Origin of the sequence: Streptomyces sp. NPDC046261 (assembly GCF_040646235.1) — a bacterium.
Classification (GTDB): domain Bacteria; phylum Actinomycetota; class Actinomycetes; order Streptomycetales; family Streptomycetaceae; genus Streptomyces.
In genome coordinates this window covers 1-56,533 of sequence record NZ_JBEYZU010000026.1, presented here as the reverse complement: position 1 = coordinate 56,533, position 56,533 = coordinate 1, and the positions used below count along the sequence as shown (strand labels likewise).

Genomic DNA, 56,533 nt, shown 5'->3' with positions numbered 1-56,533 from the left:
CCATCATGTCGCGGAAGGCGGTGCGGCCGCTGGTGTCGCAGGTCAGGCCGCAGGCGTTGGGGTACTCCCAGTCGATGTCGATGCCGTCGAAGACATCGGCCCAGCGGGGGTCCTTGACGAGGTTGTAACAGGACTCGGCGAAGGCGGCGGGGTTCTTCGCGGCCTCGCCGAAGCCGCCGGACCAGGTCCAGCCGCCGAAGGACCAGACGACCTTGAGGTTCGGGTGGAGCTTCTTGAGCTTGCGCAGCTGGTTGAAGTTGCCGCGCAGGGCGCCGTTGTCCCAGGTGTCGGCCTTGCCGTCGGCGCTGCCGGCCGCGTCGTAGGCCTTGTCGTAGTCGGCGTAGGCGTCCCCGATGGCGCACTTGCCGCCGGTGACGTTGCCGAAGGCGTAGTTGATGTGGGTGAGCTTGGCGGCCGAGCCGGACGTCTCGATGTTCTTGACGTGGTAATTGCGCTCGTAGACGCCCCAGTTGGTGAAGTAGCCGACCACCCGCTTGCCGGCGGCGGTGTCGTCGGGGGTGTCGGCGGTGGCCGGGGCCGCGGCGAGGGCGGAGGCCAGGAGCGTGGCGGCGGCCGCCGCGGAGGCGAGCAGGGCGTGGGGGCGGCGCTTTCCGTACGGTCGGGGCATGGTTCTCCTCGGTGGGTGGGGAGAGCGGTGGGGAGTGACCGGCATCCCAGGAGCGGGTGGGGACGCGTGGAACGGTGGGGAAACCGTAGAAGGACTAGACCAATGGGTCAATGGTTCGGACCAAACCTCCGCGGAGAACTGTTCAAGATCCGCGGACCCGTGACGTGAGGCCCCCGATCGGGCATACTCCAAGCGCCACAGCCGCAGGTCACCCACGGTCCGCAACCCGGCACGGGACCATCGGCTGGGCAACCACGGTGGCGCCGCCGACACCCACTGCGCGCCCGCCGCCGCAGCGCCCGACAGGGAGGAGAGCCGCCGTCATGACCGAGCACGGCCCGCAGCCGGTGGAGCGTCAGTTGCCCACCGAGGAGGCCCGCGACCTGATCTCGCTCGTCCGCGATCTGATCCGGCGGGAGATCGAGCCCCATGCGGCCGAGGAGGAGGACGCCGGGTACTTCCCGCGCCAGGTCTTCGGCCTGCTCTCCGCCTCGGGGCTGCTCGCTCTGCCCTACTCCGAGGAGTTCGGCGGCGGCGACCAGCCGTACGAGGTCTACCTCCAGGTGCTGGAGGAACTCGCCGCCGCCCGGCTCACGGTGGGCCTCGGCGTCAGCGTCCACACCCTCGCCTGCCACGCGCTCGCCGGATACGGCACCAAGGAACAGCGCCAGGAGCACCTGCCCGCCATGCTCGGCGGCGGCCTGCTGGGCGCGTACTGCCTCTCCGAGCCGTCCTCCGGCTCCGACGCCGCCTCCCTGCGCACCCGCGCCACCCGCACCGGCGACACCTGGACCCTCGAGGGCACCAAGGCGTGGACCACCCACGGCGGGGTCGCCGACTTCTACACCGTCCTGGCCCGCACGGGCGGCGAAGGGCCCCGCGGGATCACCGCGTTCCTCGTGCCCGGCGACGTCCCCGGCCTGTCGGCCGCGCCGCCCGAGCGCAAGATGGGCATGAAGGGCTCGCCCACCGCGCAACTGCACTTCGACGGCGTCGAGATCCCCGACTCCCGCCGCATCGGCGCCGAGGGCCAGGGCTTCGCCATCGCCCTGGACGCCCTCGACTCCGGCCGCCTCGGCATCGCCGCCTGCGCCGTCGGCGTCGCCCAGGCCGCGCTCGACGAGGCACTGGCCTTCGTCACCGAGCGGCGGCAGTTCGGGCGCCCGCTGTCCGACTTCCAGGGGCTGCGGTTCATGCTCGCGGACATGGCCACCCAGATCGAGGCCGGCCGCTCGCTCTACCTCGCGGCGGCCCGCCTGCGGGACGCGGGCAAGCCCTTCTCCCGCCAGGCCGCCATGGCCAAGCTCTTCTGCACCGACGCCGCGATGCGGGTGACCACCGACGCCGTCCAGCTCATGGGCGGCTACGGCTACACCGCCGACTTCCCCGCCGAGCGCTACATGCGCGAGGCGAAGGTCCTGCAGATCGTCGAGGGCACCAACCAGATCCAGCGGATGGTCATCGCCCGCCACCTCGCGGGCCCCGAGACCCACGGCGGCTAGGCGCGGCGGCCGCCGCGCCCACGCGGTCCGCCCCGGGCGGACCGCGCCTTAGGGGCGGCTCAGAGGCGGCGGCGCATCTCCGGTACGCGCAGCGGGCGCGAGCCGGGCCCGCCGATGTGCGAGAACGGCTGTGTCCGCCAGTCCAGGCTCTCGGGGAGGGTGAGCAGCATCGCCGCGTCCAGACCCTGCGCGGTCAGCGACTCGTCGGCCGCGGAGGCGTCCTCGATGCCGCGCCCCGAGCCCGGGCACACCGTGAGCCCGAAGGGGTTCCACGGCGACGGGCAGAGCGCGTGCTCCGGCAGTACGTCCTCGTCGGCGAGCAGGGCGATGGGGCGTGCGCAGTCCGGGCACGTCACCCGGAACATCTCGTAGGTCTCGAAGTCGTACGGGCTGCCGTCGCCGTCGTTCTCCAGGCGTTCCAGGCTGGGCATAGTGTTTTCCCCCTCGGATGGGCCGGCCAGGCAACCTCGGCCTCGGCCACAGCAAGCACTTCCCTCGTGGAGAGTCGGGTAATCGCCGCGTACGGGAGGACACGGGTGCATACCTGTGGCGTTTGTCACATACGCCGTGCGCCTGCGGCGCCGTCGGCTGTCCTGGACACACCAGGACGCAGTAGGTTGACCCGTGTGGAGGAGCTGGACAGAGAGATCGTGGAACTGCTCGTCAAGGACGGGCGGATGAGCTACACCGACCTGGGCAAGGCCACCGGCCTGTCCACCTCGGCGGTGCATCAGCGCGTGCGCAGGCTCGAACAGCGGGGCGTCATCCGCGGATACGCGGCGGTGGTCGACCCCGAGGCCGTCGGGCTGCCCCTGACCGCGTTCATCTCGGTCAAGCCCTTCGACCCCAGCGCCCCCGACGACATCGCCGACCGGCTCGCCGAGATCCCCGAGATCGAGGCCTGCCACAGCGTCGCCGGCGACGAGAACTACATCCTCAAGGTCCGCGTCGCCACGCCCCTGGAGCTGGAACACCTGCTGGCCCGCATCCGCTCGCTGGCCGGGGTCTCGACCCGCACCACGATCGTGCTGTCCACCCCCTACGAGGCGCGGCCGCCGCAAGTGGGCTGACGCGCGCGCCGTGCGCCGGTCCGTCCGGCGTAGGAGGACCGGAGCCCGGTTTCGGGAAGGGGCGCCGCGGGGGCCACACTGATCCCCATGAGCGAGCGCACCACCTTCCAGGACCAGCCGCACCGGACCGTTCTGCTGCGAAACGGCACCGTGCACAGCCCCGCGGACCCCTTCGCCACCGCCATGGTGGTCGAGAACGGCCACATCGCCTGGGTCGGTTCCGAAGGCGCCGCGGACTCCTTCGCCGACGGCGTCGACGAGGTCGTCAACCTCGAAGGGGCGCTCGTCACCCCCGCGTTCACGGACGCGCACGTGCACACCACCGCCACCGGCCTCGCCCTGACGGGCCTGGACCTCACCGGCGTGCGCACACTCGCCGACGCCCTGGAGCGCGTCCGCGCCTACGCCGCCGCCCGCCCCGCCGACCGGGTCCTGCTCGGGCACGGCTGGGACGCCAGCACCTGGCCCGAGCAGCGGCCCCCCTCCCGCCGGGAGCTCGACGAGGCCACCGGCGGCAGAGCGCTCTACCTCACCCGCGCCGACGTCCACTCCGCCGTCGTCACCACCGCCCTGCTCGACCTCGTGCCCCGCGCCCGGGAGATCAGCGGATACGCCGCCGACGCGCCCCTGACCGGCCCGGCCCACCACGCCGTGCGCGCCGCCGCCTACGACAGCGTCACCCCCGCGCAGCGCGCCGAGGCGCAGCGCGCCGCGCTCGCCCGCGCGGCCTCGCTCGGCATCGGCTCCCTCCACGAGTGCGCCGGGCCCGAGATCTCCAGCGCCGACGACCTGACCGCGCTGCTCGCCCTGGCCGCCCAGGAGGCCGGCCCCCGCGTGACCGGCTACTGGGCCGAGGCGATCACCTCCGTCGAGGGCGCCGCACGGGTACGGGAACTGGGCGCGATCGGCGCGGCCGGCGACCTGTTCGTGGACGGCTCGCTCGGTTCCCACACCGCGTGGCTGTGCGAGCCGTACGCCGATCTGGCCGACGGCGCCGGGCAGCGGGGCGTCTGCCACCTCGACGCCGGGGCCATCGCCGCCCATGTCATCGCCTGTACCGAGGCCGGCATCCAGGCCGGCTTCCACGCGATCGGCGACGCCGCGCTCTCGGCCGTCGTCGAGGGCGTGCGCACCGCCGCCGACAAGCTCGGCCTCGCCCGCGTCCGCGCCGCCCGGCACCGCGTCGAGCACGCCGAGATGCTCAGCCCCGAGCTGATCGCCGCCTTCGCCGAACTCGCCCTGACCGCCTCCGTCCAGCCCGCCTTCGACGCGGCCTGGGGCGGCGACGACGCCATGTACGCCCGGCGCCTGGGCCCCGAGCGGGCCCGCACCCTCAACCCGTACGCGGCCCTGCTGCGCGCCGGCGTCCCGCTCGCCCTCGGCTCCGACAGCCCGGTCACGCCGCTGGACCCGTGGGGCACCGTCCGTGCCGCCGCCTTCCACCGCACGCCCGAGCACCGCGTCTCGGTCCGGGCCGCGTTCACCGCGCACACCCGCGGCGGCTGGCGGGCCATCGGCCGGGACGACGCGGGCGTCCTGGTGCCGGGCGCGCCCGCCGACTACGCCCTGTGGCGCACCGGCGACCTCGTGGTCCAGGTCCCCGACACCCGGGTCGCCAACTGGTCCACCGACCCCCGCTCGGGCACGCCCGGCCTGCCCGAGCTCACGCCCGGGGGCCCGCTGCCGCTCTGCCTGCGGACCGTCGTGGGCGGGCACACCGTCTACGCGGGCCCGAACGAGTGACGCGTCAAGATCGGCGTACCGCCGAACGATGTGCCGTCGGCCTGTCGCCGCACACCGTCATCTGCCGTACTGACCTGCTGATTTGAAAGAGGCACGCAGGTCGCGAGGGTGTTGACACGGTGCGGGCGGCGGCCGGTAGGTTCTCCGCTGTCCACCACAGGACGTCCGACCGGTGAATCTCCACGCAGTCGTCGAGCGCCGCTGGGCCATGGGGCGGGGTGCCGAGCAGGCGCGCCGCCACTGGGAGCCAGGTCCAGCGCACGGGGGCGAGGGAAGGTTCCGCCGGGCCGGCAGGTGCGACCCGGGTGGGGCCCGGACGTTCAGTAGACAACGGCTCTCGGTCGACCCGCAGCCAGCGGATCCCAGGTCGGTACGAAGGACACCGGGCCCCCATTCCGCCCTTGCGCCCCTTTCCCCCCCTTTCCATCTCCTCGCGTGACCGCCCGGCCACCCGCCGGGCCGCGGTGCGCCCGGAGCGAGGTACGGTCAACCGATACCCCGAAAGCTCCAGGAAGGCGCGACCGTGCCCCCGGGTCCCGAGACCACCCCAGAAGCCGCAGTGAGCCCGACGGCGGCCGACAGCGCGCCCTCCCGCCCCGCGGCGCCCGCGCGTGCGGGCCGGGCCGTGCGCCTGGCCCGGCTCGCACGCCGCGAGGCGCCCCGCACCGCCGTCGCCGCCGCCGGCGGCCTCGCCCTGGCCGCGGCCTTCCCGCCGTACGGCCTGTGGCCGCTGTCGGTCGTCGCCGTGGCCGTGCTCGCCCTGCTGACCCGCGGGCGCACCGCGCGCCAGGGCGCCTGGAGCGGCTTCGCCTTCGCGCTGCCGTTCTTCTTCGTCCTGCTGCGCTGGCTGCACGTGGTCGGCTACGACGCGGTGCTGGGCCTGTCCGTCGTCGAGGCGCTGTTCGTGGCCGCGCTGGGCGCGGGGCTGGCGGTCTGCTCGCGGCTGCGCGGGTGGCCGCTGTGGGGCGCCTGCCTGTGGATCGCTCAGGAGTGGGCGCGCGACCGGGTGCCGTTCGGCGGCTTCCCCTGGGGGCGGCTCGCCTTCGCCAACACCGGCTCCCCCTTCACCCCGCTCGCCGCCCTCGGCGGTGCCCCGCTGGTGACCTTCGCGGTGGCCCTCGCCGGTTCCCTGCTGGCCTGCGCCGCTTTGGCCGCCTACCGGCTGCGCACGGGCCCGCGGAGCCCGCGGGCGGCGCTGCCGGGCGCCGGGGCCCTGGGGCTGGCCGCGGCCGTGCTCGTGGCCGGGTACGCGGTGCCGGTGCCGACCAAGGGCGACGACACGGTGGACATCGCCATCGTGCAGGGCAATGTCGAAAAGCCCGGCATGGACTTCCTGGGCCGCCCGCTGATGGTCCTCAACAACCACGTGGACGCCACGCTCGAGCTGGCCCGGGACATCCAGGCGGGCAAGAAGAAGCGGCCCGACCTGGTCATCTGGCCGGAGAACTCCTCGGACCTCGACCCGTTCCAGTACCCCGAGGCCCGCGAGCGGATCGAGGAGGCGGTACGGGCCGTCGGCGTGCCGGTCCTGGTCGGCGCCCTCATAGACCATCCGGGCAAGCCGGGCTACATCGACAACAAGGGCATCGTCTGGGACCCGAGGACCGGTCCCGGCGCCTCGTACGCCAAGCAGCACCCGGTGCCCTTCGGCGAGTACGTGCCCTTCCGGGCCCAGCTGAGCAAGGTCATCACCCGGCTCCAGCGCGTCCCCCGCGACTTCTACCCCGGCGACCGCACCGGCGTCCTCCAGGTCGGCCCGGCCCGCCTCGGTGACGTCATCTGCTTCGAGGTCGCCTACGACGAGATCGTCCGCGACACGGTCAAGGCCGGCGCCCGGGCCCTGGTCGTCCAGACCAACAACGCCACCTACGGCCGCACCGGCCAGCCCGAGCAGCAGCTGGCGATGTCCCGGCTGCGGGCCGTGGAGCACGGCCGGGCCGTGGTGACGGCCGCGACCAGTGGCATCAGCGCGGTGGTCGCCCCCGACGGCAGGGTGCTGCGGCGCAGCGAGGAGTTCACCCGCGACGTGATCACCGCGCGCATCCCGCTGCGGGACGCGACGACCGTCGCCGACCGCACCGGTGCGGCTCCCGAATGGGTGCTCGCTATGGTGGGCCTTCTGTCCTGCGCGGCCGCAGTCCTGATCGGCCGCCGGGGACGTCCTGACAAGGAGGGGCAGAAGTGAACGACGATGGTCAGCGGAGATATGGTCCGCTCGGCACGACCTTGGTGATCATCCCGACCTACAACGAGGCGGAGAACATCAAGTCCATCGTCGCCCGGGTGCGCGAGGCGGTACCGGAGGCGCACGTCCTCGTCGCCGACGACAACAGCCCCGACGGGACCGGAAAGCTCGCCGACGAGATGGCGGCCGAGGACGAGCACGTCAAGGTGTTGCACCGCAAGGGCAAGGAAGGGCTCGGCGCCGCCTACCTGGCGGGCTTCCGCTGGGGCCTGGAGCACGGCTACGGCGTGCTGGTGGAGATGGACGCCGACGGCTCCCACCAGCCCGAGGAGCTGCCCCGGCTGCTCACCGCGCTCAAGGGCGCCGACCTGGTGCTCGGCTCCCGCTGGGTGCCGGGCGGCCGGGTGGTGAACTGGCCCCGCTACCGCGAGTTCCTCTCCCGCGGCGGTTCCACCTACTCCCGTCTCATGCTCGACGTGCCGATCCGTGACGTCACCGGCGGCTACCGCGCCTTCCGGCGCGAGACGCTGGAGGGGCTGGGCATGGAGGAGGTGGCCTCGCAGGGCTACTGCTTCCAGGTCGACCTGGCCTGGCGCGCGGTCAAGGCCGGCTTCCACGTCGTGGAGGTCCCCATCACCTTCGTCGAGCGCGAGCTGGGCGACAGCAAGATGAGCCGGGACATCGTCGCCGAGGCCCTGTGGCGGGTCACCTCCTGGGGACTGGGCTCCCGGGCCTCCAAGGCGCTGGGCCGGGACCAGTAAGGTCCCCGTAAGCCCGCTCCGGCCGTTCCACCACCGTCCGGGCACACTTGAGGCATGACGTTCGGAGCGCAGCAGCAGACGTTGAACAGCCGGCCGCCCAGGCGTGGCCGCGCCCGCCGGCTCATCCCCCTCGGCGTGGCCGTGTGGGCGGTCCTGGAGATCTGGCTCCTGACCCTGGTGGCCGGCGAGGCAGGCGGCTGGACGGTCTTCGCCCTGCTGGTCGGCGGCGTGGTCGCCGGGTCCTATGTGATCAAGCGGGCGGGCCGGCGGGCCTGGCAGCGCCTGACCCAGTCGCTGCAGACGCCCGGGGCGGCCCCCGCGCCGGAGCCGGGCGGCGGCAACGCCCTGACGATGCTGGGCGGCCTGCTGCTGATGGTGCCGGGCCTGATCTCGGACGCGGCCGGGCTGCTGTGTCTCTTCCCGCCGACCCGGGCGCTGCTGCGCAGGACCCTGGGGCGCCGGCTGGAGCGCGCGGGCGCCGGCGGTCCGGGGCCGCTGGGCGAGGCGTTCCGCCAGGCGCAGGCCGGCCGGAGCGGCGGCAAGGTGGTCCAGGGCGAGGTCATCCGCGACGACGAGCCGCCCGCGCCGGGCCCGGGGGGACCGCAGCTGCCGCGGTAGCGACCGCGGGCCCGGGGCAGGCCGGGCAGGTGCGACAAAGGGCCCGGGCCACTGCGTGAGCAGTGGCCCGGGCCCTTTGACGTGCTGTCGTGCTTCCGCCGTCAGGCGGACTTACGGGTGTCCCGCGGATGCACGGCAATGTTCATGGCACCGGAGCGCAGGACCGCCAGCCTCTCGGCCAGCACCTCCTCGAGCTCCTCGCGGGTACGCCGCTCCATGAGCATGTCCCAGTGCGTACGCGCGGGCTTGCCCTTCTTCTCCTCCGGCCCATCGCCGTCCACAAGGAGTGCCACGGCGCCGCACGCCTTGCACTCCCACTCCGGCGGAATCTCCGCCTCTACCGAGAACGGCATCTCGAATCGATGGCCGTTCGGGCATGCGTACTCCACCGCCTGGCGCGGTGCCAGATCGATGCCGCGGTCGGTCTCGTAGCTGGTAACCACAAGTCGCGTGCCGCGGAGAGCTCGCTCACTCATGAATCGTGCCTCCCGGGCTTGTCGCCCACAGGACAGGTGTCGCTGTCGTCGTCATCCGGTCAACGTCCGGTCGGCGGTGAAGATTCCCCGTTGAGGGACATGCGTCGCCCGTCGTGCCGCCCCTTGTTGTACCCACCAGCGCCCGTTTTGTCACATCTGACAACAGATGTCACCCTGTGTTTCTGCTGCTTGAGCGCGCAGTAACGGTCCGTCCGGTGGGTCAGAGGCGTACACTACCGGCCCGCTTGGTTCACGCCTAAACCGGGTCCGGGCATTCGCGGACAGGCGTGGTCGGAAGCGCCACTTCCGGCACCTTCGGGCACTCCGTCGCGGCGCGCGGACGCTCCTTCTCCGGCAGGGCGAAGACCCGCAGGAAGAACTGCGCCAGCGGCCCGATGCCCACCGCGTACAGCACCGTGCCCACGCCCACCGAACCGCCCAGCGCGAACCCGGTCCCCAGCACCACGACCTCGATGCAGGTCCGCACCAGCCGCACCGAGCGCCCCGTGCGGTGGTGCAGCCCGGTCATCAGGCCGTCACGCGGCCCCGGCCCGAAGCGCGGCGAGATGTAGAGGCCGGTCGCCACCCCGCACAGCACGATCGAGAACAGCAGCAGGGGGACGCGCGCCCACAAAGAGGTGGGCGCCGGCGTCAGGCTCAGCGTCGCGTCGATCACCAAGCCGATCAGCAGCACGTTCGAGAGCGTGCCCAGCCCCGGGCGCTGCCGCAGCGGGATCCACAGCAGCAGCACCGCCGCGCCCACCACGATCGTGGCGACGCCGATCGACAGGCCCGTGTGGCGCGCGATGCCCTGATTGAGCACGTCCCACGGCGCCAGCCCGAGGCCCGCCCGCAGCTGCAGGGCGGAACTCACCCCGTACAGCACGACCCCGCCGTACAACTGGATGAGACGGCGGGTGAGACCTGACCCCCGAGACGCAGACAACGAATCCTCCCCTGGTGATGGTGCGGTGGTGCGAGTGGCCTGACGCATGACAGTCTGTGGACTGGGCCTTGCGAAGATCCATGGCCAATTCCGGGAAGGTGGACCGCAAGAAATGACTCAGTGGACCTCTTCGGTGGGGGCGCCGCAACTCGCGCGCCTCCTCGGTTCGCAGCACGAACGCGCCCAGGTGACGCCGCTCGGCGGCCGCCGCACGCCCGCCTACCGTACGCTCGCGGACGGCGTCCGGCTGCTCGTCCTGGAGGGCCGCGTCCCCGTGGCCGCCCGGCTGCCCGCCGAGCGGGAGCTGGCCGCCGCCCTCTCCGTCAGCCGCACCACCGTCGCCGCCGCCTACGAGGCGCTGCGCGGCGAGGGCTTCCTGGAGTCCCGCCGCGGCGCCGGCAGCTGGACCGCCATGCCCGCCGGCAGCCCGCTGCCCACCCGCGCCCTCGACCCGCTGCCCCCGGAGGCCGCCGGCTCGGTCATCGACCTCGGCTGCGCCGCCCTGACGGCCCCCGAGCCCTGGCTGACCCGCGCCTTCCAGGGGGCCCTGGAGGAGCTGCCGCCCTACGCCCACACCCACGGCGACTACCCGGCCGGCCTGCCCGCCCTGCGCGAGGCCCTCGCCGACCGCTACACCGCCCGCGGCATCCCCACCATGCCCGAACAGATCATGGTCACCACCGGCGCCATGGGCGCCGTGGCCGCCATCTGCCGCCTCATGGCCGGGCGCGGCGAGCGCGTCGCCGTCGAGTCGCCCTCCTACGCCAACGTCCTGCAGCTCATGCGCGAGGCCGGCGCCCGGCTCGTGCCCGTCGCGATGGCCGACCGGCTCGCCGGCTGGGACCTGCCCGCCTGGCGCCAGGTGCTGCGCGACGCCGCACCCCGCATGGCCTACGTCATCGCCGACTTCCACAACCCCACCGGCGCCCTCGCCCCCGAGGAGCAGCGCCGGGAGCTGGTGGAGGCCGCGCGGGCGGCCGGCACCCTGCTGGTCGCCGACGAGACCATGTCCGAGCTCGTGCTGGAGGACGGTCTCGAACTGCCCCGCCCCGTCTGCGCCTTCGACCCCGCCGGCAACGCCGTCATCACGGTCGGCTCGGCCAGCAAGTCCTTCTGGGCCGGGCTGCGCATCGGCTGGGTGCGCGCCGCCCCCGACGTCATCCGCAACCTCGTCGCCGCCCGCGCCTACGCCGATCTCGGCACCCCCGTGGTCGACCAGCTCGCCGTCTCCTGGCTGCTGAACACCGGAGGCTGGGACTCCGCCCTGGCCATACGGCGCTCCCAGACGCGCGAGAACCGCGACGCCGTCGTCGCCGCGCTCCGCCGTCACGTGCCCGACTGGGAGTTCACCGTCCCCCGCGGCGGCCTCACCCTGTGGGCGCGCACCGGCGGGCTGTCCGGCTCGCGGATCGCCGAGGCGGGGGAGCGGCTGGGGGTGCGGGTGCCCTCCGGCCCGCGCTTCGGCGTCGACGGCGCCTTCGAGGGCTACGTACGGCTGCCCTTCACCGTCGGTGAGCCGGTCGCGGAGGAGGCGGCGACGCGGCTGGCCGAGGCCGCCCGCCTGGTGGCCAGCGGCGCCACCGCCGCCGTGGAGATGCCGCGTACCTACGTGGCCTGAACCGGCAGCACCTCCTCGCCGGCCACCCCGCCCACCACCGGAAGGACCCGCTCCGGCAGCAGGTCCAGCACCGCCCGGCGCTGTGCCTCGCAGGTGTCCGGGTCGTACGGGTCCGGGGTGGCCGGCACCTGCAGCCGCAGCACCGGACCCACGCCCAGCCGCGCGTACCCCCGGCCGGGCGGTACGTCCTCGGCCGGCGTGGTGTGCGGGGGGACGCCGAGCGCGGCCGACACGTCCGAGGGGCCGACCGCGCCCAGCACCACCCGGGCGGCCGTCCGCGCGAGCAGCTGCCCGCCGAGCAGCCCGGCGCCGTCGAGCTGCTCGCCCGCCACCACGGTCACATTGGCCGTGTGCCCGTGCAGCAGCGCCGTCTCCAGCAGCGCCTGCGGGTCGGGCCGGCCCTGCTCGGCCGCGAGCCGGCTCAGCGCGACGGGCCGGTCCACGACGATCCACAGCGGGCGGCGCACGTCGTCGGGCGCCGCCCGCCCCAGCCGCCGGGCCTCGCGCGCGGCGGCCAGCCGCCGCTCCGTCTCGTACGAGGCCCACTCCAGGGCGGTCAGGACGCCGCAGGGCGTCGACTCCACGGCCAGCACGCCCTCCCGGCCCGCCAGGAAGGCGTACTCCCCGGTGCCGCCGCCGTCCACGACCAGGACGTCGCCGTGGTGCAGGGCCTGCACCGTGACCGAGCGCAGCAGGGTCGTGGTGCCGCTGCCCGGCCGGCCGAGGACGAGCAGATGCGGCTCGGTGGAGCGCCGGCCCGTGCGCCAGACGACGGGCGGCGCGTCGCGGGTGCCGCTGCCGTCGGTCACCGGCAGCGTCCGCTGCACGGCGGAGGGATCGGTGAAGCCCAGGACCGTCTCGCCGGGGGCGGTCACGAAGCGCTGCGCGGCGATGTCGGTGGGCAGCGGGGGCAGCGCGCTCAGGTACAGCCGGTTGGTGGCCTCGTCCCAGTCGAACCGGTACTCCCGGCCCCGGCCGGCCTTCAGGTACAGCAACTGCTCGATCCTGGCCCGGGCGTCCGGCTCGCCGTCGGTGAAGTAGCCCGGATAGCGCAGGTGCAGGGTGGCCAGCCGGCCGTGCTCGTCGAAGGTGTGGTCCACCAGCGCCTCTTGCCAGTCGCCGCCGTGCTCGTAGAGCGGCGCGGGGTCCTGCGGGTCGCCGAAGTACGGCACCAGCGCCTCGTAGACCGCCCGCAGCCGCGCCTCCTCCGCCTCGCCCGCTTCGGCCTCCTCCGGTGCCCGCTCGCGCCCCGCCCAGGCGCCCGCCGCCATCAGGGCCGCCGTGGCGAGGGTGGGCCCGTACGGGATCAGGGCCACGATGACCGTGCACGAGGCCAGCAGGAGCAGCATGGGACCGCGCCGGTCGCCGGGCATCCGCCGCCATCTGTGCCACGCCCCCGCCGCCAGGGCACGCAGCCCGCGCGCCACGACCAGCAGCGGATGGAGCATGTCCCGGGTGTTGTCGACGACGCTGTGCGCGAGCTCCCGGCCCTGGGAGAGCGAGGTGCGGCCGGTCAGGGTGCGGGGGAGCGAGCGCCGGCCCATGGGGGCCTCCCTGGTGTCGGATGCGGTGGGTTCAGCGGTCTCCGGCGGGCTAGAACTTGATGCCCCCCAGCAGGCTGGCAAGGCTGGCGCCGCCCGCCTTGATGCTGGGGGCGATGCCCGTTCCCGCCAGGTAGAAGCCGAACAGGGCGCACACGAGCCCGTGCGAGGCCTTCAGGTTGTCCTTACGGAAGAACAGAAAGACGACGACACCGAGGAGCACGACGCCCGAGATGGAGAGGATCATGGGAATCTCCTGGAACTGGGGGGCGGTCACCATGAGCCCCTCCAGCTTCACAGAAAGTACTTTTCCGGCAACTGGGGATACCCCCGTACGGAGGATGGCAGACCATGACCGGACCGACGCCCGAGTTCGAAGAACCCGCTCACGACCCCGAGCTGCTCCAGCTCGCGGCCAAGGTCTTCGACCTGGCGCGACACGGCGACACCGATACCCTCGCCGCCTATGTGGACGCAGGAGTTCCGGTGAACCTCACCAACGACCGGGGCGACTCCCTCGTCATGCTGGCCGCCTACCACGGCCACGCGGCGACCGTCACCTCCCTGCTGGAGCGCGGCGCCGACCCGAACCGGCCCAACGACCGGGGCCAGACCCCGCTGGCGGGCGCCGTCTTCAAGGGCGAGAAGGAGGTCGTGCGCATCCTCGTCGCCCATGACGCCGACCCGAACGCCGGAGTGCCCTCCGCGATCGACACCGCGGCCATGTTCGCCCGCCAGGACCTGCTCGACATCCTCCAGGGCCGCTGAGGACGGACCGGCCGGGGGTGCTGACCTCCCGCAGTGACGTTCCCTCAGCGCCCCTGGCCCCTGGCCGGATTCCGCCGCTTCTCCTTAGAACTCTCTTACTGCGGACCGCTATCAACTCCTCATGCACTTCAACAACCCCAGCCGCACCGCCCGTGCCGCCGCCGTGGCGCTCGCGGTGACCATCCCGTGCGTCACCCTCGCCACGCCCGTCGACGCCGCCGAGCGGCGGCCGGCCCGGAGCGTGAGCGTGCACGACCGGCTCGTCGACATCCCGCTCAAGGGCGGCACCGCCACCGTCGACACCGCCACCCTCGCCGTCAGCGCCCGCACGGCCCGGGGCACCGTCGAGCTCTCCGCCCCCGCCACCGGCGCCCTGGGCACCCCCTCCGCCGTCACCCCCACCGCGGACGGCGCCCGCTGGACGTACGGCGACACCGGCCTGACCGTCACCGCCCGTGCCGAGCGGGGCCGCCTCCTGGTCTCCGTACGCTCCACCGGCACCGCCGACCGCACCCTGAAGTGGCCCGTCACCGGTACCGGCTCCACCGCCACCGCCCTCCAGCTGCCGCGCGGCGAAGGACTGTCCCTACCGGTGGCCGACCCCTTCTGGAACGGGCCCGAAGCCGGGCTCGCCGGCAGCGCCATCGCCATGGACTCCCAGCTGACCCTGCCGCTGTGGGGCTACACCGCCGGCGGCACCGGCGTCAGCTACCTCGTCCCCACCGACATCGGCACCACCCTCAAGGTCACCTCCGAACAGGGCCGGCTGCGCACCACCGCCGTGCACGCCTTCTCCCGCGCCGAGGACACCACCGAGTACACCGTCGCGCTCTCCCTCACCGACGGCTCCCCGGTCGCCCCCGCCCTCGACTACCGCGCCTGGCTGAAGGAACACGGACAGCTCGGCAGCCTCCGGCGCAAGATGGCGGCCGTCCCCGCCGATAAGAAACTGCTCGGCGCCTTCCACGCCTACCTGTGGGGCGGCGCCCGCACGGCCGAGGGCGTACGGAAGCTGCGCGCGCTCGGCGTGGACCGCATGTGGCTCGGCTACGACGCCGACGACCACCCCATGGACGCCGCCGCGGTCGACGCCGCCAAGAAGGCCGGCTACCTCGTCGGCCCGTACGACTCCTTCGCCAACGGCCAGGACCCCAAGTCCTCCGACGCCCCCACCTCCACCTGGCCGGACGACATCTACCCCGGCTTCTGCGTCCGCAGGGCCGACAAGTCGCCGGAGCCCGGCTTCCACGACCGCGGCTGCTACATGAGCTCGCAGGCATTCGAGAAGGCCGAGCCCACCCGCCACTACCTCGCCGACCGCACCCGGAAGATGACCGCCAACGGCGCCGACAGCTACTTCCTCGACGTCGACGCCGCCGGCGAACTCTTCCGCGACCACAGCGACGCCCACCCCATGACCAAGGCCCAGGACCGCGCCAACCGCCTCGCCCGCATGAAGCGCATCACCGACGGCGACAGGCTCGCCCTCGGCTCCGAGTCCGCCGGCGCCTGGGCCAACGAGGTCCTCTCCTACAACCACGGCTCCGGCACCCCCGTGCACGACGGCCTGTGGGGCGCCCAGTGGGACAAGAAGACCTGGGGCGGCTACACCCCCGCCAAGGCCCCCGACATCTTCTTCAAGCCCGCCGAACTGCCGGCGAACGTGGCCAAGGCCATGTACGACCCCACCTACCGCGTCCCGCTGTACGAGACGGCCCTGCACGACTCCCTCGTCAACGTCGAACGCTGGGAGCTGGCGTACGACAAGCTGCCGCGGCACAAGACGGACCGGGCGCTGCTGGCGATGCTCTACAACACGCCGCTCAACTTCGTCATCAGCGGCGACTCGCTCGAGAAGCAGGGCCCCGAACTGGCGGCACTGCAGAAGTACTTCGCGCCGCTGCACCAGGCGGCGGGCACGGAGGCGATGACCGGCTTCCGCACTCTGACGGGCGACCGCACGGTCCAGCGCACCGTCTTCGGCGACGGCAAGCTGACGGTGACGGCGAACTTCGGCACCACGGCCCACGAGGGCCTGCCGGGCGGTTGCGTCGACGCGAAGCTGAAGGGCGAGAAGGACGCGCGACGTCTGTGCCCGGCGGACGTCAACCGGTAGGCGACCGTCTCAACCGCCGGCCGGGCTGTCACCGGCCCGTCCGGCGCCCGGGGACAAAGCCAGCACGGTCTCGACCGTGTCCGCCTCCTCGGCCCGCTTGTCCTCCCGGTAGCGCACCACGCGCGCGAACCGCAGCGTGACCCCCGCCGGATACCGGGAGGACCGCTGGAGCCCGTCGAAGGCGACCTCCACCACCAGTTCCGGCCGCACCGTCACCACGAAGCCGTCGTCGCCGAGCGCCAGCGACCGCAGCCGCTCGGTCTGCCAGGCCAGCATCACGTCCGTCATGCCCTTGAACGTCTTGCCGAGCATCGCGAACGAGCCGTCCGCCCGCCGCGCCCCCAGGTGCAGGTTCGACAGCTTCCCCCGCCGCCGGCCGTGCCCCCACTCGGCGGCCAGCACCACCAGGTCGAGGGTGTGCACCGGCTTCACCTTCAGCCAGGACGCGCCCCGCCTGCCCGCGCTGTACGCGGCGTCCAGCGCCTTGACCATCACCCCCTCGTGCCCCCGCCGCAGCACCTCGGCCGCGAAGTCCCGCGCCGCCGCCCGGGCCTGATCGTCCCCCGGGTCCGTCACCACCCGCCGGCGCACTCGCAGCGGCCCGGGCACCACGCGGTCCAGCACCGCGTGGCGCTCGGCCGTGGGCAGCGCCAGCAGCTCACGGCCGTCCACGGCCAGCACGTCGAAGAAGACCGGCGACAGCGGCAGCGCCGCGCCCGCCGCCGCCACGTCGAGCCGGGAACCGACCCGGCCCGCGACGTCCTGGAAGGGGTGCGGCCGCCCCGCCGCGTCCAGGGCGATGACCTCGCCGTCCAGCACGGCCGAGGTGACCGGCAACGCCAGCGCCGCCGACGCCAGTTCCGGCAGTCGCCCGGTGATCTCGTCCAGCGTCCGGGTGTAGACCCGCACGTCACCACCGTCCCGGTGCACCTGCACACGGATGCCGTCCAGCTTCTCCTCCACCGCGCACGGGCCCAGCCGGTCCAGCGCCTCGTCGACGTCCTTGGCGCTCTGCGCCAGCATCGGCAGCACCGGCCGCCCCACCTCCAGCCGGTAGCGCGCCAGCGCCCCCGGCCCCTCGGCCAGCAGCGTCCGCGCCACCGCCCCCAGCGAGCCGCCCAGCATCACCGCCCGCCGCACCTCCTCCGGCGCCGCCCCCGCGGCCGCCGCCAGCCCCTCGACGGCCAGCGCGTCCAGGGCGCCCTGGCGCAGCTCGCCCCCGATCAGCCGGAGCAGGAAGTGCTGCTCGGCGGCCGTGGCCGCCGCCAGCAACGCGCCGACCAGCCGCCTGCGTTCACCTTGGGCCCCCTTGCCCGTCACGGAGGCGATCGCATCGAGCGCCCGGTCCACCTCCCGTACGGTCAGGGACGGCTCGGCGGCCGGGGCGGGGGCGTCCCGCAGGGTGCTCCAGCCGACGCCGATCCTGCGCTGCGGCAGCCGGCCCGCCAGGTACGGGATGACGATCGGCGCGTCGTCCGGCTCGGCGTCCCGGAACAGCCCGGCCAGCAGCGCGATCTTCCCCGACCGCGCGCTCTCCGCCGCGACCCGCGCGGACACCTTCGCGACCTCGGCGAGCAGCATGCCCCCATCGTGCAACGGGACGGGCCGCCCCGCAGCGCGGTTGCGCCCCAAGACTCATATATCCGGTCGTTTCCCCTCGCGACGCGGCCATCCGGAGTCACGGTGGGTGATGTCGCGCACACTTAGTGGAAGGGTCGTAACCGGCCGGTGTCGCGGCGGGTTGACGCACCGGCACCGCAGGATCGACGACGCAGGACGGAGCAGTGGTTCAGCCATGAGCAAGCGCCAGAAGGGCCGCCGACACCGCAGGGTCAACCGCACCCCACGCCCGGTGGGTTCGACCCGCCCGTCCGCGGCGCGGCACGAGCCGCGCCCGGAATCCCGGCACGAGCCGAGGCCGCACACCGGCCTCGGCCGCCACGAGGCCCGTACCTTCGACGGGCTGCGGGCCCTCGGCGACGGAGGAGCCTCCGTCGACGAACTGTGCGCGGCGGTGGGCTACCAGGCGCGCACGATCGTCAAGCACGTCAACGGCCTCGCCCAGCACGGCCTGGTGGAGCTGCGCGGCGAGCGCTGGTACGCCACCGAGGGGCAGCCCGCGAGCCGGTGACGCACCGGCGCACCGGGCCGGGGACGCGAAGGCCCCGGCCCGGTGCCCGTCAGCCGACGCGCGTCGCGCCCCCGTGCTCGCGCCGCCTGCGCGCCAGCACCGCGAGCACGGCCTCGTGACCGAAGAGGGCCTCGGCCGCGCGCTCCAGCGACCGGGCGGCGTGCTCCGCCCGCTCGGCGTGCGCGAGGATCCGCTGCCGCAGGGCCGCCCCCTCCGGGCCCGGCAGCGTCACCGCCTCCGCCCCCGCACGCAGCCGCCCGGCCTGCTCGCGCAGCCGGACCGCCCGCTCCCGCACCGGCCCCGACCAGGGCGCGCCGCCGACGGCCCGGGCCCGGGCCGTCACCGCACCCCCCGCCAGGGCGCGAAGGCGTTGCGCACCTGCTCCAGCGCGGGCGCCAGCTCGGGGTGGTGGCGCAGCAGCACATCCCGCATGCTCGTGCGGTCGACCCACTCCAGGCCCTCCGCCGTGTAGACCTCCGGCCGGTAGTCGGTGGTGAAGAAGCGGTCGCTCTTCAGCCGGCGCGAGGCCATCAGCACGAACACCCGGAACGCCGTGTCGCTGAACGCGAAGCCGCGCGGCTTGGGTTCGGCGTACATGCCGACCATGGTGTCCACGCGCTCCAGGCGCCCGTCGTAGACCTCCCGCAGCTCCGCGGCCAGCTTCAGGTCGCCGCCGGTCAGCTCCTCGAAGCCGCGCACCGGCGGCCGGTGCAGCGCCGCCCGGAAGGCGGTGTAGCGGGGCACGCCGCGCTCCCGGTCGCGCAGGACGTCCACGGTGCCCACGTCCATCCGCTCCCCGGACACCCGGGACAGGTCGCGCAGACAGTCGGGGTGGTTGTGCAAGGTGATGGCGCCGGGGTGCATGGTGCCGAAGGAGTACAGCAGGTCGGCCAGGCCCCAGTGGTCCACCGCCTTGCGGGTGGCCAGCGCCTGCAAGGGCTCGAAGCCCGTGACGTCGATCAGCGCACCCGTGCGGTGCGAGCGGATCTCGTACTCGTCGCGGATCAGCGGGTGCAGCCGGTAGGAGGTGACGAACTCCTCCGTCATCGAGTACGGCGCCGCGTGGTGGCGGGTGGGGGAGCCCGGGATGCCGAAGAGGGCCTCGCCCTTGCCGAAGCGCCGCACCCGCCGGCGCAGCCGGGCGGGCAGCACGCCGTACCAGTTGAGGTGCATCGCCGCCCGCGTCACCGGCTGGTCGATGACGGCCGGCGTCCACTCCACCGTATGGATCTTCGCCATGACGGCGGCGTTGACCAGCCGCGCCGTGTGGAAGAGCCGCTCGTCGCCCCAGGTGGGATGGACCGAGGCGATGCGGTCGCAGATCGCGTTGTGCTCCTTGGCGAAGAGCGTGTGCAGCAGCGACAGCCCCACCCAGTAGTTGTCGTTGAAGCCGGTGGCGTCGATGCCCGACAGCCCCGTCCGCGGCTCGTCCGGCAGCCGCCCCTCCACCAGGGCCAGCTTGCCGCCCTCGCCCGTGCGCAGCGCCCGGCACCGCTCCTCGCTCGATCCGTAGATCTGCGAGCCGTCCCACCAGTGGGTGACGGTGTTCTCGTACGTCGGCGGCCGGCCGGGCCCGGTGTGGGCGACGGGATCGGGGCGGGAGCGGCGCACGAGCATGGGGCACCCCCGCCAGTCGTCGTCCGCGGCGAGCGGCACGTCCAGCGGCCGGTCGGTGGTGTTGTCGCCGTGGCTGAACCAGCCGTGGTTCTGGAACTGGATCCAGGCCGCGGCCAGCAGATTGAGGGTCGGCGCCGGCCGGAAGCCGGAGGTGCGCGCCAGCAGCCGCCGGGAGACCTCGCGCGGGCTGGGCGCGAACAGACCCTGCTCCTCGGCGTCGGGGAAGGTCTGCGGCAGCGCGCAGTTGCGGTCGAAGCGGGTGCCCGCCCGGCCCATGTCCACATCACGCGGGTCGTAGCCCGAGCCGTCGTAGCTGCGGTACGGCAGCAGGCCGGGGCTCGGCTTGCGCGGACGCTCGCCGCCGGCGCCGTAGGTGTCGTGCAGGTTGTGGGCGCGCAGCAGCTCCCGCTGCCGTCTGAGCTCCCACAGCGCCAGGGGGAAGGGCAGCGAGTGCCACTCGCGTCGGGGCCGCGGTACCGGGGTCATGCGCTCTCCAGGGGGAAGGGGAGGTAAGGAAAGGGGGTGGTTCAGCGGTCGTGGAGCCGGAGGACGACGGTCTCCTCCACCCGGCCCCGGTACGGCTCCAGCAGGGCGTCGACCCGGTCGCGGGCCTCGGGGGCCACCTCGTCGAGGCTCTGCGCGTACACGCCGGCGCTGTGGCACTGCGGGAAGTCGTGCGAGGGGTCCACCCAGGTGATCTCCAGCCAGTCCGCGGGCACCGGGAAGACCGAGACGGGGCTGCGCCCCTCCAGGTTGGGCACCACGTCGTGCTCGTTGACGAGGCTGACGACGCGGGTGGCCGGGTCGTGGGGGCGCTTGAAGTCGATCGGCGAGCCGACGGCCACCACATGCGTGAGCCGCCACCGCCGGGTGACCTCGGGCAGCTCGGCGAGGTTCATGGCCGTCAGCCCGCCCAGACTGTGCCCGATCAGCGCGATCTGCGCGCCCTCGGGCACGGCCCGGGCCAGGCCCTTGCGGACGGCCCGGGTGTAGGGGGTGTCGTTGCGGCCGACGGCGGTGACCGCGCCGACGAGGTCCTGCGGGGTGGGGTTGCGGGGCCGCCCGAAGGCCATGCCGGGCAGCAGCACCACATGACGGGTGACGCCGTCCGGCCCCGTCACGCGCTGGACCAGCATCCGTCCGTCGTTGCCCAGGACGGCCACGTTCCGCAGGTGCGCCGCGATGCCACCGCCGCCGTCCAGGCGGGCGAGCAGCGCTTCGTCGGGCGGCTCCGCCTCCGCCCGGCCAGGGCCCCGGTCCCAGCGGGCCCAGGCGCCGATGGTCAGGCCCAGCAGCGGATCGCCGTCGGCCCGGGTGCCCATGACGATGTGCCAGGCCGCCGCGTCGTTGAACGGGTTCTCGTCCACCAGCGCGTTCCACGCCATCACCTCGGCCAGCGAGGGCGCGAGGTGGGCCAGGGCCCGCTCCGCGCCCTGGCTCCGCATGCTCTCCCGCAGGATCCGCAGCGCCCGCACCTGCCGGTCCGCCTCGATGGCGTCCAGCAGCCGGCGTACGGGCCCCTGCCCGGCGAACTCCGGGTGCCGCAGCGAGCACAGCCGGATCCGCAGCTTCAGCGACGTCACCGCCACCGCGACGGCCAGCGACTCCCGGCCGGTGAGGACCCCGCCCAGCCGGGCGGCCCGGCCCAGCGTCCCGCCGTCCGGCGCGTAGCCCAGCCCCGCGGGGGAGGTCAGGGCCCGCGCCAGGGCCCTGACGGCCCGCAGACCGCTGCGCGGGGAGCGGCCCAGGGAGGCGGTCAGCGCCGGGTCGGTGGCCACGGCGGTCAGCGCCCGGCCCGCCTCCCGGATCTCCCCCGCCACCTCGCCCAGGGTGCGGGCCACGGCCGCCAGGGCGGCCACGTCCGGGCCCGCTTCCGCGCGGGTGACGCTCTCGGTGCTCACCTGCCCTCCGGAATCCGGTAGGGGCGGTAGCCGATCCGCAGCCGCGACGCGTCGAAGGTGAGCGGCAGCGGCCGCTGGGGGCTCAGCCGCACACCGGCCACCGCCAGCTCCCCGCCGCGCAGGAACTCCGCGACGAAGGAGGTGGCCAGCAGCAGCCCCAGCTCCATGCCGCTGCACTGCGCCTCGCCCCGGCTGAACGGGCTGACGGCCCAGTCCGCGTCCGCCGTGCCGTCCAGCCACTTCTCGGGCGCGAAGCGGTGGGCGTACTCGACGCGCTCCTCGTCGCGGGCGTGGAAGCCGGCCGGCACCAGCACGTTCATCCCGCCCGGCGCCACCGCCGAGCGCCAGCGGGTCTCCGCCGTGGTGCGCCGCATCAGGCTCGGCACCGGCGGCCACAGCCGCGCGGCCTCCTGGACACAGGCGCGCAGGTACGGCATGTCCCCGAACCCCGCCACCGTATGGGCGCCGTGCCGCCGGTCCGCCGCCCGGACCTCCTCGACGGCCTGCCGGTAGGGCAGCGGGTGGGTGGCCAGCAGGGCCAGGGTCTGCACCACGGCGGCGTGCACCACGCCCAGCGCCATGAACCAGTGGGCGACCTGTCCCTCGGGAGCGGTCTCCGGGCCCCGGGGCGCCGTGCGGAACAGCCCGGTGAGGCTGCGCGGGTCGGCGTCGCACAGATAGCGGGCCTGACGCTGCATCATCCGACGTCGGATGCGGCGGGTCCGCGCGGTCCGCCAGCGCCGCGCGCCCATCCAGTTGGCCTCGGCCAGCAGCTCGGCCAGCAGCCGGGAGAACTCCTCGTCGCCGGCGGCCGCCTCGCCCAGGAAGCAGCGCCGCCCGATGCGCTCGAGCCGCCCGCGCAGCTCCTCCGCCGGCAGGCCGGCCTCCGCCCGCAGGCCCAGCAGCGCCCGGGACTCCTCGCCCACGACCCGCAGGAAGTGGCTCGCGAGCCCGTGCGCGGGGCAGCCCGCCCCGAGCACCGCGTCGTTGAACGCCCGGCGCGCCGTGCGCTGCCGGCCGTGCGAGGCGACCAGCGCCTCGGGCTGCACGGCCGCGAAGCCGCTCACCTTCTCCCAGGTGTCCACGGCGTACACCTCGACCGGGCCGGCCAGCACCTGCCGGGCGTCCTCGGCGTCGAGGACGAGCAGCGTGGGCCCCGACGTGCCGCGCACCACGACCGGCCCCCGCCCGTGCCGCCTGCGCAGCTCGCGCATCAGCTCCATGCCGCGCCGGTTGGGGTCCACCGCCGCCACCAGCCGGGCCATGCCGGGCCGGGGACGGAAGACGCCCTTGAGGTAGTTGGGCAGGAAGTAGCCCAGCGTCAGCCGCAGGTTCTCGCTCCGGGACGCGGTGGGCAGCGCGGAACCGTCCTTCGGCCCGGCGATCGTCTCCGCGCCGGTGCCGGACGTCTCGCTCATCGGGTTCATGCCAGCACCTTCCCCGGGTTGAGCAGCCCCTCCGGATCCAGCAGCCGTTTGATCTCCCGTTGCAGCCGCAGGTTGCGCGGCGGCAGTTCCCGTTCCAGCCAGTCGCGCTTGAGGGTCCCCACGCCGTGCTCGCCGGTGATGGTGCCGCCCAGCTCCAGGCCGGCCGCCATGATGGCGTCGTAGGCCTCCTTCGCCCGTCGCGCGGCGTCGGGGTCGGACCGGTCGAAGACCACCGTCGGATGGAGGTTGCCGTCGCCGGCGTGCCCGACCGTGGCGATGAACAGCCCGTACTCCTCGGCGATCTCCTCGATCCGGTCGACCAGGAGGGCCAGCCGGTCGCGCGGCACCGCCACGTCCTCGATGAACGCCGTCACCTCGCCCGGCATCCGCCCGGTCCGGGCGGCCAGCGCGGGCATCACCATCCGGCGCGCGTCCAGTACCTGCCGGCTCTGCCCGGCGTCGCCGGCGGCCGCGACCGACAGCGCCTTGGCCTCCCCGCACAGCCGCGCCATCGCCCGCACCCGCTCCGCCGCGTCGGGGGCGTCGCTGGCCACGATCAGCGTGGCGGCGACCGCGTCGGGGTCCTGGGGCAGCAGCGGGTGCCCCAGCGCGGCGACGGCCTCGGTCGTCGTGCGGTCCATCAGCTCCAGCGCGGACGGCAGATGGCCCGCCCGGATGATCGCCCCCACGGCCGCTCCGGCGTCCGCGGTGGACGCGAACCGGGCCAGCAGCGCCAGCTCCGGCGCGCGCGGCGGGCGCAGCGCCAGCGTCGCCTCGACCACGACGCCCAAGGTGCCCTCGGACCCGACGAACAGGCGGGTCAGGTCGTAGCCCGCGACGCCCTTGACCGTGTCCCGTCCCGTCCGCAGCACCTCGCCGTCCGCCAGGACGACGGTCAGCCCGAGGACGTAGTCGGCGGTGACCCCGTACTTCACGCAGCACAGGCCACCGGCGCCGGTGGCGATGTTGCCGCCGATCGTGCAGCTCTCCCAGGAGGCCGGGTCGGGCGGATAGCAGAGGCCCTCGCCGGCGACGGCCGACGCCAGGTCGGCGGTGATCACACCGGGCTCGCAGCGCACCAGGCGGTTCGCCGCGTCGATCTCCAGGATGCGGTTCATCCGCACCATGGACAGCACCACGCAGCCGTCCACCGCGTTGGCGGCGCCCGCCAGGCCCGTACGGGCGCCCTGCGGCACCACGGGAACGCCCTGCGCGCGGGCGGTGCGCAGCACGTGCTGCACCTGCTCCACGCTCTCGGGGCGGACGACCACGGCGGGCCGGCCCGCCTCGCTGAAGGGGGCCGCGTCATGGCGGTGCAGGGCGAGTTCGTCCTCGCCGGTCAGGAGCGCGTCGTCGGGCAGGCCGGCGGCCAGCGCCGCGAGCAGCGGGCTCCGGGGGGAATCGGTCATGGGCAGCTCCATGCGGTGGGGGCCCGGAAGAGGGCGCGAGGAGGTGGACGCACGGCGGTGGCCGTCGTGCGCCGGAGGAGCGTCGGTGCGTCGGTGCGTCAGAGAGGGGTAGGTACGGTCGTGACCGGGGCCTCGATCAGCACCGGACCGTCCGGGCTGGTCGTGGCGGCGGCCACCAGCTCGGCCAGGTGCGCCGGGTCCGTGGCGCGGTGCGCGGGCACCCCGTAGCCCCGGGCGAGCGCGCACAGGTCGAGGCCGGGCAGGTCCAGGCCGGGCACGCCGGGGGTGTTCTCGAAGCGGCCGAACCACTTGAGGATGGCGTACTCGCGGTTGGCGGGGACGACGAAGGTGACCGGCACCCGGTAGGCGGCGGCCGTCCACAGCGCGGTGATCGCGTACTGCGCCGAGCCGTCGCCCACCACCGCCACCACCGGCCGTTCGGGGCGGCCGAGCTGGGCGCCGACGGCCGCCGCGAGTCCGAAGCCCAGGCCGCCGCCGGTGGTCATCAGGAAGGAGCCGGGCCGGTCGATACGCACGTGGTCGCGGAAGGCCTGGATGTTGGAGGGCGATTCGTTGACCCACACGGTGTCGGCGGGGGCTCCGCTCGCGACGGCGGCCAGGGCGATGGACGCCGACATCGGCTCGCCGTCGGCCTCCGGCACCTCGACCGTGCCCGGGCGCGGGCCCGGTGGCGACGGTAGGTCGCCGCGCTTTTCCACCAGCTCGGTGAGCAGATGCAGCGTGGGCCGCAACCCGGCCACGAGGGCGTCGCCGACCGGCGCGCGGGCGGCCTCGCCGGGGTCGCTGGTGAGCAGCACCAGCTCGGTGCCCTCGGGCAGCAACGGGCCCGGTACGTAGGGGTAGTAGCGGAAGACGGGGGCGCCCACCACCAGCACCAGGTCGTGCCCGGCCAGGGTCTGGGCCAGCGGCGCGATGGCCGGCGGGAGCACGCCCTGGTAGAGGGGGTGGTTCTCCGGGAAGCCCACCCGCCCTTCGATGGGGGAAGCCCACACCGGCAGCCCGCGCCGTTCGGCGAGCGCCACGGCCGCCTCCCAGGCCCCTTCCGCGTCCACCGAACCGCCCGTGATCAGCACCGGGTTGGCGGCCGCCTCCAGCCGCCGGGCGAGCGCCTCGACGGCCGGTGCGTCGGCGGCCGTGACGTCGGCGACCCGGCGCCCGGCGGCGTGCCGGGCGGCCCGGAGCCCGGCCTCGTCGAGTTCCACGTCGAAGTCGTCCATGGGCAGGGAGAGGAACACCGGCCCGCGCGGCGCGGACTCGGCGATGTGGAAGGCGCGGGCGAGGGCGGCCGGCACGTCCTGGGGGCGCGGCGGCTCGTACGCCCACTTCACCGCCGGCCGTGGCAGGAGGGTGGCGTCGGTGTTCGTCAGCATCGCCTCCATGGTCATCATGGCCCGTACCTGCTGCCCCGCCGTCACCACCATCGGGGTGTGGTTGGCCGCCGCCGTGACCAGGGCTCCCATGGCGTTGCCCACGCCGGGGGCGGTGTGCAGATTGACCAGGGCGGTGGTGCCGGTGGCCTGGGCGTACCCGTCGGCCATCCCCACGACGACGGCCTCCTGGAGGCCGAGCACGTACCGGAAGTCGGCGGGGAAGTCCTGGAGGAAGGGGAGCTCGGTGGAGCCGGGGTTGCCGAACACCGTCGTCGCTCCACGGGACCGCAACAGCTCACGCGCGGCTGCGCGTACGGTCGTCATGCCTGGCACCTCTTGGGGTCATGTGGGCCGGATGGGGGAGGGGAGCATTGCCACTTCCCGTCCGGCGAAGCCATGACACCGGAAGATCACCTGAGTATTCATCCGAGCGGGTGAATGCCCCCTGGCCTGCGCCGCGTTGCCGACGACCGGGTTCTACCGTCGCCCGCATGCCTGACATGGATGAGATGATCCGAAGAATCCGCCGGGACATGGACACGGAGCTGCGCAAGCGGGCGCGACGGGCGCTCACCACGACCGGCACCGAGGCCCGGCAGGGCGGCACCCTCCCCGCCCAGTGCCCCGCCCAGATCCCCGCGCAGCCGCCCGACACCGCCCGCGAGCCCGCCGCGGGTGCCCCGTTGACGGCTCCCGAGTAGTCCTCGCGCCGTGCTCGATGCCCGCTCCGCGCGGTGGCCCCGCCGCCCGGAGCAGCGGGCGACGGGGCCGGGGCGGGCGGATGGCGTCAGCCGCCGCGCCGTGCCCTCCGGGCGCCCAGCCCTGCCAGAGCCAGGGCGGTCAGGCACCCCAGAACGCCGACGACGACGTTGCTCACGCCGGCCCGCGTGACCCAGACATGGCCCACGACGATCCAGGGAGCCATGATCGTCCAGGCGGCCAGAACCAGTGCGGCCCAGCTCATGGAGTGTGTCCGCTCGTAGGCGGGCCCAAAGCCGCCGACCAGGCAAGCGAAGGCGACACCGCAAATCAGGTTATTGATTGCCAGGGTGGTGGAGCCGCTGAAGCCTGCGATCCATGGTGAGGCGGCCAAATAGACGCCGCAGAGGATGGCGAGGGCCTCGACGGCCTGGGCGGCGGGGGTCGCCGTCGTCTCCTCGGAGTGGGCGCGGAGCGCCATGATGTCCGGGTGCGTGTCGATCCGGGGCGACGTAGGGGCGGTCACGTCAGCCACCTTCTTTCCGTGTCAGTGCGGACCTGGTTGTATTTTATCCCAATTGCCCGTTAATTCACCCTGTTGGCGGTAGGAAGTGACACCTGGTCCGAAGTCGCGGCATATCGCACGCGCGAACGGGGAAGACTCATCCGTCAGCAATCGCACCTCAGGGGGAGGTACGCGCGATGGAAGAGCCCAGGAGACGGGAAAGCCGCGAGAGCGGCGGCGCCGGCCCGCAGGACGGCACCGCGCGGGCGCGCCGCGTGCCGCCGGACGACCGGCCCGCTCACCATCCCACCGCCGAGGAGGAGGAGTCGGAGTCGCACATCGTCCGCGGCATGGACTGACGCTCACGGGACGTTCCCCCGACGGAAAGATCCACGTGGCCCGCGCAACGCGCGGGGCGCCGACAACATGCTTATGCGTGTCGTCATCGTCACCGAATCGTTTCCGCCCGACGTCAACGGCGTCGCGCACTGCGCCTGGCAGACCGCCCGGCACCTCGCCCTCAGCGGCCACGACACCCTCGTGGTGGCACCGGCCGGCCGCCCCGGCCCACCCGACGGCGAGTGCGCGGCCGGCCCGTTCCCGGTCGTGCGCGTGCCCTCGGTGCCGCTGCCCGGCTACCCCCAGATCCGCGTGGCGCTGCCCAGCCGCCGGCTGACCGCCGCGCTCGCCGCCCACCGGCCCGACGTCGTCCACCTCGCGAGCCCCTTCGTCCTCGGGGCCCGGGGCATGACGGCCGCCGTACGGCTCGGCGTACCCGTCGTCGCCGTCTACCAGACCGACGTCGCCGGCTACGCCCGCACCTACCTCGGCATGGGCGAGAACGTCGCCTGGCGCCGCCTGCGCACCGTCCACCGCGCCGCCGACCGCACGCTCGCGCCCTCCGCCGCGGCCGCCCGCGACCTGGCCCTCCACGGGGTGCCCCGGGTGCGGCTGTGGCCACGCGGCGTGGACTCCGAGCGCTTCCACCCGGCCCGGCGCGACCTGGAGCTGCGCCGCGCGCTCGCGCCCGGCGGCGAGCTGATCGTCGGGTACGTCGGCCGCCTCGCCCCGGAGAAACGCGTCGACTTACTGGCGCCCCTGTGCGCCCTGCCCGGCGTCCGCGTCGTCGTCGCCGGCGACGGCCCGCACGCGGCGCGCCTGCGCACCCTCCTGCCGGGCGCCCGCTTCCTCGGCACCCGCACGGGCGACGAACTCGCCCGCATCTTCGCCTCGCTGGACGTCTTCGTCCATCCCGGCACCCAGGAGACCTTCTGCCAGACCCTCCAGGAGGCCCAGGCCAGCGGCGTGCCCGTCATCGCCCCCGCGATCGGCGGCCCCCTCGACCTCGTCGACCACCACCGCACCGGCCTCCTGGTGCGCCCGCACGACGCCCAGGCGTTGCGCGAGGCGGTCCTCACCCTGGAGGCCGGCCGCCGCATCCGCACCCAGTACGGCCGCGCGGGCCGGGCCTCCGTCCTGGCCCGTACCTGGGCGGCGGTCGGCGACAGCCTGCTGGACCACTACCGCGAGGTGCTCCAGGACAGGGCGCGGTACGGGGCGGCCGCGTGAGCGGAAGCCCGTATCACGCCCGTACCAGGACGAACCGCACCGCCGTGCCCGGCAGGGCCTGCGCGGCTGCGGCCAGGGAGGGTTCGGGCACCACGCCGATGACGGGATAGCCGCCGGTCGTGGGGTGGTCGGCGAGGAAGACGACCGGGTGGCCGTCCGGGGGCACCTGGACGGCGCCCAGGACCATGCCCTCGCTGGGGAGTTCCCCGGCACGGGAGCGGACCAGCGCGGGGCCCTCGGTGCGCAGGCCGATGCGGTTGCTCGCCGGGGAGACACGGAAGCCGCCGCCCGCCAGGACACCCAGTGCCCCGGGCGCGAACCAGTCCTCGCGCGGCCCGGGCACGAGCGGCAGGAGCAGCTCACCGGCCGGCGGCGCCGGCCACGGCACGGCGTCGGCACCGGTCGACGGCCCGTACGGGGCGCCCAGCGGCAGCGGCACGCCGTCGGCCAGCGGCTCCGGGCCGAGGCCGGACAGCAGGTCGCGGGAGCGGCTGCCCAGCACCGGCGGCACCGCGACGCCGCCCGCGAACGCCACGTAACTGCGCACCCCCGCACTCGCCGGCCCCACGTCCAGCACCGCCCCCGCCGGGACCCGCACCGGCGCGCCCCACGCCACCGGGCGGCCGTCGACCCGTACCGGAGCGGGCGCGCCCGTCACGGCGACGGTCACGGCCGCGCCCATGCGCACGGCGCAGCCGTCGAGGGTGGTCTCCAGCGTGGCGCAGTCCTCGGGGTTGCCGGCCAGCCGGTTGGCGAGCCGGTGCGCGGGCTGGTCCAGGGCGCCCGAGCGCGGCACCCCCAGATGGGCGTGGCCGGGCCGGCCCAGGTCCTGAACGGTCGTCAGCGCCCCGGCCCGCACGACCGTGACGGCGCTCACGCGCGCTCCTCGAAGCGCACCCGCGTGCCGGGCGCGAGCAGGGCCGCCGGGTCGCGCCCGACGTCCCACAGCACGGCGTCCGTGCGGCCGATGAGCTGCCAGCCGCCGGGGGAGGAGCGCGGGTAGACGCCGGTGTACGGGCCGGCCAGGCCGACCGAACCGGCGGGGACCGAGGTGCGCGGCGTGGCCCGGCGCGGCACGTGCAGCCGTTCCGGCAGGCCGGTGAGATAGCCGAAGCCGGGCGCGAAACCACAGAAGGCCACGCGGAATTCGATGCCGGAGTGGATGCGCGCGACCTCCTCCTCGGCCACGCCCCACAGGGCCGCGACCTCCGCCAGGTCCGCGCCGTCGTAGCGGACGGGCAGCACGACGGGCTCGGCCTCGGCGGCCGGCAGCGGCGGAACCGTCCAGCCGGCGAGCTCGGCGGCCAGGGCGCGCGGGTCGGCAAGGCCGTCCAGCAGCACGGTCCGGGCCGCGGGCACGATCTCGCGCACCGGCGGCAGGGTGCCGGCGGTGCGCCGCCGCAGCAGTTCGGCGTGCAGGGCCTGGGCCTCCCGCGCCGTGGCGACCTCCACGAGCAGGGCGTGCCGCCCGACGACGAGCGCCCTCGGCGGCGCGGCGGGCGGCGTGGGGCCGGGGTCGGTCATGTGAACGCCTCGACGCGTACGCCCGCCGCCTCGAGCCCCTCCCGCACCCGCCGGGCGAGCAGCGCGGCCCCGGGCGTGTCGCCGTGCACGCACAGCGAACGGGCGCGGACGGCGACCTCCTCGCCGGTGAGCGCGGTGACGGTGCCCTCGCGGGCCAGCCGGACGGACCGGGCGATGACGGCGTCCGCCTCGAGGATCACGGCGCCCGGCTGCCGGCGCGGCACCAGCGTTCCGAGCGCGGTGTACGCCCGGTCCGCGAACGCCTCGGGCACCACCGGCAGTCCGGCCTGCCCGGCCGCCTCGTGCAGCCGCGAGCCGGGCAGGCCCAGCACGGGCAGCGGCCCGCCGGCCCGCAGGATGCCGGAGACCACGGCCGCGGCCTGTTCGGCGTCGGCGACCACGCGGTTGTACAGCGCGCCGTGCGGCTTCACGTACGTCACGTCCGAGCCGGCGGCCCGGGCGAAGGCGCGCAACGCGCCGATCTGATAGGTGATCTCGTCGGCGAGCTCGTCGGGGGGCACGTCCATGGCGCGCCGCCCGAAGCCGGCGAGGTCCCGGTAGGAGACCTGCGCGCCGATGCGCACCCCGCGCTCGGCGGCGCGCTCGCACACCCACCGCATGGTGGACGGGTCGCCCGCGTGGAAGCCGCAGGCGACGTTCGCGCTGGTGACGGCCGACAGCAGCGCGTCGTCGTCCGTCAGGCGCCAGCGGCCGAAGCCCTCGCCGAGGTCGGCGTTGAGGTCGAGCACGCCCGCCGTCACACCGTCGTCCGTCATCGGTCCGCCTCCCGCATGGTGTCGAGGATGAGCTGTCGGGCGTCATCCAGATAGCCGGTCAACTCGGCCTCGGCGCGCCCGTGCTCGCCGTTCGCGAGGAGCTGCGCGAGTGCCCGGTTGCGGGCCACGAACGGCTCGTGGAAGTGGCGCGGCGAGGGCATCTCGTGGAAGGCCAGCCGCAGCTCGGCCAGCAGCCGGTCCATGGCCGCGTCGATGCGCTCGCTGCCCGCCAGCGCGGCCAGGGCCCGGTGGAAGCGCAGGTCGGCCGAGCCCACCTCCCGCCAGTCGCCGGCGGCGACGGCCCGTTCGGCCTGGGCCACCGCCGTCGCCACGGCCTCGCGCAGCGCGGCCGGCGCGGTGGCCGCGGCCCGTACGCCCGCGGTCTCCAGGGCCTCGCGGACCCGGTAGATGTCGGTGACGTCGGCGGGCTCCAGGACCCGTACGAACACCCCGCGGTTCAGCAGGTGCACCACCAGGCTCTCGTGCACCAGCAGCCGGAAGGCTTCGCGCAGCGTGTTGCGCGACACCCCGAGCTCCCGGCCCAGGGCCTCCTCCGACAGCTGGGTGCCGGGCGGCAGCCCGCCGTCCTCGATGCGGTCGCGCAATGTGGCGGCGACGCGCTGCGCGGTGGATCGGGCCATGGCGTCTCCCTCGCGGGCGGTGGCGGTACGGCTGCCGGAAATCACTGTTTCAGCATGGGCTATTGAGGATTGTTGAACAATATCTTAGCCTCCTCGCCAGTCGCCTCACCTCATCGAGTGAGGTCCGGGAACGCGGAAGGCGGACGCATGCTCGTACTCCTGGGCGTCCTCGTGGTGGTGGCGGGCTTCGCCACCCGGCGCAACCCCCTGCTGGTGGTGGGCGTGGCGGGCATCGTCACGGGCCTGCTGGGCGGGCTGTCCCCCCGGGAGGTGCTGGCCGCCTTCGGCACCGGCTTCGCCTCCAGCCGCGCGGTGACCATCTTCGCCATCACCCTCCCGGTCATCGGGCTCCTGGAGCACTACGGCCTCCAGGAACAGGCCCGCGCCCTCATCGCCCGCTTCGGCAGGCTCACCGCCGGCCGCTTCCTCGCCCTGTACCTCCTGCTGCGCCAGATCACGGCCGCCCTCGGGCTCATGAGCGTGTTCGGGCACGCCCAGACGGTACGCCCGCTCGCCGCCCCGATGGCCGAGGGCGCGGCCGAACGCCGCCACGGCCCGCTGAGCGGGCCGGCGCGGGAGAAGCTGCGCTCCTTCGCCGCCAGCGCCGACAACGTCGGATTCTTCTTCGGGGAGGACGTCTTCCTGGCCGTCGGCTCGATCCTCCTGATCACCGGTTTCGTCAACACGACGTACCACACTCACCTCGAACCCCTGGCGCTCGCGCTGTGGGCCATTCCCACCGCCCTGTGCGCCCTGGCCGTCCACGGGTGCCGGCTGCTGCGGCTGGACCGCACGCTGGAGCAGGCGGCGGCCGGCAGCGCGGAGGCCGTCAAGTGATCAAGGCGGAGTGGTTCTTCTGGCTCGTCGGCGCCATCTTCCTGGTGATGGCCGCCCAGATGGCCGCCGACCGCACCAACCCCAGGCGCCTGGGCACGGCGGCGTTCTGGGGCCTGCTCGGCGTGGGCTTCGTCTACAGCACGTGGGTGGTGGACAAGAGCGCGCCCCCCGAACCGCTGGGCGCCGCCGTCCTCGCCATGGTCTGCCTCGCGGGCTTCGGCTTCACCGGGCGCGGCGCGGCGCGCACCGCCACGCCGGAGCAGCGGGCGGCGAGCGCCGCGCGGTTCGGCTCGCGGCTCTTCGTACCCGCCCTGACCATCCCGCTCGTCGCGCTGATCTGCGCCGTCGGCGTCAAGAGGCTCTCCGTCGGCGGCGAGCCGGTCCTGCAGAAGGGCAGCGAGACCGTGCTGGGCCTGGGCATCGGGTCCCTCGTCGCGCTCGCCGTCGGCATGGTGATGCTGCGGGAGCGGCGCCCGTCGACGCCCCTGCACGCCGGGCGGTCGATGCTGGAGTCGATGGGCTGGGCCATGCTGTTGCCGCAGCTGCTCGCGACGCTCGGTGCGATCTTCTCGGCGGCCGGCGTCGGCGACCAGGTCCGCCGGATCACCACCTCCGTGCTGCCCGACGGGTCGGTTTTCCTCGCGGTCGTCGCCTACTGCGTCGGAATGTTCCTGTTCACCGTCGTCATGGGCAACGGCTTCGCCGCCTTCCCCGTGATGACCGCCGCCGTCGGCTGGCCGGTGCTCGTGGAACAGGCGCACGGCAACCCCGCCGCCGTCCTCGCCGTCGGCATGCTCGCCGGCTTCTGCGGCACCCTGGTGACGCCCATGGCCGCCAACTACAACGTCGTGCCCGCCGCGCTCCTGGAGCTCAAGGACCAGTACGGGCCCATCAAGGCGCAACTCCCGACCGCCTTCATCCTCCTTGGGTGCAATATCGCCATCATGTACGCATTCGCGGTCTGAGCGGCCGCCCGCCGCCGGCCCCCGCGGGCACCGGATCTACACTGGTGGGCCGCCGGGCGCGGCGAGCCCGTGCCGTTTCGTCCGTTGTCGGTGCGACCGCCTACTCTGTGCGACGTGACTTCTGCAGCCCCGGCGGCCGTTCCGCCCCAGCTCAACGGGCCCTCACGCCCAGCCCCGGGCCCGGCCGCCGACGAGGGCCTGGCCCGTCGGCTGCGTGCGCTCGCCTGCACCGCGCCCCTGCACGACCTCGACGCCCGCAAGACCAACCTCGCGGGCGAGTACGGCGTCTACGCGATGGCGGAGGTGGCGCTGGCCGCCATCGACCTGGTCACCCTCAACATGGACTTCGACACCGGGGCCGACCACGAGCAGATAGTCGCCCGGCTCCAGCCCCGCGTCGCCGCCCAGGCCCCCGAGCGGCCGCACGCCGAGCACGAGCGCGTCGCCCGCTGGGTCCTGGAGAACCTCATCAACGTCGGCAGCGTCGACCGGGGATTCCGCGCCGTCTACGGCACGTTCGGCGCGGACGGCGTCTACGTGCGCCGCGACTACGACTTCAAGCTCGTCGAGGAGGTCCCCGGGCCCGGCGGCACGGTCTTCCTGCGCACCACCGACGAGGCCGTCAACGTCCTGGTCGGCGCCCTGGACACGGACGTCACCAGCGCCCAGATCGCCGCCGAGGTCAAGCTCGAGGTCCTCATCAGCCGGGGCCGCCTCGCCGACGCCCAGCTCGCCGCCGAGCAGGCCCGCTACCGCACGGTGCAGTACGCGGAGACCCTCCGCAAGACCCTCGACGCCACGCGCCGCAACGTCCGCGCCGTCGACTGGCTGCGCGCCGTCCCCGACATGATCGCCGAGGCCCTCGACCACGTGGCCGACCGCTACCGCCACGAGAACGCGATCCTCACCAACATCCGCAAGGCCCGCGACGAGGCCGAGGACCCCGAGCACAAGCGGCGCGCCGCCGAACTCGTCGACATCGTCAAGGACTGCATCCGCCGCCACACCCAGCTGCAGTCCCGGCTGCTGGAGGCCGGCCCCCTCTTCCGCGCCGAGCAGGACCGCCAGGCCTTCGCGACCCCGGCCGCCCAGTCCGGGCTCGACCTGTACGGGCAGCTCCTGGCCCCCCTGCTGCCGCTGCCCCTGGAGCAGGCCGGGCGCGTCACCGACGCGTTCTTCGCCAAGGGCACGGGCCTGCGCACGCCGGCGTCCGTGCGCGTCGGCGACCTCGTCGAGATGCTGCTGACGCCGCCCACCGAGCGTGAGCACCTGGGCGCGGAGATGCCCGAGCCGGATCTGATCGCCACCCCCGACGACAGCCGCTTCAGCGAGGAACAGCTCGCGAGCGCCATGGAGCTGCTGGCCCTGCCGCCGGACGCGCCCCGCCGCCTGTCCGGCCTCCTCGCCGAGGCCCGCCGCCGCGACCCCGAGCTGCCCTACCTCCTCGCCCTGCTGGCCGTCCACGCCGCCAGCCCCTCGGTCGGCACCGCCTACCGCCAGGGCGAGCAGTCCCTGCTCTTCGCCGTCGACGACGGCACGCCGCTCGACGACGTCGAGTTCGGCGGCGCCGACCTCATCGTGGGCACCGCCCTGCTGGACGCCGCCGGCATGGCGGCGGACCGCCAGGAGGCGGTGTGAGCACCGTCGCCCGCGGGCGGTCCGGCACCGCCGGACCGCGCCGTCCGGCTTCCCGCCGTCGCGGCGGAGAGGGGTTCCGTAACCGGGGCCAAGCCCCCGGCCCCCACGGGGTCCGGGGCGCAGCCCCGGGAAACGGTGAAAGGGCCGTCCGGCTTCCCGCCGCAACGGCGATCAGCCCCCGGCCACGCCCCCGCCGGTGCCGAACCGACCGCAACACCACGCACACCCCCAGCAGGAGCACCGACCGTGACTGAGTACGACGACGCCGACGCCCCGGCGCAGCCCGACGCGGCGGACGCGGAACCGGCTCACGCCACCGCCACCGTCGGCGGCGTCACCCCCGCCGACGCCGCCGACGCCGCCCGCCTCATCGCGTTCGGCCTCCAGCCCAAGCTGCAGCCCGCCCGGGACGCCGAGTACACCGAGCTGCTGCGCCGCCACCGCGACGAGCCCGCCTTCGCGCGCCTCGCCGACGCCGTCGCCGCCGGCCTCGGGCTGATCGTCCTGGAGGTCTCCACCCGGGCCGGCATGGCCGTCACCGCCGCCGAGGACTCCGTCTTCGCCGTCCGCATGGGCGACTACGCCCGCCGCGCCACCGCCGACTCCGCCGACCGCTTCCTGCACGGCCTCGCCCACCTCGCGGTCGCCGCCCTGGCCTTCCCGCGCCCCGAGGACCTCGCCGACGACGGCTACATCGGCCGCATCACCGTCAACGGCGTCGACGCGTTCGTCCGCCAGGCATGCCGCAGGCTCGAGGAGAAGGCCGCCGAACAGGGCGAGAACACCGACCCCACCACGGACGCCCCCGGCCTCGAGGCCGCCTGGCGGGTCTACGCGCGCCGCAGCGCCACCGGCGCCACCAAGGACGCCCGCCGCCTGGCCGGCTCCACCACCGGCATCATCGCCAAGGCCGTCGCCTTCCTCGTCGACTCCGGCTTCCTGCAGCGCACCGGCGACGACGCGGGCGGCGCGTTCCGCACCACCGCCCGCTACCAGCTGCAGGTCCGCGACATGGCCGGCAGCGCCGCCATGACCGAGCTCCTGGAACTCGGCGTCGTGCCCGTCGCCGACGGCGGCGCCAGCCTCCTGCCGCCGGACGACGCCGACGACCTCGACCTGGTGGCCGACGCCGGCCTGCCCTTCCACTCCTCCTGAACCTTCCTGATCGACCCGTCCGTCAACGACAACGAGAGTCCGCCATGTACGAGCTGTCCCGGGTCCGCCTCTACTCCATCGGGCCCGCCGGTGCGCGCTACGCCGACACCGTGCTGGACCTGCGCGGGGTGGGCGCCCCGGTGCCCTCTCCCGCGCCCACGCAGGCGGAGTTCTTCGAGGACGAGCCCACGGGCCCGCCGCGCCGCCCCGCGCCGGCCGGCGTGCTCTTCCTGGAGAACGGCGGCGGCAAGTCCGTCCTCCTCAAGCTGATCTTCTCGGTGATGCTGCCGGGCCACCGCAACACCCTGGGCGGCGCCAGCTCCGGCGTGCTGCGCAAGTTCCTCCTCGCCGACGACTGCGGCCACGTCGCCCTGGAGTGGCAGCACGTCCTGACCGGCGAGTCCATCGTCGTCGGCAAGGTCAGCGAGTGGCGCGGCCGCCAGGTCTCCAACGACCCCCGCAAGTTCGCCGAGGCCTGGTACTCCTTCCGCCCCGGCCCCGGCCTGAGCCTGGACTCGCTGCCCGTCGCCGAGTCCACCGCGATGCGCCCGGCCGCCGACGGCGCCTCCGGCGCCCGGGGACGGCGCCGCACCATGAAGGGGTTCCGGGACGTCCTGACCGAGGCCGGCAAGACCTACCCCAACCTGGACGTGGTGTGGGAGGAGATCCACGAGCGCTGGAACGAACACCTGGGCGAGCTCGGCCTGGACCCCGAACTCTTCCGCTACCAGCGCGAGATGAACGCCGACGAGGGCGAGGCCGCCGGCCTCTTCGCCGTCAAGAACGACTCCGACTTCACCGACCTGCTGCTGCGCGCGGTCACCGACACCCGCGACACCGACGGCCTCGCCGACCTCGTGCACGGCTTCGCCCACAAGCTGGGCCGCCGGGCCGAGCTGACCGCCGAGCGGGACTTCACCGCCGGCTCCCTCGACCTGCTCTCCCGCATCGCCGAGGCCGCCGTGCAGCGCGAGGCGGCCCGAGGCGTGCACGCCACGGCCGAGCGCCGCACCCGCGTCCTGACCCGCCGCCTGTCCGCACGCGGCGCCCAGGAGCGCGGCCGCGCCGTGGAACTGGCCGGCCAGGTCGAGGCCGCCGCCGACGCCGTCACCGCGGCCGAGACCGAGCGCGGCCGCCGCTCACTGATCGCCGCCGAACTCGCCTACCGCCACGCCTCCCTGGCCCTGGCCGCCGCCGAGAAGGCCGCCGCCGCCCAGCGCCGCGAGCTCAACGACGCCCGCACCCTGCACTCCGCCTGGCAGGCCGCCGAGACCGTGCTGCGCCACCGCGCCGCCGCCGACCGCTCCGCGCGCGTCGCCGCCGCCATCCACGAGGCCGAGCGCGACGCCGCCCCGGCCCTCGCCGCCCGCTCCCGGGCCGCCGCCGAGCTCGTACGCGCCCTCAACGCCGCCGCGGAGGAGGGCGAGCGCCTGGCCAACGAACACGAGGAACGCTCCGCCGTCCTGCAGGAGACCGGCGAGGCCGCGCACCGCGACGCCACCGCCGCCGCCACCGAGGCGCAGCGCGCCCGCAGCGAGTCCGGCCACCTCCGCCAGCGCCTGGTCGAGGTCGAGCAGGAGACCGCCGAAGCGGTGCGCGCCGGCTGGCTGGACGACAGCGCCCCCGACGCCGACCCCGCCCGCGCCGCGCTCGCCGCCAGCGACGCCGAGAAGCCGGCCGTCGCCGCCTACGACAGCGCCCGCGACGCCGCGCGCCAGGCCGCCGAGCGCGCCCGGGAGACGGCCGCCGCCGAGACCCGCGCCGAGCTGGCCGCCGCCCGCGCCGCCGACGCCGCCACGGCCGCCGAGTCGGCGTACGACGCCGAGCGCCGCGCCGCCGAGGCGATCGGCGCGGACCGTCGCCTGGTCGAACTGCTCGGGCTGCCGGAGGCGCCGGCCGCCGGCCAGCTGCCGGGCCAGCGCACCGCCGGCCAGGACGAGCCGGCAGGCAGCGGCTACCCCGGCGCCGTGTGGGCGGCGGCGACCGCCGCCCGGACCGGCCGCCCGGGCACCGGCCCGCTGACCGCCGAGGAGCTCGACCGCAACGCCGACGCCCTGCGCGAGCTGCTCGACGAGAGCGTCGCCGGTGCCGAGCGCAAGCTGTTCGACCTGCGCACCGCGGCCGCCGACGACTCCCGCATCCTGGGCGCCCTCGGCGACGGCGGGCTGCTGCCCCCCAGCCCCGACGTGCTCGCCGCCGTTGAGTACCTCGGCGAGCACGGCATCCCCGCCCTGCCCGGCTGGCGCTACCTGGCCCAGGCCGTCGACCCCGCCCGGCACGCCGCCGTCCTCGCCACCCGCCCCGAGCTCGTCGACGGCGTCGTCATCACCGACGCCGACTCCCACGCCCGCGCCCGCGAGGTGCTCGCCGCGGCCTCGCTGCTGCCGCGCTCGGCCGTCGCCGTCGGCACGGCCGCGGCCCTCCTCGCCCCCGCCCCGGACGCCGGAGCGGCGGACTCGGGCGTCTTCCTCGTCCCCCCGAACCCCGCCATGCACGACGAGCGCGCCGCCGACGAGGAGCGGCACGCCCTGCGCGAGCGCGCCACGGCCCGGGACGAGGAGATCCGCGTCGTGGCCGCCCGCCTCGCCGGCGACCGCACGCTCGCCGCCCGCCTGGCGTCCTGGCGGGCCGGCTGCCCGGCCGGCCGCCTCGCCGAGCTGGCCGCGGAGGCCGGGCGCGCCCGCACCGCCGCCGACACCGCCGAGCGCGAGCTGGCCGCACTGCGCACGGCCCGCGCCGAGGCCGAGGAGGCCGCCGCCGAGACGGCCCGGGTCCGCGACGAGCGCCAGGAAGCCGCCCAGCGCGCCCGCCGGGTCGCCGACGCGCTCGCCGGCCTCGCCTACCGGCTGCGCGAGCGCGCCAACTGGCAGAGCCGGCTGCGGGAGCTGGCCGAGGAGGCAGCCGAGGCCGAGGAGCAGGCGGCGGTCTGCGTGGACCGGGCCCGCGCCGCCGACGAGGACCGCCGCGCCGCCCAGCGCGCCGCCGACGACGCCCGCCGCACGGCCCGCGCCCTGCGCGCCGAGCGCGCCGAGATCGCCGGCGCCCCGGACACCCATGAAGCGGCGCACGAGGGCACCGAGCCGCCCGCCGCGTCCCTGCCCGCCCTGCGCGAGGCCTACCGCGCCGCCTCCCAGCTCTACGAGAAGGTCGGCGTCGGCGCCGACCTGCGCGCCGAGCAGGCCCGCGCCGAGAGCGACGAGAGCGCCGCCCGCGCCGAGCTCGACCGCCTCACCAACAAGGTCCGCACCCGCGCCGCCCAGCTCCTGGAGGGCACCGACGGTGCCGACGGGCCCTCCCGCCAGGCCGCGGCCGCCCGCGCCGAGGCGCTCGTCCAGATGCTGGAGACCCGCGCCTCCACCGCCAGCGAGCAGCTGGGCCGGCTGCGCGGCGAGGCCGAGCGCCTGGCCCCCGCCGACGGCGACGCCCACACCGAGCTCCCCGACGAGCTGGTGCCCGCCGACGCCGACCGGGCCAAGGAGCTGCTGCGCACCGCCACCTCCGAGCTCGCCGCCCGCACGGACGCCCTCGACGCCGCCCGCCGCGCCCACGCCGACCTGGTGCGCGCCCACCGCGCCGCCGAGGACGCGGCCACCGGCTTCGACGACACCGCCGCACTCCTGCGCGACCTGATGCGCGACAACTCCCCCGAGGAGGAGGCCGAGCAGCCCGAGCCGTACGCCGGGACGCTCGAGGAGGCCCGGCAGACGGCCGCCGAGGCCCGGCGCTCCCTGCGCGGCTGCGCGGGCGACCTCTCGGCCGCCGAGGCGGCCGTCCGCGAGGCCGGCGACGTCCTCGTCCGGCACGCCAACTCCACCCGCTACGAGCAGGTGCGCACCCCCGCCCGCCAGCAGATCCGCGAACTGCCCGCCGCCGCCCTGCCGGAGCACGCCGCCGCCTGGGCCGAGGCCTTCGCCCCCCGGCTGCGCGTGCTGACCGACGAGCTGGAACAGCTCGAGCGCAACCGCGACAGCATCGTCGACCGGCTGCGCGGCCTGGTGGAGTCCTCGCTGACCACCCTGCGCTCCGCGCAGCGCCTGTCCCGGCTGCCCGAGGGCCTGGGGGAGTGGTCCGGCCAGGAGTTCCTGCGCATCCGCTTCGAGGACCCCGACCAGTCCACCCTCACCGAGCGCCTGGGCGAGGTCATCGACGAGGCGACCCGCTCCGCCGTCAAGAAGAACTCCGACCTGCGCCGCGACGGCATGTCCCTGCTGCTGCGCGGCGTGCACGCCGCGCTGCTGCCGCGCGGCGTGGCCGTGGAGATCCTCAAGCCCGACGCGGTGCTGCGCGCCGAGCGGGTCCCGGTCCGGCAGATGGGCGACGTCTTCTCCGGCGGCCAGCTGCTGACCGCCGCCATCGCCCTGTACTGCACCATGGCGGCGCTGCGCAGCAACGACCGCGGCCGCGACAAGCAGCGGCACGCGGGCACGCTGTTCCTGGACAACCCCATCGGCCGCGCCAATGCCACGTACCTGCTGGAGCTCCAGCGGGCCGTCGCCGACGCGCTGGGCGTACAGCTGCTCTACACCACCGGCCTGTTCGACACCACGGCGCTGGCGGAGTTCCCGCTGGTCATCCGGTTGCGCAACGACGCGGACCTGCGGGCGGGGCTGAAGTACATCAGCGTCGAGGAGCACCTGCGGCCGGGCCTGCCGCAGCCGCAGGACCCCGGTGCCGAGAAGGTGCACGGCGAGATCACGGCCACGCGGATGTTCCGCCGCCCCGTGGAGGAGGAGAGCTCCGAGCCGGTCCCGGCCGGACGCTGAGGCCCCCGCCCGCACCGCCCCGGCGCACCGCGCGTCAGGGGAAGTGCGGGCGGCGTACCCGCCGCACCGGGCGCGCCGTGCTGCTCGGCACGGACACCACGCCGTGCCGTTGCAGCCACACCTGCCGGGTCACATACACGTCGAGCACCCCCCACGTCGCGGCCACCGTGCAGGCCACCGCGATCAGTACCGCGGGAAAGGCGAACCAGGAACCGGCCAGCGCCAGCAGTATCGCGACCACGGTCTGGACCAGCGTGACCGCGACGATGAGGAACGCCCGCACCGCGGACGTCCGGACCGGATCGGGCATCCGCGGCCTCCTGGCCGGCTCCTCGACCCACAACGGCCTGCGGGCGTACGACGGGATGTCGTGGTCGTGGTCCATGGCGGCTCACCTCCCCCAGTGGCTGCCCCGGGCTCCGTCTCCCTAGGAGAAGAGCGCACAATGACCCCCAAAGGTTCCCCCGGAGAGGGGGAATCCGGCCAGACCCCCATCCGTCGGCCGTACTGGTCTTCGAGGCGCGTACCCCGCAGTAGTAGGCTCACGCCGCATTACTGTCGTAACACCATCCCCGTGCGCCGGGGTTGACGGAGGGGAGGCCATGCGCCTGCGCGGGAAGTCGATCCGCCGGAAGATCGTGGCGCTGCTGCTGGTGCCGTTGGTGTCCCTGACCGGCCTCTGGGTCTTCGCCACCGTCATCACCGGCAACGAGGCCGTCCGCCTGCTGTCCGTCGCCGACATCATGCGCAAGGTCGGCTACCCCGCCGACGACATGGTCCGGTCGCTGCAGCAGGAACGCCGCCAGACGCTGGTCTACCTCGCCGACCCCCGGCGCTCCGACGCCCTGGCCCAGCTGCGCGAGCGGCAGCGCGTCACCGACCACACGGTCGCCGACTTCCGCGCCCGGTTCCACGACGGCGTGCGCGACGAGGTCGCCACCGAGGCGGCGAATCGTTTCCACGCCATCGAGAAGAGCCTCGACGGCATCGAGGGCCTGCGCCGCAAGGTCGAGGACAACACCCTCACCCGCTACACCGCGCTCCAGGCCTACAACGAACTCGTCGAGCCCTACTACGACTTCCTCGGCAGCCTCAGCGCCCTCCAGGACGCCGGCATGGACCGCCAGGGCCGCGCCCTGGTCGGCATCGCCCGCGCCCGCGAGGCCCTCGCCCGCGAGGACGCGCTGCTCGCCGCCGCCCTCGCCGCCGGCAGCATGAGCAGACAGGACCTGCGGTCCTTCTCCGACCGCGTCGCCGAGCGCAAAGTGCTCTACAGCACCCACCTGGCCGCCCTGCCCGAAACCGAGCAGAAGATCTTCGACGACTACTGGCGCGGAGCCCACGCCCAGGCGCTGCGCTCCGCCGAGGACACCGTCATCCTCGCCGGCGCCGCCCGGGCCGTCCACGTCACCGACGCCCAGCGCTGGCATGCCGCCTCCGGCCCCGTCCTGGACGACCTCGGCCGGATGGGCGTCGACTCCGCCCAGCGCTTCGGCGACCGCGTACGGCCCGTCGCCATCGGCGTCCTGATCAAGGCCGCCATCGCGGGCGTCCTCGGCCTCGCCGCCCTCGTCTGCTCGCTCGTCATCTCCCTGCGCGTCGGCCGCGGCCTCGTCAAGGACCTGGGCCGGCTGCGCAAGGAGGCGCACGAGATCTCGGGCGTCCGGCTGCCCGCCGTGATGCGCCGCCTCGCCGCCGGCGATCGGGTCGACGTCGAGGCCGAGGCCCCCCGCCGCGTCCACGGCTCCGACGAGTTCGGCCAGGTCGCCCAGGCGCTCGACACCCTCCAGCGCGCCGCCGTCGAGGCCGCCGTCAAACAGGCCGACATGCGCCGCGGGGTCTCCGACGTCTTCGTCAACCTCGCCCGCCGCAGCCAGGTACTGCTGCACCGCCAGCTGACCCTCCTGGACACCATGGAGCGGCGCACCGAGGACACCGACGAACTCGCCGACCTCTTCCGCCTCGACCACCTCACCACCCGCATGCGTCGCCACGCGGAGGGCCTGGTCATCCTCTCCGGCGCCGCCCCCTCCCGGCAGTGGCGCAAACCCATCCAGCTGATGGACGTCGTGCGCGCCGCGGTCGGCGAGGTCGAGGCGTACGAGCGCATCGAGGTGCGCCGGCTGCCGCGCCTGGCCCTCAACGGCCCCGCCGTCGCCGACCTCACCCACCTCCTCGCGGAACTGCTCGAGAACGCCACCGTCTTCTCACCGCCGCACACCGCGGTCCAGGTCCTCGGCGAACGGGTCTCCAACGGCTTCACCCTGGAGATCCACGACCGCGGCCTGGGCCTGACCCCCGACGCGATGCTCGAAGCCAACCTGCGCCTCGCCGAGACCCCCGAGTTCGAGCTCTCCGACACCGACCGCCTCGGCCTCTTCGTGGTCAGCCGGCTCGCCCAGCGCCAGGGCATCCGCGTCAGCCTGCAGACCTCCCCGTACGGCGGCACCACGGCCGTCGTGCTCATCCCCTCCACGCTGCTCACCGACACGCTGCCGCTCGGCGGCGCCCGGCGCACCGAGGACACCGGCGGGCAGCCGCTCGTCCGCAAGCGGCTCGCCCCCGCCCCCGACGCGGAGCCCATGCTCCGCCCGCCCGACGGCGGTCCGGCGGAGCAGCACCACCAGGCCCCCGACGGACCCGATGCCGACCGGACCCCGACCGGCGGCCTTCCCCGGCGCGTCCGCCAGGCCAGCCTCGTGCCGCAGCTGAAGGAGGCCCCGGCCGCCCGCGCCCGCCCCGAGCCGGACCCCGCCGACGCCGACCGCGACGCCGAGGAGGTACGGGCCCGCATGGCCGCCCTGCAGCGCGGCTGGGAACGCGGGCGGGAGCACAATGACGGGCCGGGGCGTTCAGGGACTACGAACCCACCGAGCACCACCGCACCAGGAACGACAATTGAGGGGGACGGTCGATGACCGCACCGAAGGCCGCCGTACGCAACGCCCGGCCGCAGACGGACCCGGCCGGGCAGACCACCGGCACCGGCGAGCTCAGCTGGCTCCTCGACGAACTCGTCGAGCGCGTCAGCAGCATCAGCAAGGCACTCGTGCTCTCCAGCGACGGCCTGGCCACCGGCAGCTCCAAGGGGCTCACCCGCGAGGACGCGGAGCACCTGGCAGCCGTCGCCTCCGGCTTCCACAGCCTCGCCAAGGGCGTGGGCCGGCACTTCGCGGCGGGCAAGGTCCGCCAGACCATGGTCGAACTGGACGAGGCGTTCTTGTTCGTCACCGCCGCCGGCGACGGCAGCTGTCTGGCCGTCCTCGCCGACGCCGACTCCGACATCGGCCAGGTCGCCTATGAGATGACGCTGCTCGTCAAGCGGGTGGGCACGCACCTGGCCACCGCTCCGCGCGCCGGCGTCGCCGACGAGTGACCGGCGGCATGACCGGAGACCCCGCGCAGGAGGCCCGCTGGTACGACGACGCGGCGGGCCCCGTGGTCCGTCCGTACGCCATGACCCGCGGCCGCACCCGGGGCCCGGCCGAGGAGCGGCTCGACCTGATCGCGCTCGTCGTCGCCGAGGACTTCCTGGTGGCCCACCCCGGCGGGGTCCACGCCATCGCCGACCGGACCTTCTCCCCGGAACACCTCGACATCGCCGAGCTCGCCGTGGAGGAACCCCGCTCCATCGCGGAACTGGCCGCCGGTCTCGACCTCCCGGTCGGCGTGGTCCGCGTCCTCGTCGGCGACCTGATCGACGCCGGCTACGTCCGGGCCTCACGCCCGGTCCCGCCGGCGGAGCTGCCCGACGCCGGCATCCTGCGCGAGGTCATCGCGGGCCTGCGGGCCCTGTGACCGGCCGGCCCGGGCCGGTCCCGGACCCGCCCGGGCCGGCCGGTCCGGGGGCGGGACCGGACGGGGGTTGTCGAGGCGGTGGTCCTTACGGAACGATCACTACCACGGGGGAGCGCGATGCCGCACTGACCCTGAATCGGAGGAATTTCCATGGTGTTCGGGCGCTCTGACCGCCGGATACGGACCTCGGTCACGCCGATGGCCCTCAAGCTCCTGGTCGCCGGAGGCTTCGGCGTGGGCAAGACCACCCTGGTCGGAGCCATCAGCGAGATCAAGCCGCTGCGCACCGAGGAACTGCTGACCGAGGCGGGCCGCCCCGTCGACGACACCTCCGGCGTCGAGGCCAAGACCACCACCACCGTCGCCATGGACTTCGGCCGCATCACCCTGCGCGAGGACCTCGTCCTCTACCTCTTCGGCACCCCCGGCCAGGACCGCTTCTGGTTCCTGTGGGACGAACTGGCGCAGGGCGCGCTCGGCGCGGTCGTGCTGGCCGACACCCGGCGCCTGGAGGACTGCTTCGCCGCCGTCGACTACTTCGAGCGGCGCGGCATCGCCTTCACCCTCGCCGTCAACTGCTTCGACGGCGCGGTGCGCTACCCCGAGGAAGCCGTCCGCGACGCCCTCGACCTCGACCCCCAGGTCCCCGTCATCATGTGCGACGCCCGCGAGCGCGAATCCGTCAAGCACGTCCTGGTCTCCGTCGTCGAGCACGCGCTCACCACCGGCATCACCGACCGCCGGACCGCCGCCGTCTGACGAACGCTCCAGCCGTCTGACGACGCGCCGCGTCTAAACGTCTTCTTCGAGCCAGCCGAGCGTGCGCTCCACCGCCTTGCGCCACTGGCGGTACTCGCGCTCCCGCTCCGCCCCGGCCATCCGCGGCTCCCAGCGCGCGTCCCGCCGCCAGTGCGACCGCAGCTCGTCCAGGTCCCGCCACACGCCCGTGGCCAGCCCGGCGGCGTAGGCCGCCCCCAGCGACGTCGTCTCGGCCACCACCGGACGGATCACCGGAACCCCCAGCACATCGGCCTGGTGCTGCATCAGCAGGCCGTTGACGGTCATGCCGCCGTCCACCTTCAGCTCGGTGATCCGCACCCCCGAGTCCCCGGCCATCGCGTCCACCACCTCGCGCGTCTGCCAGGCCGTCGCCTCCAGCACCGCCCGCGCCAGATGCGCCTTGGTGACGTAACGCGTCAGCCCCGCGATCACACCACGGGCGTCGGAGCGCCAGTGCGGCGCGTACAGCCCCGAAAAGGCCGGCACGACATACGCGCCCCCGTTGTCGGGAACGCTCGCCGCCAGCGCCTCGATCTCGTCCGCCGAACGGATCAGCCCCAGCTGGTCGCGGACCCACTGCACCAGCGAGCCCGTGACCGCGATCGACCCCTCCAGGCAGTACACCGGCTCCTGGCCGCCCAGCCGGTACCCCACCGTCGTCAGCAGCCCGCTCCTGGACGGTACGGGCCGGGTCCCGGTGTTCAGCAGCAGGAAACTTCCGGTGCCGTAGGTGTTCTTGGCCTCGCCCACCCCGTAGCACGTCTGCCCGAAGACCGCCGCCTGCTGGTCGCCGAGCGCGGCCGCCACCGGCACCCCCGCCAGCCGGCCGGTGGCGATCCCGTACACCTCCGACGACGAGCGGATCCGCGGCAGCACCGCCTCGGGGACGCGCATCGCGGAGAGGATCGCCGGGTCCCACCGGAGGGTCTCCAGGTCCATCAGCAGGGTGCGGGAGGCGTTGGTGACGTCCGTGACGTGCACGCCCCCCTCCGTACCGCCCGTCAGATTCCAGATCAGCCACGAGTCGACCGTCCCGAAGGCGATCTCCCCGTTCTCCGCCCGCCGGCGCAGCCCCGGCACCTCCTCCAGCAGCCAGGCGCACTTCGGGCCGGAGAAATAACTGGCCAGCGGCAGCCCCGTCGCCCGGCGGAACCGGTCCTGCCCCTGTGCGCCGCCCAGCTCACGACAGAGCGCCGCGGTACGGGTGTCCTGCCAGACGACGGCGTTGTGCACCGGCTTGCCGGTGGCACGGTCCCACAGCACCGTCGTCTCACGCTGATTGGTGATGCCCACCGCGCTCAGCTCGTCCGCCCGCAGCCCCGCCCGGGACAGCGCACCGGCCACCACCGCCTGCACCTTCGCCCAGATCTCGCTCGCGTCGTGCTCCACCCAGCCGGGCCTGGGAAAGAGCTGCCGGTGCTCACGCTGGTCGACGGCGACGACCGCCCCGTCCCGGTCGAAGATCATGCAACGGCTCGAGGTGGTGCCCTGATCGATCGCGGCGACGTACGAGCCCGTCATGGCGTCTCCCCAGTCGTCAAACCAGTCGCGAGGACCGCGCCGGAGGCCGCCGCGGCAACCGGCAGTGTTCTGCGGCCCCGTGGGAGCGTCAAGGGCCGTCGCGTCAGCGCACGGGGAAGTCGAAATACGTCGACGGATACGGCTCGTCCCGCAGCGTGTAATGCCACCACTCCTGCGGGAGATTGCCGAAACCCGCCCGCTCCATGGCCGACTTCAGCAGCAGCCGGTTCGCCCGCTGCCTGCCCCGCACCCGCGGATCGAGGGTGTGGGAGAGCGTGTCGAAACAGTCGAAGCCGGTGCCCATGTCGACGGAGTCGTCGGGAAACCGCACCGCCCGCGGCGCGAAGCACGGCACCAGCGGCTCACCGGGCACGTACGGACGCGTGGGCCGGACCGGCAGCCGCACCACCGTCACATCCAGCGTGCTGCCCCTGCTGTGACCCGACTTCGCCGCGATATAGCCGTCCTCGAACAGCCGCGACTTCTCCACGCGCGGGTAGAACTCCGCCTTCATCCGCACGTCCCCCAGATCCTTCGCCCACGCCACGAAGTCGTCCACCGCCCGCTGCGGCCGGTAGCAGTCATAGACCTTGAGCGTGTACCCCTCCCGCAGCAGCCCACGCTGCGCCCGGGACAGCGCCTCGGCGGCCGGGCGCGTGAGCAGGCAGCGGGGCCGCTCGTAGCCGTCGACGCGATGGCCCGTGAAGTTGTGCGCACCGGCGTACCGCATCTCCTGCACGATCGTGGGGTCCACCTCCGCCAGAGCGACGAAGCCCGGCGGCCTGTGCCCCTCCGGACCCCTTTGCGTGACCGGAGCGGCCACGGCGGGAACGGACGCGGCGGCGACGGGCAGAACGAGCGCCGCCACCGCGGCGCGCAGGACGACGGAGAGTCTCGGCATGACCCCCTCACCTACCAGCCGCCGCCGCCCCACGGAAGGGGGTGCGCCCCCTCAGCCACGCATCCGCACCGGGTACGCCACCTCCGGCGCCCCCTCCTGCTCCACCGTCACCACCCCGTTCCGCGAACGGGTCGTCAAGCGCACCACCTCCGGCCGCTCCCACCCGTCACCCGCGTCCGTGATGAGCACCCCGCCCCCCGTACGCCCCGCGGCCGGCGGCCACACCTCCAGCTCCACCGCCCCGTCCGCACCCGCCACCGGCACCACCGAACCCGCCCGCGCCAGCACCGGAACGCGCGAGAGCGGAGCGTCCAGCAGCACCTGCCCCGGCCCTTCGTGCGCCCGCCCCGTCGCCGTGTCGTACCACCGCCCCCGCGGCAACCGCACCGCCCGCCGGTCCGCACCCGCCTCCAGCACCGGCGCCACCAGCAGCGAATCGCCCAGCAGGAACGCGTCCTCGCAGTCCCGCAGCGCCCGGTCCTCCGGCGAGCGCCACCACACCGGCCGCACATAAGGCGCCCCCGTCCGCTGCGCCAGGTGCGCCAGCGTCACGAAGTACGGCAACAGCCGTGTCCGCTCCCGCAGCGCCGCCGCCGTGCACTCCAGCACCTCGGCCCCGAACTCCCACGGCTCCCGCCGCCCCGCCGTGATCGCCGCGTGCGTACGGAACAGCGGCATGTACGCCCCCAGCTGGAACCACCGCACGAACAGATCCGGCGACGGAAACCCCGTGAACCCGCCGACGTCCGGCCCCGAATACGGCACCCCGCACAACCCCAGCCCCAGCACCAGCGCCAACGACGCCCGCAGCCCCGGCCAGCCCGTCGCCACATCCCCCGACCACGTGCCGCCGTAGCGCTGCATGCCCGCCCAGCCCGACCGCGAGAAGAGGAACGGCCGCTCCTGCGGCCGCAGCGCGCACAGCCCCTCATAGGCCGCACGCGCCATCCCCAGCCCGTACACGTTGTGCGCCTCGCGGTGATCACCACCGCGCCCCTCCAGCGCGTGCCGGGCCGAGCGCGGCAGCGACGGATCACCGAACGCCGCGAACGACACCGGCTCGTTCATGTCGTGCCACACCCCGGAGAAGCCCTGCACCAGCCGCTCCGCGTACAGCTTGCCCCACCACGCCCGCACCGCCGGATCGGTGAAGTCGGGGAAGACCGACTCCCCCGGCCACACCTCCCCCCGCACCTCCTCGCCCCGGGCATCCCGCACGAACGCCCCCACCTCCCGCCCGCTCTCGTACACCTCCAGCCCCGGCTCCACCTTCACCGCCGGATCCACGATCGACACCAGCCGCACGCCCTCCCGGCGCAGATCGGCCGCCAGCCCCGGCAGATCCGGGAACCGCTGCCGGTCCACCGTGAACACCCGGTGCCCCCGGTAGTGGTCGATGTCCAGATGCACCGCCGACAGCGGCAGCCCCCGCTCCCGGTAACCGGCCACCACCCGCCGCACCTCGCGCTCACTGCCGAACCCCCACCGGGCGTGCTGATACCCCAGCGCCCACGCCGGCGGCAGCGCGGCCCTGCCCGTCAGCGCCGCCCAGCCGTGCAGCACCCGCGCCGGCGTGCCCACCATCACCCAGTAGCGCAGCGGACCGCCCTCCATCCGCATCTCACAGCGCCCCGGCCGGTCGTGCCCCGACCCCGCCCCCTCCTCGCCCTCCCACAACGTCACCCGGCCGTCCCAGGTGTTGTCGTGGAACATCAGATGCGTACCCGCGTCCGCCACCACCAGCTGCACCGGCATCGTGATGTACAGCGGATCGTCCCCCGGCTCGAAAGCACCCCCCGGATCGGTGTTCCACAGCCGGTACACCCCGTCCCGCAACCGCGGCCCCGCCGCCCGCCCGCCCAGCCCGAAGAACCGGGCGTCCGCCGCCACCTCCGAGCGCTGCACCCAGCGCGCACCGCCCGCCGTCCCCGCCACCGGCTCCCACCAGCGCGGCGGCAGATCACGGCGCAGCATCACCCCGCCCGGCGTCCGCACCTCCACCGCCCCGTGCCGGGACACCACCACCAGCACCCGCTCGGACACCACCCGCCAGCCACCGTCGGTGTCCGGCTCCAGCACCGTCCGCTCGTCCACCTCCGGCACCGGCCCCGCCAGCGCGTACGACGGCTGCGGCCCGGCCCCGTCCCACCCGCAGAACACCGCGCCGCCCGCCGCCACCCGCACCCGCAGCGACGACCGCGCGAACCGCACCACCCCGCCCCCCGGCTCCGGATCCGCACCCTCCGCCACCCCCGGCACCCGCGCCCGCTGCGCCCCCGGCCGCGGCAGCCCGTCGGCGTCCACCCGGCGCCGCCGCCACGCCGAGCGCACGGACCGCAGGCCCTGTGCGCTCCCCACCGTCCGCAACGAGGCCATCCACTTCACCGTTCGCACAAGGTCACCCGCGTCCATGTCGCTCACCCTGCCACCGTCCCCCTCCGCCTCGCGCACCGTTCGACCGGCGTTCACCCCAGCAGGGCGTGCCCCTCACATGGCGGTGTGACACCACCCCTGGTGCGGGAGTCGATCACATGGCATCGTCCTGGTCAGCCGTGTCACGCGCCCATCCCGCCGTGCGCACGGCGCCGCCCACGACGCGTACCGCCCGGGAGCAGCCAGATGACCACCGCACCGCAGCCCGCCGACCCGCCGCAGCCCCTGTGGAGCCCGGGCGAGGACCGCATCGCCCGCGCCCAGGTCACCCGCTTCCACCACCAGGTGGCCGACCGGCACGGCGCCCCCGCGCCCGTCCCCGGCGACCCCGTCGCGAGCTACGCGGCCCTGCACCGCTGGTCGGTGGAGAACCCCGAACAGTTCTGGCAGGCCCTCACCGAGTGGTGCGACGTCCGCTTCTCCAGCCCCTACGAGCGCGTCCTCGCCGACCCCTCCATGCCCGGCGCCCGCTGGTTCCCCGGCGCCACCCTCAACTACGCCGAGCACGCCCTGCGCGCCGCCCAGGACCCCGCCAGAGCCGCCGAACCCGCCCTGCTGCACGTCGACGAGACCCACGAACCCCGCCCCGTCACCTGGGCCGAGCTCCGCGGCCAGGTCGGCGCCCTGGCCGCCGAGCTCCGCCGCATCGGCGTACGCCCCGGCGACCGCGTCAGCGGCTACCTGCCCAACATCCCCCAAGCCGTCGTCGCCCTCCTGGCCACCGCCGCCGTCGGCGGCGTCTGGACCTCCTGCGCCCCCGACTTCGGCGCCCGCAGCGTCCTGGACCGCTTCCAACAGGTCGAACCCGTCGTCCTGTTCACCGTCGACGGCTACCACTACGGCGGCAAGCGGCACGAGCGCACCGACGTCGTCGCCGAGCTGCGCGCCGAACTGCCCACCCTGCGCGCCGTCGTCCACATCCCCCTGCTCGGCACGCCGGCCCCCGAAGGCGCCCTGGAATGGGACGCGCTGGTCTCGGCCGGCACCGAACCGGTCTTCGAGCAGGTCCCCTTCGACCACCCCCTGTGGGTCCTCTACTCCTCGGGCACCACCGGCCTGCCCAAGGCCATCGTCCAGTCCCAGGGCGGCATCCTCGTCGAACACCTCAAGCAGCTCGCCCTCCACTGCGACCTCGGCCCCGGCGACCGCTTCTTCTGGTACACCTCCACCGGCTGGATGATGTGGAACTTCCTCGTCTCCGGCCTCCTGGTGGGCTCCACCGTCGTCCTGTACGACGGCAGCCCCGGCCACCCCGACACCGCCGCCCAGTGGCGCATCGCCGAGCGCACCGGCGCCACGCTCTTCGGCACCTCCGCCGCCTACGTCATGGCCTGCCGCAAGGCCGGCGTCCACCCCGGCCGTGACTTCGACCTCTCCCGCGTCCAGTGCGTCGCCACCACGGGCTCGCCACTGCCGCCGGACGGCTTCCGCTGGATCCACGACGAGTTCCACACAGAGGGCGCCGAGGACATGTGGATCGCCTCCGTCAGCGGCGGCACGGACGTCTGCAGCTGCTTCGCCGGCGCCGTACCCACCCTGCCGGTGTACATCGGCGAGCTCCAGGCCCCCTGCCTGGCCACCGACCTCCAGGCCTGGGACGCCCACGGCAAACCCGTCATCGACGAGGTCGGCGAGCTCGTCGTCACCGCGCCCCTGCCGTCGATGCCGATCCGCTTCTGGAACGACCCGGACGGCAGCCGCTACCACGACAGCTACTTCGAGATGTTCCCGGGCGTATGGCGGCACGGAGACTGGATCACCCTCACCTCCCGCGGCACCGTCGTCATCCACGGCCGCTCCGACTCCACCCTCAACCGGCAGGGCGTCCGCATGGGCTCCGCCGACATCTACGAGGCCGTCGAACGCCTCCCCGAGATCCGCGAATCCCTCGTCATCGGCGTCGAACAACCCGACGGCGGCTACTGGATGCCCCTCTTCGTCCACCTCGCCCCGGACACCACGCTCGACAAGGACCTTCTCGACCGCATCAAGCGCACCATCCGCGAACAACTCTCCCCACGCCACGTCCCCGACGAGGTCATCGAGGTCCCGGGCATCCCGCACACCCTCACCGGCAAGCGCATCGAGGTCCCCGTCAAACGCCTCCTCCAGGGCACCCCGCTGGAAAAGGCCGTCAACGTCGGATCCGTCGACAACCCCGGACTCCTCGCCTTCTACGAACGCCTGGGCCGCGAACGCCGCTGAGCGGCCGGCCGCCGCCGGCCGGCCGACTGTCAGTGCCCCCGGTTACTGTGAGTGAGCATCGATCACTCGCGCTGAGGGGGAGAAGCACATGGCGCACACCGACAACGACCGGCACCGGCCGACCGCGCGCCGCCGGCTGCGCAACGAGACACCCAGCACCGTGGCCGTCCTCGCCGACGAGCGGGACTTCGCCGCCATGCGGCGCTACGGCAGCTTCCACTTCGACGACCACGACACCTACCTACGGCACATGGAAGGACACCTCCGCGCCCTCGCCGCCCAGGGCACGTACACCAGCGTCGCCCTGTTCGACCCCGTCGACTACGAGGAGTACTGCACCGACCTGCACCTCGACCCCGACACCGCGCTCAGCCGCACCCGCTACACCGCCGAGGTCGCCGCAGCCGGAACCAAGATCACGTACGACGGACAGCCCGTCGCCCGCCTGCTGCCCCGCCTCATCGACGAGGCCGAACGCCAGGCCACCTGGGAGTACGCCTCCGCCCTGCTGGCCACCGGCGGCGACTGCGCCTCGTGCGGCGAGGACATCGGCCGGGCCGCCTTCGCCCGCGCCTCCCGGGCGCTGCGCCGGATCGTCGAGGCAGTGGGGGAGGGCCGGCACCACCTCGTCTGCAGCGTCCAGGCCGAAGGGGGCACGCCCCTCGTCGCCGTACTCCACGCCGAGTGCGACGACGGCCGACTGCAACTGGGCGAGGCGGCGGCCCTCGTCTTCTGCACCGTCCTGGCGGCCGGCCTCGCCACGGACCGCCCGGGCGGCGTCGTCCTGCGCACCACACTGCCCGACCGGCCGGACACCGTGCGCGGATGGGGACTGAAGGACGGCACCCTGCGCCCCCTGACCGAGGCCGAAGTCTTCGCCGCCTACTGCACCGACGCACAGACCGGCGAACCCGTACCACCCGAGCCCGGCGTCGAATACAGCGCCGGCATCGCCCTCGGCACGGAGGAGGACGACTGAAAGAAGGGGTGTCCCGCCGACCGGCGGGACACCCCTCCACTTCTTCACCTCACGCGCACTTCACGCGTGGTCACTTCACGCGTGCGGCCCGGGCTCACTCGCCGGACAGCACCGCCTGCGCGGCCAGACGGGCCTCCTCGGCCGAGTCCGTGGCACGAGCGGCAGCGGCCGCACGCTCGCACTGGGCCAGCGTGTGCTTGGCCAGCGTCGCCCGGACATAAGGAATGGAGGCAGCGCCCATGGACAGGCTCGTCACACCCAGACCGGCCAGCACACAGGCCAGCAGCGGGTCCGACGCGGCCTCGCCGCACACACCGCAGCTCTTGCCCTCCGCCTTGGCGGCCTCGGCCGACATCGCGATCAGGTCCAGCAGCGCGGGCTGCCACGGGTCCTGCAGACGCGAGACCGCACCCACCTGACGGTCGGCCGCGAACGTGTACTGCGCCAGGTCGTTCGTCCCCAGCGACAGGAACTCGACCTCCTGCAGGATCGAACGCGCCCGCAGCGCGGCGGAGGGAATCTCCACCATCGCACCGAACTTCGCCTGCAGCCCGGCCTCACGGCACGCGTCCGCGAACGCCTTCGCGTCGGTCCGGTCCGCCACCATCGGAGCCATGACCTCGAGGTACACCGGCAGCCCCTGGGCCGCCTTGGCCAGCGCGGTCAGCTGCGTGCGCAGCACCTCCGGGTGGTCCAGCAGCGTGCGCAGACCACGCACGCCCAGCGCCGGGTTGGGCTCGTCGGCCGGCGTCAGGAAGTCCAGCGGCTTGTCCGCGCCCGCGTCCAGCACCCGCACGACCACACGGCCCTCGGGGAACGCCTCCAGCACCTTGCGGTACGCCTCGACCTGCTTGGCCTCCGACGGCGCCTTCGCGCTGTCGTCCAGGAAGAGGAACTCGGTACGGAACAGGCCCACGCCTTCCGCACCCGCCTCGACCGCGGCCGGCACGTCCGCCGGACCGCCGACGTTCGCCAGCAGCGGCACCTTGTGCCCGTCGGACGTCGCACCCGGACCCGACGACGCGGACAGCGCGGCCTTGCGCTCCTCCGCGGCCTTCGTCAGCTCCGCACGCTTCTCCGGGCTCGGGTCGACGAAGATGTCGCCCGTGCTGCCGTCCACGGCCACCACCGTGCCCTCGGCAAGCTCCCCGGCGCCCGGCAGCGCCACGACGGCCGGAACTCCCAGCGCCCGCGCCAGAATGGCGCTGTGGCTGGTCGGCCCGCCCTCCTCGGTCACGAAGCCCAGCACCAGTGTCGGGTCGAGCAGCGCCGTGTCGGCGGGCGCCAGGTCCCGCGCGATGAGCACATACGGCTCGTCGCTGTCCGGCACGCCCGGCATCGGCACGCCCAGCAGGCGCGCGACGATGCGGTTGCGCACGTCGTCGAGGTCGGCCACGCGGCCCGCCAGGTACTCGCCCGCGTTGGCGAGCAGCGCGCGGTAGGCGGCGAAGGCGTCGTACACCGCGCGCTCGGCGGTGCTGCCGACGGTGATGCGCCGTTCGACGTCGGCCATCAGCTCCGGGTCCTGCGCCATCATGGCCTGGGCCTCGAGCACGTGCTGGGCCTCGCCACCGGCCAGGTTGCCGCGCGCGATGAGGTCGGCGGCGACGGCCTCGACGGCCTGGCGCGCACGCCCCTGCTCGCGCGGCGCCTCGTCCGCCGGAATCTGCTTGGCCGGCGGCTCGAGAACCGCCGTACCCATGTGCCGCACCTCGCCGATCGCCACACCGTGGCTCACGCCGACGCCTCGCAGCGTTGTCTCCATTTCACCCGTCTCCGGTTGGATGCGGCGGTCACGTCCGCCGCGGTGGATGTCGTACTGCCGTCGTCCGGACGGCTCAGGTCACCGCAGGTGAAACGTCACTGCCAGGTGAAGAGGGTGTCGCCGGCCTTGAGGTCGCCCTCTTCGCGGACGTCCGCCAGCGCGTCGGCCGTGGCCTCGAGCGCGACGATCGGGCAGATCGGCGACTTGCCGGCCTCTTCGACGGCGACGGGGTTCCAGCGCACGACTTCCTGCCCGCGCGTCACGGTGTCGCCCTTGTTGACGAGCAGCTCGAAGCCCTCGCCGTTGAGCTGGACGGTGTCGATGCCGAGGTGCGTCAGCACACCGTGGCCCTCGCCGTCGACGACGACGAACGCGTGGGGGTGCAGCGAGACGATGACGCCGTCGACGGGCGAGACCGCGGCAGCGGGCTCACGCACGGGGTCAATGGCGGTACCGGGTCCCACCATCGCGCCGGAGAAGACCGGATCGGGCACTGCCGCGAGTCCGATGGCGCGTCCGGCGATCGGGGACGTCACGGTGGTCATGGGAAGCCTCCCAGAGGTGGAGATTCATCACGCGCCGTCACTGCCTGTCCTGGACGGCGCACTGGTCGGAAGCCTAAGTCATAGGAACTGAGGATTCCGCACGAGCGTGCGCGCGGGGCCGCATGTGCGCTGCGTAATCGATTTGCCTCGGGTGGGCCAGGGCTGTACTGTCAGATTCCTGCCCACGACCGAGGCCCGCAGTCAACTGCTGGCGAGGCGGAGGGCGGCACTCCATCGGATGAGATCCAATTCCCGGATCCGCTTCGGTATGCCTGCGTGCTTTTGCATGCGGAAAACGAGCGGTAAGGGGGCCGGAAAAGTCCTGATAGAGTGGTGGAACACCGAAGGGAAGCGCCCGGAGGAAAGCCCGAGAGGGTGAGTACAAAGGAAGCGTCCGTTCCTTGAGAACTCAACAGCGTGCCAAAAGTCAACGCCAGACTATAAAATACCCCGTCCCTGGTCCGTGAGGATCGGGACGCGGTTCCTTTGAAAGTCCTGCCTGGCCCCTTGGGGGCGGGTAGGCAACACACAGCGAGGACGCTGTGAATGACCGGGCTTATTCCGCCTGGTTGTTCCGCTCTCGTGGTGTTCGACCGGATTACCGGTAAACATTCACGGAGAGTTTGATCCTGGCTCAGGACGAACGCTGGCGGCGTGCTTAACACATGCAAGTCGAACGATGAAGC

At 74.2% G+C, this 56,533-nt stretch carries 47 protein-coding genes, 1 rRNA gene and 1 pseudogene (1 of these 49 cut by a window edge); 25 read left to right on the top strand and 24 right to left on the bottom strand.

All coding sequences use genetic code 11. From position 1 onward, the window contains the following. Positions 1 to 628 carry the 5' portion of a glycoside hydrolase family 18 protein gene (locus tag ABZ956_RS28535; protein ID WP_361899685.1) on the bottom strand. Its footprint begins 605 nt before the window's first position, so 628 of the gene's 1,233 nt are visible here — the first part of the coding sequence; its start codon is at positions 626 to 628; its stop codon lies beyond the left edge, outside the window. A gap of 323 nt (positions 629 to 951) precedes the next feature. On the opposite strand from ABZ956_RS28535, the gene ABZ956_RS28530 reads away from it, so the two are divergent. Then, entirely contained in the window at positions 952 to 2,130 is a 1,179-nt protein-coding gene (locus tag ABZ956_RS28530; RefSeq protein WP_361899683.1) for an acyl-CoA dehydrogenase family protein, read from the top strand. A 59-nt stretch (positions 2,131 to 2,189) separates the two neighbouring features. On the opposite strand, the gene ABZ956_RS28525 is transcribed toward ABZ956_RS28530, so the two are convergent. Further along, positions 2,190 to 2,561 carry a hypothetical protein gene (locus ABZ956_RS28525; protein WP_361899680.1) on the bottom strand — a complete coding sequence of 124 codons (372 nt, stop codon included), beginning with the start codon at positions 2,559 to 2,561 and terminating at the stop codon, positions 2,190 to 2,192. Between the two features lie 195 nt (positions 2,562 to 2,756). Here ABZ956_RS28525 and ABZ956_RS28520 point away from each other — a divergent pair, with 195 nt between their 5' ends. The 5 genes from ABZ956_RS28520 (at position 2,757) to fxsA (ending at position 8,507) form a co-directional block, all read left to right on the top strand. Beyond that, positions 2,757 to 3,200, top strand: coding sequence for an Lrp/AsnC family transcriptional regulator (locus tag ABZ956_RS28520; RefSeq protein WP_361899678.1), 444 nt, complete (start codon positions 2,757 to 2,759; stop codon positions 3,198 to 3,200). Between the two features lie 87 nt (positions 3,201 to 3,287). Continuing rightward, positions 3,288 to 4,943: an amidohydrolase gene (locus tag ABZ956_RS28515; protein WP_361899676.1), complete on the top strand. Its 1,656-nt coding sequence runs from the start codon at positions 3,288 to 3,290 to the stop codon at positions 4,941 to 4,943. Positions 4,944 to 5,502: 559 nt separating this feature from the next. After that, the gene (gene lnt / locus ABZ956_RS28510) at positions 5,503 to 7,128 is read left to right on the top strand and encodes an apolipoprotein N-acyltransferase (protein ID WP_361899673.1); all 1,626 of its coding nucleotides are present in this window, start codon (positions 5,503 to 5,505) and stop codon (positions 7,126 to 7,128) included. Next, positions 7,125 to 7,889 carry a polyprenol monophosphomannose synthase gene (locus ABZ956_RS28505; RefSeq protein WP_361899671.1) on the top strand — a complete coding sequence of 255 codons (765 nt, stop codon included), beginning with the start codon at positions 7,125 to 7,127 and terminating at the stop codon, positions 7,887 to 7,889. Before lnt ends, ABZ956_RS28505 begins: the two co-directional genes overlap by 4 nt. 54 nt (positions 7,890 to 7,943) lie before the next feature. Further along, positions 7,944 to 8,507, top strand: a complete 564-nt coding sequence (fxsA, locus tag ABZ956_RS28500; RefSeq protein ID WP_361899668.1) for an FxsA family membrane protein — start codon at positions 7,944 to 7,946, stop codon at positions 8,505 to 8,507. A gap of 101 nt (positions 8,508 to 8,608) precedes the next feature. Here fxsA and ABZ956_RS28495 read toward each other — a convergent pair whose 3' ends face one another. Beyond that, the gene (locus tag ABZ956_RS28495; protein ID WP_004948858.1) at positions 8,609 to 8,983 is read right to left on the bottom strand and encodes an RNA polymerase-binding protein RbpA; all 375 of its coding nucleotides are present in this window, start codon (positions 8,981 to 8,983) and stop codon (positions 8,609 to 8,611) included. Between the two features lie 256 nt (positions 8,984 to 9,239). Next, positions 9,240 to 9,977 (bottom strand): hypothetical protein, encoded by a 738-nt coding sequence (locus ABZ956_RS28490; RefSeq protein WP_361899665.1) that lies wholly within the window; start codon positions 9,975 to 9,977, stop codon positions 9,240 to 9,242. 64 nt (positions 9,978 to 10,041) lie between these two features. On the opposite strand from ABZ956_RS28490, the gene ABZ956_RS28485 reads away from it, so the two are divergent. Continuing rightward, positions 10,042 to 11,547 carry a PLP-dependent aminotransferase family protein gene (locus tag ABZ956_RS28485; protein WP_361899662.1) on the top strand — a complete coding sequence of 502 codons (1,506 nt, stop codon included), beginning with the start codon at positions 10,042 to 10,044 and terminating at the stop codon, positions 11,545 to 11,547. Here the strand turns inward: ABZ956_RS28485 and ABZ956_RS28480 are convergent. Together ABZ956_RS28480 and ABZ956_RS28475 are read right to left on the bottom strand one after the other, a co-directional pair. Then, on the bottom strand, positions 11,535 to 13,091 hold the full coding sequence (locus ABZ956_RS28480) for a hypothetical protein (RefSeq protein WP_361899659.1): 1,557 nt from the start codon (positions 13,089 to 13,091) through the stop codon (positions 11,535 to 11,537). The two genes, ABZ956_RS28485 and ABZ956_RS28480, sit on opposite strands and share 13 nt — an antisense overlap. Positions 13,092 to 13,140: 49 nt before the next feature. Continuing rightward, a complete protein-coding gene (locus tag ABZ956_RS28475; RefSeq protein WP_071965316.1) occupies positions 13,141 to 13,335 on the bottom strand; it encodes a hypothetical protein in 195 nt (64 codons plus the stop codon). A 104-nt stretch (positions 13,336 to 13,439) separates the two neighbouring features. Between ABZ956_RS28475 and ABZ956_RS28470 the strand changes: the two genes are divergently transcribed. Further along, complete coding sequence (locus ABZ956_RS28470) at positions 13,440 to 13,856, top strand: ankyrin repeat domain-containing protein (protein ID WP_361899656.1); 417 nt, start codon at positions 13,440 to 13,442, stop codon at positions 13,854 to 13,856. A 121-nt stretch (positions 13,857 to 13,977) separates the two neighbouring features. Continuing rightward, complete coding sequence (locus ABZ956_RS28465; protein ID WP_361899654.1) at positions 13,978 to 15,972, top strand: glycoside hydrolase; 1,995 nt, start codon at positions 13,978 to 13,980, stop codon at positions 15,970 to 15,972. Positions 15,973 to 15,981: 9 nt separating this feature from the next. On the opposite strand, the gene ABZ956_RS28460 is transcribed toward ABZ956_RS28465, so the two are convergent. Next, the gene (locus tag ABZ956_RS28460) at positions 15,982 to 17,553 is read right to left on the bottom strand and encodes an ATP-dependent DNA ligase (RefSeq protein WP_361899651.1); all 1,572 of its coding nucleotides are present in this window, start codon (positions 17,551 to 17,553) and stop codon (positions 15,982 to 15,984) included. Between the two features lie 214 nt (positions 17,554 to 17,767). Here ABZ956_RS28460 and ABZ956_RS28455 point away from each other — a divergent pair, with 214 nt between their 5' ends. Beyond that, positions 17,768 to 18,103 (top strand): hypothetical protein, encoded by a 336-nt coding sequence (locus ABZ956_RS28455; protein ID WP_361899648.1) that lies wholly within the window; start codon positions 17,768 to 17,770, stop codon positions 18,101 to 18,103. A 49-nt stretch (positions 18,104 to 18,152) separates the two neighbouring features. On the opposite strand, the gene ABZ956_RS28450 is transcribed toward ABZ956_RS28455, so the two are convergent. The 6 genes from ABZ956_RS28450 to mdlC form a co-directional block, all read right to left on the bottom strand. After that, positions 18,153 to 18,446 carry a hypothetical protein gene (locus ABZ956_RS28450; protein WP_361899645.1) on the bottom strand — a complete coding sequence of 98 codons (294 nt, stop codon included), beginning with the start codon at positions 18,444 to 18,446 and terminating at the stop codon, positions 18,153 to 18,155. After that, on the bottom strand, positions 18,443 to 20,206 hold the full coding sequence (locus tag ABZ956_RS28445; RefSeq protein ID WP_361899642.1) for a peroxidase family protein: 1,764 nt from the start codon (positions 20,204 to 20,206) through the stop codon (positions 18,443 to 18,445). The genes ABZ956_RS28450 and ABZ956_RS28445 overlap by 4 nt, the downstream gene beginning before the upstream one ends. Before the next feature lie 41 nt (positions 20,207 to 20,247). Continuing rightward, entirely contained in the window at positions 20,248 to 21,621 is a 1,374-nt protein-coding gene (locus ABZ956_RS28440; protein WP_361899639.1) for a hypothetical protein, read from the bottom strand. Continuing rightward, positions 21,618 to 23,048, bottom strand: a complete 1,431-nt coding sequence (locus ABZ956_RS28435; protein ID WP_361899637.1) for a cytochrome P450 — start codon at positions 23,046 to 23,048, stop codon at positions 21,618 to 21,620. The genes ABZ956_RS28440 and ABZ956_RS28435 overlap by 4 nt, the downstream gene beginning before the upstream one ends. Continuing rightward, positions 23,045 to 24,457: an FAD-linked oxidase C-terminal domain-containing protein gene (locus ABZ956_RS28430; RefSeq protein ID WP_361899634.1), complete on the bottom strand. Its 1,413-nt coding sequence runs from the start codon at positions 24,455 to 24,457 to the stop codon at positions 23,045 to 23,047. The genes ABZ956_RS28435 and ABZ956_RS28430 overlap by 4 nt, the downstream gene beginning before the upstream one ends. 98 nt (positions 24,458 to 24,555) lie before the next feature. Beyond that, on the bottom strand, positions 24,556 to 26,172 hold the full coding sequence (gene mdlC, locus ABZ956_RS28425; RefSeq protein ID WP_361899631.1) for a benzoylformate decarboxylase: 1,617 nt from the start codon (positions 26,170 to 26,172) through the stop codon (positions 24,556 to 24,558). 167 nt (positions 26,173 to 26,339) lie between these two features. Here mdlC and ABZ956_RS28420 point away from each other — a divergent pair, with 167 nt between their 5' ends. Then, positions 26,340 to 26,549, top strand: coding sequence for a hypothetical protein (locus tag ABZ956_RS28420; protein WP_361899628.1), 210 nt, complete (start codon positions 26,340 to 26,342; stop codon positions 26,547 to 26,549). Positions 26,550 to 26,635: 86 nt separating this feature from the next. Here the strand turns inward: ABZ956_RS28420 and ABZ956_RS28415 are convergent, their stop codons facing one another. Further along, entirely contained in the window at positions 26,636 to 27,082 is a 447-nt protein-coding gene (locus ABZ956_RS28415) for an SPW repeat protein (protein ID WP_361899626.1), read from the bottom strand. 167 nt (positions 27,083 to 27,249) lie between these two features. Here ABZ956_RS28415 and ABZ956_RS28410 point away from each other — a divergent pair, with 167 nt between their 5' ends. Next, positions 27,250 to 27,411: a hypothetical protein gene (locus tag ABZ956_RS28410; protein ID WP_361899623.1), complete on the top strand. Its 162-nt coding sequence runs from the start codon at positions 27,250 to 27,252 to the stop codon at positions 27,409 to 27,411. Positions 27,412 to 27,484: 73 nt separating this feature from the next. Next, a complete protein-coding gene (locus tag ABZ956_RS28405) occupies positions 27,485 to 28,621 on the top strand; it encodes a glycosyltransferase family 1 protein (RefSeq protein ID WP_361899621.1) in 1,137 nt (378 codons plus the stop codon). Positions 28,622 to 28,634: 13 nt separating this feature from the next. Here ABZ956_RS28405 and ABZ956_RS28400 read toward each other — a convergent pair whose 3' ends face one another. From ABZ956_RS28400 to ABZ956_RS28385, 4 genes are read right to left on the bottom strand one after another with little or no spacing between them, the layout of a single operon-like run. Next, positions 28,635 to 29,498, bottom strand: coding sequence for a biotin-dependent carboxyltransferase family protein (locus tag ABZ956_RS28400; protein WP_361899618.1), 864 nt, complete (start codon positions 29,496 to 29,498; stop codon positions 28,635 to 28,637). After that, a complete protein-coding gene (pxpB, locus tag ABZ956_RS28395; RefSeq protein WP_361899616.1) occupies positions 29,495 to 30,145 on the bottom strand; it encodes a 5-oxoprolinase subunit PxpB in 651 nt (216 codons plus the stop codon). Before pxpB ends, ABZ956_RS28400 begins: the two co-directional genes overlap by 4 nt. Further along, positions 30,142 to 30,921 (bottom strand): 5-oxoprolinase subunit PxpA, encoded by a 780-nt coding sequence (locus ABZ956_RS28390; protein ID WP_361899613.1) that lies wholly within the window; start codon positions 30,919 to 30,921, stop codon positions 30,142 to 30,144. Before ABZ956_RS28390 ends, pxpB begins: the two co-directional genes overlap by 4 nt. Next, positions 30,918 to 31,562, bottom strand: coding sequence for a GntR family transcriptional regulator (locus ABZ956_RS28385; RefSeq protein ID WP_361899610.1), 645 nt, complete (start codon positions 31,560 to 31,562; stop codon positions 30,918 to 30,920). Before ABZ956_RS28385 ends, ABZ956_RS28390 begins: the two co-directional genes overlap by 4 nt. Positions 31,563 to 31,709: 147 nt before the next feature. Here ABZ956_RS28385 and ABZ956_RS28380 point away from each other — a divergent pair, with 147 nt between their 5' ends. The 5 genes from ABZ956_RS28380 (at position 31,710) to ABZ956_RS28360 (ending at position 40,920) form a co-directional block, all read left to right on the top strand. Then, a complete protein-coding gene (locus ABZ956_RS28380) occupies positions 31,710 to 32,399 on the top strand; it encodes a DUF969 domain-containing protein (protein WP_361899608.1) in 690 nt (229 codons plus the stop codon). After that, positions 32,396 to 33,364: a DUF979 domain-containing protein gene (locus ABZ956_RS28375; RefSeq protein WP_361899605.1), complete on the top strand. Its 969-nt coding sequence runs from the start codon at positions 32,396 to 32,398 to the stop codon at positions 33,362 to 33,364. Before ABZ956_RS28380 ends, ABZ956_RS28375 begins: the two co-directional genes overlap by 4 nt. 114 nt (positions 33,365 to 33,478) lie before the next feature. Further along, positions 33,479 to 35,002, top strand: a complete 1,524-nt coding sequence (locus tag ABZ956_RS28370; RefSeq protein ID WP_361899602.1) for a hypothetical protein — start codon at positions 33,479 to 33,481, stop codon at positions 35,000 to 35,002. A 246-nt stretch (positions 35,003 to 35,248) separates the two neighbouring features. Further along, positions 35,249 to 36,157, top strand: coding sequence for a hypothetical protein (locus tag ABZ956_RS28365; protein WP_361899599.1), 909 nt, complete (start codon positions 35,249 to 35,251; stop codon positions 36,155 to 36,157). Between the two features lie 44 nt (positions 36,158 to 36,201). Continuing rightward, the gene (locus ABZ956_RS28360; RefSeq protein WP_361899596.1) at positions 36,202 to 40,920 is read left to right on the top strand and encodes a hypothetical protein; all 4,719 of its coding nucleotides are present in this window, start codon (positions 36,202 to 36,204) and stop codon (positions 40,918 to 40,920) included. Between the two features lie 49 nt (positions 40,921 to 40,969). On the opposite strand, the pseudogene ABZ956_RS28355 reads toward ABZ956_RS28360, so the two are convergent. Then, positions 40,970 to 41,305: pseudogene (locus ABZ956_RS28355) on the bottom strand (hypothetical protein); the annotation flags it as partial. Positions 41,306 to 41,522: 217 nt separating this feature from the next. Here ABZ956_RS28355 and ABZ956_RS28350 point away from each other — a divergent pair. The 4 genes from ABZ956_RS28350 (at position 41,523) to ABZ956_RS28335 (ending at position 45,477) form a co-directional block, all read left to right on the top strand. Next, positions 41,523 to 43,838: a nitrate- and nitrite sensing domain-containing protein gene (locus tag ABZ956_RS28350; RefSeq protein WP_361899593.1), complete on the top strand. Its 2,316-nt coding sequence runs from the start codon at positions 41,523 to 41,525 to the stop codon at positions 43,836 to 43,838. Beyond that, complete coding sequence (locus tag ABZ956_RS28345) at positions 43,835 to 44,296, top strand: roadblock/LC7 domain-containing protein (protein ID WP_361899590.1); 462 nt, start codon at positions 43,835 to 43,837, stop codon at positions 44,294 to 44,296. Before ABZ956_RS28350 ends, ABZ956_RS28345 begins: the two co-directional genes overlap by 4 nt. An 8-nt stretch (positions 44,297 to 44,304) precedes the next feature. After that, the gene (locus tag ABZ956_RS28340) at positions 44,305 to 44,718 is read left to right on the top strand and encodes a DUF742 domain-containing protein (RefSeq protein ID WP_361899587.1); all 414 of its coding nucleotides are present in this window, start codon (positions 44,305 to 44,307) and stop codon (positions 44,716 to 44,718) included. Between the two features lie 150 nt (positions 44,719 to 44,868). After that, positions 44,869 to 45,477, top strand: coding sequence for an ATP/GTP-binding protein (locus ABZ956_RS28335; protein WP_361899584.1), 609 nt, complete (start codon positions 44,869 to 44,871; stop codon positions 45,475 to 45,477). Between the two features lie 33 nt (positions 45,478 to 45,510). Here the strand turns inward: ABZ956_RS28335 and glpK are convergent, their stop codons facing one another. The 3 genes from glpK to ABZ956_RS28320 form a co-directional block, all read right to left on the bottom strand. After that, positions 45,511 to 47,019 (bottom strand): glycerol kinase GlpK, encoded by a 1,509-nt coding sequence (glpK, locus tag ABZ956_RS28330; protein ID WP_361899581.1) that lies wholly within the window; start codon positions 47,017 to 47,019, stop codon positions 45,511 to 45,513. Positions 47,020 to 47,122: 103 nt separating this feature from the next. Next, entirely contained in the window at positions 47,123 to 47,920 is a 798-nt protein-coding gene (locus ABZ956_RS28325) for a M15 family metallopeptidase (protein WP_361899578.1), read from the bottom strand. A 51-nt stretch (positions 47,921 to 47,971) separates the two neighbouring features. Then, complete coding sequence (locus ABZ956_RS28320) at positions 47,972 to 50,332, bottom strand: glycoside hydrolase family 31 protein (RefSeq protein ID WP_361899715.1); 2,361 nt, start codon at positions 50,330 to 50,332, stop codon at positions 47,972 to 47,974. A gap of 207 nt (positions 50,333 to 50,539) precedes the next feature. Here ABZ956_RS28320 and ABZ956_RS28315 point away from each other — a divergent pair, with 207 nt between their 5' ends. Further along, a complete protein-coding gene (locus ABZ956_RS28315) occupies positions 50,540 to 52,558 on the top strand; it encodes an acetoacetate--CoA ligase (RefSeq protein ID WP_361899575.1) in 2,019 nt (672 codons plus the stop codon). Positions 52,559 to 52,646: 88 nt separating this feature from the next. Then, positions 52,647 to 53,537 carry a hypothetical protein gene (locus tag ABZ956_RS28310; protein WP_361899573.1) on the top strand — a complete coding sequence of 297 codons (891 nt, stop codon included), beginning with the start codon at positions 52,647 to 52,649 and terminating at the stop codon, positions 53,535 to 53,537. A gap of 94 nt (positions 53,538 to 53,631) precedes the next feature. Here ABZ956_RS28310 and ptsP read toward each other — a convergent pair whose 3' ends face one another. Continuing rightward, complete coding sequence (gene ptsP, locus ABZ956_RS28305) at positions 53,632 to 55,302, bottom strand: phosphoenolpyruvate--protein phosphotransferase (protein ID WP_361899570.1); 1,671 nt, start codon at positions 55,300 to 55,302, stop codon at positions 53,632 to 53,634. Between the two features lie 95 nt (positions 55,303 to 55,397). Then, a complete protein-coding gene (locus ABZ956_RS28300; RefSeq protein ID WP_071964746.1) occupies positions 55,398 to 55,847 on the bottom strand; it encodes a PTS glucose transporter subunit IIA in 450 nt (149 codons plus the stop codon). Between the two features lie 611 nt (positions 55,848 to 56,458). Here ABZ956_RS28300 and ABZ956_RS28295 point away from each other — a divergent pair. Further along, positions 56,459 to 56,533, top strand: a 16S ribosomal RNA gene (locus tag ABZ956_RS28295); the annotation flags it as partial.

Coding starts and splice junctions, on each gene's coding strand:
- ABZ956_RS28380 (WP_361899608.1), top strand. CDS start 31,710: ATGCTCGTACTCCTGGGCGTCCTCGTGGTGGTGGCGGGCTTCGCCACC.
- glpK (WP_361899581.1), bottom strand. CDS start 47,019: ATGACGGGCTCGTACGTCGCCGCGATCGATCAGGGCACCACCTCGAGC.
- pxpB (WP_361899616.1), bottom strand. CDS start 30,145: ATGACCGACCCCGGCCCCACGCCGCCCGCCGCGCCGCCGAGGGCGCTC.
- ABZ956_RS28320 (WP_361899715.1), bottom strand. CDS start 50,332: ATGGACGCGGGTGACCTTGTGCGAACGGTGAAGTGGATGGCCTCGTTG.
- mdlC (WP_361899631.1), bottom strand. CDS start 26,172: ATGACGACCGTACGCGCAGCCGCGCGTGAGCTGTTGCGGTCCCGTGGA.
- ABZ956_RS28480 (WP_361899659.1), bottom strand. CDS start 13,091: ATGGGCCGGCGCTCGCTCCCCCGCACCCTGACCGGCCGCACCTCGCTC.
- ABZ956_RS28345 (WP_361899590.1), top strand. CDS start 43,835: ATGACCGCACCGAAGGCCGCCGTACGCAACGCCCGGCCGCAGACGGAC.
- ABZ956_RS28530 (WP_361899683.1), top strand. CDS start 952: ATGACCGAGCACGGCCCGCAGCCGGTGGAGCGTCAGTTGCCCACCGAG.
- ABZ956_RS28385 (WP_361899610.1), bottom strand. CDS start 31,562: ATGGCCCGATCCACCGCGCAGCGCGTCGCCGCCACATTGCGCGACCGC.
- ABZ956_RS28445 (WP_361899642.1), bottom strand. CDS start 20,206: ATGACCCCGGTACCGCGGCCCCGACGCGAGTGGCACTCGCTGCCCTTC.
- ptsP (WP_361899570.1), bottom strand. CDS start 55,302: ATGGAGACAACGCTGCGAGGCGTCGGCGTGAGCCACGGTGTGGCGATC.
- ABZ956_RS28430 (WP_361899634.1), bottom strand. CDS start 24,457: ATGACCGATTCCCCCCGGAGCCCGCTGCTCGCGGCGCTGGCCGCCGGC.
- ABZ956_RS28475 (WP_071965316.1), bottom strand. CDS start 13,335: ATGATCCTCTCCATCTCGGGCGTCGTGCTCCTCGGTGTCGTCGTCTTT.
- ABZ956_RS28410 (WP_361899623.1), top strand. CDS start 27,250: ATGGAAGAGCCCAGGAGACGGGAAAGCCGCGAGAGCGGCGGCGCCGGC.
- ABZ956_RS28405 (WP_361899621.1), top strand. CDS start 27,485: ATGCGTGTCGTCATCGTCACCGAATCGTTTCCGCCCGACGTCAACGGC.
- ABZ956_RS28460 (WP_361899651.1), bottom strand. CDS start 17,553: ATGCTGCTCGCCGAGGTCGCGAAGGTGTCCGCGCGGGTCGCGGCGGAG.
- ABZ956_RS28485 (WP_361899662.1), top strand. CDS start 10,042: ATGACTCAGTGGACCTCTTCGGTGGGGGCGCCGCAACTCGCGCGCCTC.
- ABZ956_RS28490 (WP_361899665.1), bottom strand. CDS start 9,977: ATGCGTCAGGCCACTCGCACCACCGCACCATCACCAGGGGAGGATTCG.
- ABZ956_RS28455 (WP_361899648.1), top strand. CDS start 17,768: ATGAGCAAGCGCCAGAAGGGCCGCCGACACCGCAGGGTCAACCGCACC.
- ABZ956_RS28525 (WP_361899680.1), bottom strand. CDS start 2,561: ATGCCCAGCCTGGAACGCCTGGAGAACGACGGCGACGGCAGCCCGTAC.
- fxsA (WP_361899668.1), top strand. CDS start 7,944: ATGACGTTCGGAGCGCAGCAGCAGACGTTGAACAGCCGGCCGCCCAGG.
- ABZ956_RS28350 (WP_361899593.1), top strand. CDS start 41,523: ATGCGCCTGCGCGGGAAGTCGATCCGCCGGAAGATCGTGGCGCTGCTG.
- ABZ956_RS28360 (WP_361899596.1), top strand. CDS start 36,202: ATGTACGAGCTGTCCCGGGTCCGCCTCTACTCCATCGGGCCCGCCGGT.
- ABZ956_RS28515 (WP_361899676.1), top strand. CDS start 3,288: ATGAGCGAGCGCACCACCTTCCAGGACCAGCCGCACCGGACCGTTCTG.
- ABZ956_RS28495 (WP_004948858.1), bottom strand. CDS start 8,983: ATGAGTGAGCGAGCTCTCCGCGGCACGCGACTTGTGGTTACCAGCTAC.
- ABZ956_RS28420 (WP_361899628.1), top strand. CDS start 26,340: ATGCCTGACATGGATGAGATGATCCGAAGAATCCGCCGGGACATGGAC.
- ABZ956_RS28340 (WP_361899587.1), top strand. CDS start 44,305: ATGACCGGAGACCCCGCGCAGGAGGCCCGCTGGTACGACGACGCGGCG.
- ABZ956_RS28470 (WP_361899656.1), top strand. CDS start 13,440: ATGACCGGACCGACGCCCGAGTTCGAAGAACCCGCTCACGACCCCGAG.
- ABZ956_RS28465 (WP_361899654.1), top strand. CDS start 13,978: ATGCACTTCAACAACCCCAGCCGCACCGCCCGTGCCGCCGCCGTGGCG.
- ABZ956_RS28325 (WP_361899578.1), bottom strand. CDS start 47,920: ATGCCGAGACTCTCCGTCGTCCTGCGCGCCGCGGTGGCGGCGCTCGTT.
- ABZ956_RS28300 (WP_071964746.1), bottom strand. CDS start 55,847: ATGACCACCGTGACGTCCCCGATCGCCGGACGCGCCATCGGACTCGCG.
- ABZ956_RS28390 (WP_361899613.1), bottom strand. CDS start 30,921: ATGACGGACGACGGTGTGACGGCGGGCGTGCTCGACCTCAACGCCGAC.
- ABZ956_RS28310 (WP_361899573.1), top strand. CDS start 52,647: ATGGCGCACACCGACAACGACCGGCACCGGCCGACCGCGCGCCGCCGG.
- ABZ956_RS28335 (WP_361899584.1), top strand. CDS start 44,869: ATGGTGTTCGGGCGCTCTGACCGCCGGATACGGACCTCGGTCACGCCG.
- ABZ956_RS28315 (WP_361899575.1), top strand. CDS start 50,540: ATGACCACCGCACCGCAGCCCGCCGACCCGCCGCAGCCCCTGTGGAGC.
- ABZ956_RS28435 (WP_361899637.1), bottom strand. CDS start 23,048: ATGAACCCGATGAGCGAGACGTCCGGCACCGGCGCGGAGACGATCGCC.